At 39.3% G+C, this 57671-nt stretch carries 49 protein-coding genes and 1 riboswitch; of the genes, 30 read left to right on the top strand and 19 right to left on the bottom strand.

Annotation, left to right across the window (positions count from 1 at the left end; genetic code table 11):
* Nucleotides 1–226 precede the first annotated feature (226 nt).
* The 5 genes from WD048_09065 (at nucleotide 227) to WD048_09085 (ending at nucleotide 4698) form a co-directional block, all read left to right on the top strand.
* The gene (locus WD048_09065) at nucleotides 227–532 is read left to right on the top strand and encodes a hypothetical protein (GenBank protein MEX0812355.1); all 306 of its coding nucleotides are present in this window, start codon (nucleotides 227–229) and stop codon (nucleotides 530–532) included.
* A complete protein-coding gene (locus WD048_09070; protein MEX0812356.1) occupies nucleotides 456–1214 on the top strand; it encodes a T9SS type A sorting domain-containing protein in 759 nt (252 codons plus the stop codon). Before WD048_09065 ends, WD048_09070 begins: the two co-directional genes overlap by 77 nt.
* Nucleotides 1215–1278: 64 nt before the next feature.
* Nucleotides 1279–1680: a GxxExxY protein gene (locus WD048_09075; protein MEX0812357.1), complete on the top strand. Its 402-nt coding sequence runs from the start codon at nucleotides 1279–1281 to the stop codon at nucleotides 1678–1680.
* A gap of 209 nt (nucleotides 1681–1889) precedes the next feature.
* A complete protein-coding gene (locus WD048_09080) occupies nucleotides 1890–3791 on the top strand; it encodes a T9SS type A sorting domain-containing protein (GenBank protein ID MEX0812358.1) in 1902 nt (633 codons plus the stop codon).
* 310 nt (nucleotides 3792–4101) lie between these two features.
* Entirely contained in the window at nucleotides 4102–4698 is a 597-nt protein-coding gene (locus tag WD048_09085; GenBank protein ID MEX0812359.1) for a Crp/Fnr family transcriptional regulator, read from the top strand.
* 12 nt (nucleotides 4699–4710) lie between these two features.
* On the opposite strand, the gene WD048_09090 is transcribed toward WD048_09085, so the two are convergent.
* The 10 genes from WD048_09090 to WD048_09135 form a co-directional block, all read right to left on the bottom strand.
* Nucleotides 4711–5724: an SDR family NAD(P)-dependent oxidoreductase gene (locus WD048_09090; GenBank protein ID MEX0812360.1), complete on the bottom strand. Its 1014-nt coding sequence runs from the start codon at nucleotides 5722–5724 to the stop codon at nucleotides 4711–4713.
* Nucleotides 5725–5726: 2 nt separating this feature from the next.
* Nucleotides 5727–6845: an anhydro-N-acetylmuramic acid kinase gene (locus WD048_09095; GenBank protein MEX0812361.1), complete on the bottom strand. Its 1119-nt coding sequence runs from the start codon at nucleotides 6843–6845 to the stop codon at nucleotides 5727–5729.
* Between the two features lie 732 nt (nucleotides 6846–7577).
* Entirely contained in the window at nucleotides 7578–8936 is a 1359-nt protein-coding gene (gene accC, locus WD048_09100; GenBank protein ID MEX0812362.1) for an acetyl-CoA carboxylase biotin carboxylase subunit, read from the bottom strand.
* A gap of 13 nt (nucleotides 8937–8949) precedes the next feature.
* Nucleotides 8950–9471, bottom strand: a complete 522-nt coding sequence (accB, locus tag WD048_09105) for an acetyl-CoA carboxylase biotin carboxyl carrier protein (GenBank protein MEX0812363.1) — start codon at nucleotides 9469–9471, stop codon at nucleotides 8950–8952.
* Nucleotides 9472–9473: 2 nt separating this feature from the next.
* Nucleotides 9474–10040, bottom strand: a complete 567-nt coding sequence (efp, locus tag WD048_09110) for an elongation factor P (GenBank protein ID MEX0812364.1) — start codon at nucleotides 10038–10040, stop codon at nucleotides 9474–9476.
* Between the two features lie 40 nt (nucleotides 10041–10080).
* The gene (locus WD048_09115; protein ID MEX0812365.1) at nucleotides 10081–11082 is read right to left on the bottom strand and encodes a beta-ketoacyl-ACP synthase III; all 1002 of its coding nucleotides are present in this window, start codon (nucleotides 11080–11082) and stop codon (nucleotides 10081–10083) included.
* A gap of 59 nt (nucleotides 11083–11141) precedes the next feature.
* Nucleotides 11142–11333 carry a 50S ribosomal protein L32 gene (rpmF, locus tag WD048_09120; GenBank protein MEX0812366.1) on the bottom strand — a complete coding sequence of 64 codons (192 nt, stop codon included), beginning with the start codon at nucleotides 11331–11333 and terminating at the stop codon, nucleotides 11142–11144.
* Between the two features lie 7 nt (nucleotides 11334–11340).
* Nucleotides 11341–11886, bottom strand: coding sequence for a DUF177 domain-containing protein (locus WD048_09125; GenBank protein ID MEX0812367.1), 546 nt, complete (start codon nucleotides 11884–11886; stop codon nucleotides 11341–11343).
* A 57-nt stretch (nucleotides 11887–11943) separates the two neighbouring features.
* Nucleotides 11944–13011, bottom strand: coding sequence for a 4-hydroxythreonine-4-phosphate dehydrogenase PdxA (gene pdxA / locus WD048_09130; GenBank protein MEX0812368.1), 1068 nt, complete (start codon nucleotides 13009–13011; stop codon nucleotides 11944–11946).
* A 2-nt stretch (nucleotides 13012–13013) separates the two neighbouring features.
* A complete protein-coding gene (locus WD048_09135; protein MEX0812369.1) occupies nucleotides 13014–14432 on the bottom strand; it encodes a leucyl aminopeptidase family protein in 1419 nt (472 codons plus the stop codon).
* 277 nt (nucleotides 14433–14709) lie between these two features.
* Between WD048_09135 and rsmA the strand changes: the two genes are divergently transcribed.
* The 7 genes from rsmA to WD048_09170 all read left to right on the top strand — a co-directional run bounded on the left by rsmA (nucleotide 14710) and on the right by WD048_09170 (nucleotide 26504).
* Nucleotides 14710–15480: a 16S rRNA (adenine(1518)-N(6)/adenine(1519)-N(6))-dimethyltransferase RsmA gene (rsmA, locus tag WD048_09140; GenBank protein MEX0812370.1), complete on the top strand. Its 771-nt coding sequence runs from the start codon at nucleotides 14710–14712 to the stop codon at nucleotides 15478–15480.
* Complete coding sequence (locus WD048_09145; GenBank protein ID MEX0812371.1) at nucleotides 15477–16406, top strand: NAD(P)-dependent oxidoreductase; 930 nt, start codon at nucleotides 15477–15479, stop codon at nucleotides 16404–16406. Before rsmA ends, WD048_09145 begins: the two co-directional genes overlap by 4 nt.
* 96 nt (nucleotides 16407–16502) lie before the next feature.
* Nucleotides 16503–20252: a TonB-dependent receptor gene (locus tag WD048_09150; protein MEX0812372.1), complete on the top strand. Its 3750-nt coding sequence runs from the start codon at nucleotides 16503–16505 to the stop codon at nucleotides 20250–20252.
* Between the two features lie 18 nt (nucleotides 20253–20270).
* Nucleotides 20271–24392, top strand: a complete 4122-nt coding sequence (locus WD048_09155) for a hypothetical protein (protein MEX0812373.1) — start codon at nucleotides 20271–20273, stop codon at nucleotides 24390–24392.
* Between the two features lie 18 nt (nucleotides 24393–24410).
* Complete coding sequence (locus WD048_09160) at nucleotides 24411–25556, top strand: PorV/PorQ family protein (GenBank protein ID MEX0812374.1); 1146 nt, start codon at nucleotides 24411–24413, stop codon at nucleotides 25554–25556.
* 76 nt (nucleotides 25557–25632) lie between these two features.
* A complete protein-coding gene (gene greA, locus WD048_09165; GenBank protein ID MEX0812375.1) occupies nucleotides 25633–26106 on the top strand; it encodes a transcription elongation factor GreA in 474 nt (157 codons plus the stop codon).
* A gap of 2 nt (nucleotides 26107–26108) precedes the next feature.
* Nucleotides 26109–26504, top strand: coding sequence for an HIT family protein (locus tag WD048_09170; protein ID MEX0812376.1), 396 nt, complete (start codon nucleotides 26109–26111; stop codon nucleotides 26502–26504).
* Nucleotides 26505–26598: 94 nt separating this feature from the next.
* Here the strand turns inward: WD048_09170 and ruvC are convergent, their stop codons facing one another.
* A complete protein-coding gene (ruvC, locus tag WD048_09175) occupies nucleotides 26599–27174 on the bottom strand; it encodes a crossover junction endodeoxyribonuclease RuvC (GenBank protein MEX0812377.1) in 576 nt (191 codons plus the stop codon).
* A 36-nt stretch (nucleotides 27175–27210) separates the two neighbouring features.
* Here ruvC and WD048_09180 point away from each other — a divergent pair, with 36 nt between their 5' ends.
* Nucleotides 27211–28176 (top strand): lysylphosphatidylglycerol synthase domain-containing protein, encoded by a 966-nt coding sequence (locus tag WD048_09180; protein ID MEX0812378.1) that lies wholly within the window; start codon nucleotides 27211–27213, stop codon nucleotides 28174–28176.
* A 4-nt stretch (nucleotides 28177–28180) separates the two neighbouring features.
* Here WD048_09180 and WD048_09185 read toward each other — a convergent pair whose 3' ends face one another.
* The 4 genes from WD048_09185 to pnuC all read right to left on the bottom strand — a co-directional run bounded on the left by WD048_09185 (nucleotide 28181) and on the right by pnuC (nucleotide 33256).
* Nucleotides 28181–30604, bottom strand: a complete 2424-nt coding sequence (locus WD048_09185; protein ID MEX0812379.1) for a TonB-dependent receptor — start codon at nucleotides 30602–30604, stop codon at nucleotides 28181–28183.
* 77 nt (nucleotides 30605–30681) lie between these two features.
* Nucleotides 30682–30776: riboswitch (TPP riboswitch) on the bottom strand.
* Between the two features lie 141 nt (nucleotides 30777–30917).
* Nucleotides 30918–32072, bottom strand: coding sequence for an ATP-binding protein (locus WD048_09190; protein ID MEX0812380.1), 1155 nt, complete (start codon nucleotides 32070–32072; stop codon nucleotides 30918–30920).
* Between the two features lie 120 nt (nucleotides 32073–32192).
* A complete protein-coding gene (locus tag WD048_09195) occupies nucleotides 32193–32699 on the bottom strand; it encodes an ATP-binding protein (GenBank protein ID MEX0812381.1) in 507 nt (168 codons plus the stop codon).
* Entirely contained in the window at nucleotides 32696–33256 is a 561-nt protein-coding gene (pnuC, locus tag WD048_09200; GenBank protein MEX0812382.1) for a nicotinamide riboside transporter PnuC, read from the bottom strand. The genes WD048_09195 and pnuC overlap by 4 nt, the downstream gene beginning before the upstream one ends.
* A gap of 77 nt (nucleotides 33257–33333) precedes the next feature.
* Here pnuC and WD048_09205 point away from each other — a divergent pair, with 77 nt between their 5' ends.
* The 15 genes from WD048_09205 (at nucleotide 33334) to WD048_09275 (ending at nucleotide 44513) form a co-directional block, all read left to right on the top strand.
* On the top strand, nucleotides 33334–34455 hold the full coding sequence (locus WD048_09205) for an AI-2E family transporter (GenBank protein MEX0812383.1): 1122 nt from the start codon (nucleotides 33334–33336) through the stop codon (nucleotides 34453–34455).
* 124 nt (nucleotides 34456–34579) lie between these two features.
* The gene (locus tag WD048_09210) at nucleotides 34580–36592 is read left to right on the top strand and encodes a LysM peptidoglycan-binding domain-containing protein (protein ID MEX0812384.1); all 2013 of its coding nucleotides are present in this window, start codon (nucleotides 34580–34582) and stop codon (nucleotides 36590–36592) included.
* A 6-nt stretch (nucleotides 36593–36598) separates the two neighbouring features.
* Complete coding sequence (hpt, locus tag WD048_09215) at nucleotides 36599–37144, top strand: hypoxanthine phosphoribosyltransferase (GenBank protein MEX0812385.1); 546 nt, start codon at nucleotides 36599–36601, stop codon at nucleotides 37142–37144.
* Between the two features lie 28 nt (nucleotides 37145–37172).
* Nucleotides 37173–37748 carry an adenylate kinase gene (locus tag WD048_09220; protein MEX0812386.1) on the top strand — a complete coding sequence of 192 codons (576 nt, stop codon included), beginning with the start codon at nucleotides 37173–37175 and terminating at the stop codon, nucleotides 37746–37748.
* An 11-nt stretch (nucleotides 37749–37759) separates the two neighbouring features.
* The gene (gene obgE, locus WD048_09225) at nucleotides 37760–38755 is read left to right on the top strand and encodes a GTPase ObgE (GenBank protein MEX0812387.1); all 996 of its coding nucleotides are present in this window, start codon (nucleotides 37760–37762) and stop codon (nucleotides 38753–38755) included.
* The gene (locus WD048_09230; protein ID MEX0812388.1) at nucleotides 38742–39659 is read left to right on the top strand and encodes a DMT family transporter; all 918 of its coding nucleotides are present in this window, start codon (nucleotides 38742–38744) and stop codon (nucleotides 39657–39659) included. The genes obgE and WD048_09230 overlap by 14 nt, the downstream gene beginning before the upstream one ends.
* 171 nt (nucleotides 39660–39830) lie before the next feature.
* Nucleotides 39831–40031, top strand: a complete 201-nt coding sequence (locus WD048_09235) for a hypothetical protein (GenBank protein ID MEX0812389.1) — start codon at nucleotides 39831–39833, stop codon at nucleotides 40029–40031.
* Nucleotides 40031–40231, top strand: coding sequence for a hypothetical protein (locus tag WD048_09240; protein MEX0812390.1), 201 nt, complete (start codon nucleotides 40031–40033; stop codon nucleotides 40229–40231). Before WD048_09235 ends, WD048_09240 begins: the two co-directional genes overlap by 1 nt.
* 124 nt (nucleotides 40232–40355) lie before the next feature.
* A complete protein-coding gene (locus WD048_09245) occupies nucleotides 40356–40559 on the top strand; it encodes a hypothetical protein (GenBank protein ID MEX0812391.1) in 204 nt (67 codons plus the stop codon).
* 3 nt (nucleotides 40560–40562) lie between these two features.
* Nucleotides 40563–40742 (top strand): hypothetical protein, encoded by a 180-nt coding sequence (locus tag WD048_09250; GenBank protein ID MEX0812392.1) that lies wholly within the window; start codon nucleotides 40563–40565, stop codon nucleotides 40740–40742.
* 321 nt (nucleotides 40743–41063) lie between these two features.
* The gene (locus tag WD048_09255; GenBank protein ID MEX0812393.1) at nucleotides 41064–41273 is read left to right on the top strand and encodes a helix-turn-helix transcriptional regulator; all 210 of its coding nucleotides are present in this window, start codon (nucleotides 41064–41066) and stop codon (nucleotides 41271–41273) included.
* The gene (locus WD048_09260) at nucleotides 41270–41593 is read left to right on the top strand and encodes a HipA N-terminal domain-containing protein (protein ID MEX0812394.1); all 324 of its coding nucleotides are present in this window, start codon (nucleotides 41270–41272) and stop codon (nucleotides 41591–41593) included. Before WD048_09255 ends, WD048_09260 begins: the two co-directional genes overlap by 4 nt.
* 125 nt (nucleotides 41594–41718) lie before the next feature.
* The gene (locus tag WD048_09265) at nucleotides 41719–42558 is read left to right on the top strand and encodes a HipA domain-containing protein (GenBank protein MEX0812395.1); all 840 of its coding nucleotides are present in this window, start codon (nucleotides 41719–41721) and stop codon (nucleotides 42556–42558) included.
* A gap of 356 nt (nucleotides 42559–42914) precedes the next feature.
* The gene (locus WD048_09270; GenBank protein MEX0812396.1) at nucleotides 42915–43808 is read left to right on the top strand and encodes a sterol desaturase family protein; all 894 of its coding nucleotides are present in this window, start codon (nucleotides 42915–42917) and stop codon (nucleotides 43806–43808) included.
* Nucleotides 43809–43826: 18 nt separating this feature from the next.
* The gene (locus WD048_09275; GenBank protein ID MEX0812397.1) at nucleotides 43827–44513 is read left to right on the top strand and encodes a hypothetical protein; all 687 of its coding nucleotides are present in this window, start codon (nucleotides 43827–43829) and stop codon (nucleotides 44511–44513) included.
* Nucleotides 44514–44658: 145 nt separating this feature from the next.
* On the opposite strand, the gene yaaA is transcribed toward WD048_09275, so the two are convergent.
* Together yaaA and WD048_09285 are read right to left on the bottom strand one after the other, a co-directional pair.
* Nucleotides 44659–44943 carry a peroxide stress protein YaaA gene (gene yaaA / locus WD048_09280; GenBank protein ID MEX0812398.1) on the bottom strand — a complete coding sequence of 95 codons (285 nt, stop codon included), beginning with the start codon at nucleotides 44941–44943 and terminating at the stop codon, nucleotides 44659–44661.
* Between the two features lie 41 nt (nucleotides 44944–44984).
* The gene (locus WD048_09285; protein ID MEX0812399.1) at nucleotides 44985–46031 is read right to left on the bottom strand and encodes a hypothetical protein; all 1047 of its coding nucleotides are present in this window, start codon (nucleotides 46029–46031) and stop codon (nucleotides 44985–44987) included.
* 238 nt (nucleotides 46032–46269) lie between these two features.
* Here WD048_09285 and WD048_09290 point away from each other — a divergent pair, with 238 nt between their 5' ends.
* A complete protein-coding gene (locus WD048_09290) occupies nucleotides 46270–47394 on the top strand; it encodes a Fic/DOC family N-terminal domain-containing protein (protein MEX0812400.1) in 1125 nt (374 codons plus the stop codon).
* Nucleotides 47395–47682: 288 nt separating this feature from the next.
* Entirely contained in the window at nucleotides 47683–53601 is a 5919-nt protein-coding gene (locus WD048_09295) for a PKD domain-containing protein (GenBank protein ID MEX0812401.1), read from the top strand.
* A 206-nt stretch (nucleotides 53602–53807) separates the two neighbouring features.
* Here WD048_09295 and WD048_09300 read toward each other — a convergent pair whose 3' ends face one another.
* Together WD048_09300 and WD048_09305 are read right to left on the bottom strand one after the other, a co-directional pair.
* Nucleotides 53808–55265, bottom strand: a complete 1458-nt coding sequence (locus WD048_09300; protein ID MEX0812402.1) for a T9SS type A sorting domain-containing protein — start codon at nucleotides 55263–55265, stop codon at nucleotides 53808–53810.
* A 62-nt stretch (nucleotides 55266–55327) separates the two neighbouring features.
* Nucleotides 55328–57589 carry a TonB-dependent receptor gene (locus WD048_09305; GenBank protein ID MEX0812403.1) on the bottom strand — a complete coding sequence of 754 codons (2262 nt, stop codon included), beginning with the start codon at nucleotides 57587–57589 and terminating at the stop codon, nucleotides 55328–55330.
* Nucleotides 57590–57671: the final 82 nt, after the last annotated feature.

A 57671-nucleotide genomic window follows, 5' to 3' on the forward strand; every position in this document is an offset into this window, starting at 1 on the left:
AAATTAGCAGCAGCTTTTGTTTCTCTCATTTTTTAACCCTTGATTCGCATTAATAGTAAAATTTGACACTTTAGGTGAAGTTTTATGGAGCGGTACATATGGGCCTGCTAATGGATATAGTGAGGCAAGTCAAATAATAGAAACAAAAGATGGTGGATATGCCTTAATTGGACATACAAAAAAAAATGATCCTCAGGGAGATTACTATCTAATAAAAACCGATAGTTTGGGGAGTTTACAGTGGGAAAAGACATATGGAGGAAGTGGAAGAGAGGTTGGTTTATCATTGGATGTAAATAGTGAGAACGAGTTTTTACTATGCGGTGCAAGCCAGAGTTTTAATTCTGATCAAAGTGGTTACTACCTTAAAGTTGATAGCTTAGGTAATATAATTTATGATAAAACCTATGGTACTCAAGGCCTTGATGCAGCAGCAAATTTAACAAAATTAAAGAATGATGGATTTTTACTATGGGGGGCTGGACACACTCATAAACAATACAGAATGGCAATGGGCAGAATTCATCGCTAAATTTGATACATCCGGAAATATTATATGGCGTACTTTTTTAAGCAAAAGACAAAGACATAATATTTGGCAAGTAAGGGAGATGCCCGATGGCAGCATTGTTTTTATAGGCGAGGCTGTCTATCAGGGCGTAAATGAAGATGCAGGCTGGATAGGCAAGCTGGATGCCAATGGAAACCTGCTTTGGGAAAGGTTCCATATATATAAGGAAAGGGACTTTTTTCGAAGACGGGCAATATTCAGAGGTGACTTCCAGCAAACCGAGGATGGAGGCTATATAGTAGCAGGAATAGTCTGGCGTCAGGAAGATACTACCCAATCAACTGCCTATAATACCATGACATGGTTAGTAAAATTAGACAGCATGGGCTGCCTCAATGGGGATTGTGGCATTCCTGTAGGGGTGAATGAGGTTCCTGCTCCAGGGAAAAATGATGTTGAGATTCTGGTGTATCCCAATCCTGTAAATGATATTTTGTATATAGAAACAACATCCCAAAACCCAAACAAGTCTGCTTACAATAGGCAAGTCCAAAATATCCAAATCATTGACCTCAACGGAAGAAATGTAATCCATACCAAACAAAGCCCCATCAACACCAGCGAGCTTTCACAGGGCATTTATTTCTACCAGGTGGAGATGATTGGCGGTGAAGTGGTGCGGGGGAAGTTTGTGAAAAAATAATATTATTTCTTAAATTGTCAGAATCGCAGATTGGTCGGATTATGGGATTGCGCGGATTGTTATTATGGATAAGGAATTGAAATACAAAGACATTACCGAAAAAATAATTGGTGCTTCATTTGAGGTACATAAGTTTCTGGGCAATGGATTTCAAGAAGTGATTTATCAGAGGGCGTTGGCCTATGAAATGTCCCAAAAGGGATTGGAATTCGCTAGGGAAATAGAACAGCAAATTTTTTATAAGGACCTACAGGAACCAATAGGGACAAGACGTGCTGATTTTGTTGTGGAAGGAAAAGTACTGGTTGAGTTAAAAGCCTTAATTCAACTGGAAGATGTTCATTTGGCCCAGGCATTAAACTATCTAAAGGCATACAGGCTCGAAGTCGGGCTATTGATAAATTTTGGTTCAAAAAGCATGACATTCAAGCGTTTAATATTAAGCCCAAAATCTGCGAAATCATGAAATCCGTAAAATTAGTGATTCAGACAATGGACAGTAACCAAACCTGATGTACGATATAGCCAATAGAAGCAGCCAAAAAATAAAGGCACACTGGGGCTAAGCACAATACCTGGGCTTAAACTTGCGCCAGCTATGAGTGTTTAAGTGAAAAATCCTTAACTTATCAGATCATTCCCAATATATACAGGGGGGGGGACAAAACCGGTTATGTGGAATTGAGCAGCGATGAAACAGGATATGTAGAGATATATTCTCCTACAGGGGTATTACTCAATACCGATAAATTATTTGGTGGTGTGAACTCAATTAATCTAGGGGGCTTACAAAAGGTGTATTTATTTATAAAATTATTGTGGACAATGAAGTCAAGACCAATAACAAATTGGTTGTGCTGGAGTAAGTTTATTGTGCTTTTAGTTTTAATACTATTACAAACCTCAACTCATGTATATTCTCAAAAAGAAGATAGAAATTGGTGCTTTGGATATAATGCTGGTATAAGCTTTACAGATATAAATACCCCAATTTCTTTTAAGACTAAATCAAAAAATTTAACAATGTCATCTTCTGTTTCTGACGGTAATGGTGTACTTGAATTTTATGTAACTGCTACGTCTTTACTTTCTCGTAAGTTTCTTTTAAGAGACTCAGACAATACTATAATACCTGGAAGTGATTCATTAAATTTTATTGATAATGGAGCATCGAGCCAAGCAATATTTAAAATAAATGACAGTACTTACTACATTTTACATGTAGGTGAGTATTTAACTCAAAATTGCCCCTATATAAGATGTCTTAACTTGTACTACTCTGTAGTTATTAAAAGTTCAACATATGGTTTTTTTGTGTCAAAGAAAAATATCTCTATTGTAAATGAACCAATAGAAACTAGGTTTACATCAGTTAAACATTCAAATGGAAATGATTGGTGGCTTTATGTACATGGTTTAAAGACTAATAACATTTCATCTACAAATCGATTTTATCGAATCTTATTAAGAAGCGATTCTATTTATATGCCTATTTATCAAGATGTAGGAACGCAACATATTAGCATGAATAGTATTTTTTCTGAAATGACTACTTCTAAAAATGGTAATTTTTTAGCATCATGTATAGATAATCAAAAAACTATAGATTTATTTAAAATCAATAGGTGTGATGGTCAGTTGGAGTTTTTTGATAATGTAACAGCAGATATAAATCCATATAGTTGTGAGTTTTCAAATAATGAGTCTAAATTATATATTACACAAGGAGTAGGTATATATTCAAATACCTTATTTCAGTTAGATTTAGACTCAAAAGATGATTCTCTTTCTAAGTTAAATTTATGGTCAACTACTGATAGTTTGGTTAGGATTGGACAATTACAGATAGGTCCTGATAATAAAATTTATATGTCCTCCGGTTATGGCAACAGCCTCCCCAATTTTCCATATAGTCCATACAATCAAAACCTAAGTGTTATCAATAATCCTGATTCTGCTGGCGTTGCATGTGACTTTCAACCTTTCAGCTTTTATTTAGGTGATAGCTCAAGGGCGCTCTTTGGTCTACCCAACATGCCAAACTACAACCTCGGCCCCACGAGCATCTATGCCGCAGATGCAGGAAATGACACCGTTTTTTGTTCAAATATTTCCAGTGGTATAAAAATAGGCATTGCAAAAGTGGAAAATGTACAGTATTCCTGGTTTCCTTCAACAGGACTGAGTAATACCTCTATAGCCCAACCTATTGCAGCTCCTTCAGAAGATACCTGGTATTACTTAACCTTAACGGACACAACAATAGAATACTCCTGTCAATCCAGAACGGATAGTGTGTTTGTGAAAGTGGAAATCTGTAGTTCAACAGAAGACTTAAACTCTTCTGAATCTAAACTGAGTATTTATCCCAACCCCACTCAAAACATCCTCTACATCAAAAGCACATCACAAAATCACGAAGTAAGAAACATCCACATCATAGACCTCAACGGAAGAAATGTAATCTATACCAAACAAAGCCCCATAAACACCAGTGAGCTTTCACAGGGCATTTATTTCTACCAGGTGGAAATGAGTGGTGGTGAAGTGGTGAGGGGAAAGTTTCTGAAAAATTGAAATGGAACGTACCCGCCCATATAGGGTCGGGCAGGTATAACGCTGATATTTATGATGATCAAAGATAGGTTTCAGCAAAGCTGAAACATAGAATCAGCGAAAACCAGCTCAATCTGCGTCATCAGTGTTCTACAACATGAAGCCCAAAATCAGCGAAATCAATAAATCCATAGAATCCGTGATCCAGACAATGGCAGCACCCAGAAAGCCGTGGTGTACGATATAGCCAATAGAAGCAGCCAAAATATAAAGGCACTTGGGCTAAGCGCAATGCCTGATTTTTTCTAAAAATCATTATATTGAAGAAACTATGGCATCACTTGATCTCAAAGAATTTTCGCGCAAATTTGACTTTCTCAGTCCAGAGGATATTGGCCTGATTATGCAACATGTACATATTGAACAATTAAAAAAAGGGGATTTTTTTATTCGTGCGGGAGAAATGAGCAGGAATATAGCATTGGTGCAGGAAGGCTTGTTGCGTTGCTTTTACATTAAAGAGAACGGGGAAGAAGTCAATGCTTTTTTTCGATGGGAAGGCACTGTTATAGGAGCTTATGAATGTATTATTAAGGAAACGGTTTCTTCGCAATATATTCAGGCCATTGAAGATTGTATATTGATGAGCATGGACTTTTCCAAGCTGGAAAAACTCTATGATGAAAACAGGAATTTGGAGCGCGCTGGAAAAATGCTTTTACAAAACACTTTGTCAGAGGCTTTACAGAAAATAGCTTCATTTATTACTGATAGCCCGGAAACACGCTATATCAAACTTCTGGAAGAGTATCCCGATTTGAACCAGCGTATTCCCAATAAATACATTGCCTCTTTCCTGGGAATTACCCCGGTTTCCCTTAGCCGCATTCGCAGCCGTATTCATAAAAGCAAGTCTGAACTTAAGTAGTACTCCTCAATTTCAATTCAAATCAAGTATTGCAAAATCCTTCCCGGAATCCTGTGCTTCCAGCATTTTTTGAGAAGTTTCCTGAATAACCTTTTCCATAAGCCCAAACTCGTAATTAATAGCGTCTTTTAATTTTTCATTGCTGTAGCCGTAATTTCTTTGTGTCAGTTTTATTGTAGCCCGATTGATAACAGGTTCACTTCCGGTAAACAGGGATTTGATTCTGTCTAATCCCCAGCCGAGATAAATCATAGGGCCGTTTAGGGGAATGGTGGGTGGCTTTTTGCCCATTGCAAGTGCTATTTGAGAAAAAACACTTCTATAGCTCAGGTTGTCGGTATTTACTATAAATCGCTGCCTGTTGATATTACTTTCCATGAGTTCTATAGCGACTTTTGCCACATCGCGTACATCTACATAACCATTGCTGCCTTTGGGATAAAAGGACAGCCCTTCATATACCCGTTGAAAAATTTTCACCGATGAGTCACTCCATTTTCCTGCCCCCAATACAAAAGAGGGGTTGATGATCACTGCGGAAAGCCCTTCTGCCATTCCGCGCCATACTTCCATTTCTGCCAGGTATTTGCTAAATCCATAAGGGGAGTTTGTGCCGTCTTCTTCCCATTGTTGCTCTTCTGTGAGCAACTCATCTGATTTTGCTTTGCCAATGGCTGCTACCGAGCTGACATGCAGCAATTTTTTGACGTTTTTCTCCAAGGCTGTGTTCACAACATTGGCAGTGCCTTCTACATTTACTTTGAAGAGTGCTTTTTCTTTTTGCTTGCTATATGAAACTACTGCCGCAGAATGATAGACTTTTTCAATGCCATCCATTGCTTCAGCAAGCGAGTCAACTTCAAGAATATCTCCTTCAACCCATTCTATCTCATTTTGACTTTCGCCCAAAAGCGAAAGATCACTGGTTTTTCTTTTTAAGGCCCTTACTTCAAATCCTTCTTTCAATAAATAGCGGCACAAATAGGAACCCACAAAACCGGAAGCACCGGTAACCAATACTTTCATACTCAATTAAACTTTAATTTTTTTTCTGTACCCTGGTAAATTGCTCCACCCACGCTATCGGCTTTGGCACCCGTGACTGCACTTAGGCAATTCACCTCATTTCTTACTCTCAAAACCCCCATCAGCGCCATCAATAGTGCTTCTTTAAATTGTATGGTTTCTTCATCTGGGATTATTACTGAAACAGGTGCTTTTTCATCTATCAATTCTATCAGATACTTATTAAGAGCCCCACCGCCTGTGGCGAGCATTTTTTCATCGGTTTTCAGTTCTACGCCTTCATTTTCAGCTATCTGCGCTATTCCCCTGGCAATTTGATGACTGATATGTTCGCTGAGCGTCCGCAGTTTGTCCGGTACAGGATTTTTGTAGCGCGCAACAAGCGGAGCCATTACTTTACTCACCCAACCTCCGCTTAGGCTTTTAGGATAAGCCTTAGCATAGTAATGAGAGAGGTTTAAATCATTGTATAATGGTTCTATAATTTGCCCCGAACGCGCAATATCACCGTCTTTATCAAAGTCAAGGTGCATTTTTCCAGCCAGTTTGTTTAATATCAAATTTACAGGTGTAATATCAAATGCTACTTTTGGTTGTCCATTTTCCTGATAGGTAATATTGGAAATACCTCCCAAGTTAATTAAAAAACGATAGCTGTTAAAAAACAATTGGTCTGCAATAGGGGCTATGGGTGTGCCCTGACCGGTTAAAGCCACATCTATATGCCTGAAATCGGAAATAACCGGTAATCCTGTATGCACCGCAATGGCCGATGGGTCTCCTATTTGAGAGGTGAAACCATTATCGGGCTGATGAAAAATCGTTTGACCATGCGAGGCGATAAAATCAATTTGATCAAAAAGCTGATGTTTTTCAATAAAGGATTTTACAAGTTCCCCAAAATAATGGCCCAAAAATGCATGTGTTTTAATATAAGTGACTGCATTTTGTAACACCAGTTTTTCTAAGCGCAATTTCCATTTTGGAGTAAAAGGGATGGTTTCGGCTATTTTGATTTGATATGACCATGCCCCGTTGTCGTGTACAATTTCACAATAGGCAATGTCCAATCCATCTAAAGAACTCCCCGACATTAATCCAACTACGTTATAAGTTTCCATGATAATGTGTTTTTGCAATAATCCACTCTTAGAAGTATCTCAATTTCAAGAATAATAGTAAATATAGTATTATCTGCTAAACGACAAAATTCAATAGGTTTCTGAGCCTAAGTTTAAAAACATAGGTATAATAACGTATTTTGCTGCTTTCGCAATATAGGAAAGGGTCAATCTAAATAATGTATTTATTTATTCTTGTTTCAATGTTATGTTCCTGGCTTCCATAATACATAAATTCCTTAAACCTATGTAAACATTGAATTTATTGAGATTAAAGCACAATTATTTTTTGAACTTTCAGTAGTACCCCAAATGTAATTTTGCATAAATTATCAGAGAATTTACAATAGAAATATTTCAATAAAATTTTTTAAAAAATACTGAAAAGAATTGTTTTCTTATTTATATGCTTCAACGAGATTGGTGTTTTCACCTATTAATAGAATTTTTTACACGTGATTCCAATGCAGGTAAATTTTCTGGAATTGGAATGGGTGAAAAATCAATTATCAATAGTCCGGTAAATTTTGCCTTGAAAGGATATGCCCAAGACGATAAATGTCTTGGCAGGTCAAGACGACAGTGTCTCGGAAAGCCAAAACGACAAGTGTCTCGGCAAGCCAAAACACATCCTTGTTGATATTTCGCTCTTTCAGGGTTTGTGTTGTTAGCCCTGAAAAGAAATATGAAAAACAAAGGGTGCACAGCCCTTTGTTTATTCTATGTAAGGGTTTAATCTTCCTTTTCGGGAATGGGTGACAGTACAAAACTATCCATAAACTTTGTAGTGAAATTGCCATTTCGGAAGTCTTCATTTTTCATCAACTGCTGATGGAAGGGAATCGTGGTTTTTACTCCCTCAAGAATAAATTCACCCAAAGCTCTTTCCATTTTGGCAATGGCTTCTTCCCTTGTCTTTGCCCGGCAAATGACTTTGGCCAGCATTGAATCGTAAAAAGGCGGAATGGTATATCCGGCATATACATGCGTGTCAACTCTTACACCATGTCCTTTGGGTGTATGGAGATACGTGATTTTTCCGGGACAGGGTTGAAAGTTTTTGAAAGGATCTTCAGCATTGATTCTACATTCTATAGCGTGCATTTGAGGGTAGAAATTCTTTCCGCTTATCTTTTCTCCTGCTGCTATTAAAATTTGCTCTTTTACAAGGTCGTAATCAATTACTTCTTCAGTTACCGGATGTTCTACCTGTATTCGGGTATTCATTTCCATAAAGTAAAATTTCTTGTGCTTATCTACGAGAAATTCTACAGTCCCCAAACTTTCATAATTAATAGCCTTAGCTGCTTTGATTGCGGCCTGTCCCATTTTCTCCCGCAGCTTGTCGTCCATAAAGGGAGATGGGGATTCCTCTACCAGCTTTTGCATTCTGCGCTGAATAGAGCAATCTCGTTCTGAAAGATGTGCTACTGTTCCGTATTGGTCACCGGCAATTTGAATTTCAATATGACGCGGGTCTTCCACAAATTTTTCTACATAAATACCGTCATTGCTGAATGAAGATTTGGCTTCTTTTTTGGCTTTTTCAAATTCTTCTTCAAATTCTCCTTTGCTCCAAACTACCCTAATGCCTTTTCCGCCACCTCCGGCAGTAGCTTTTATAATTACCGGGTAGCCAATGTCTTTTGCGAGCTTGAGTCCGTGTTTGGTGTTTTCTATCAATCCTTCTGAGCCCGGTACTACAGGTACACCAGCATCTATCATTGTTTGCTTGGCGGTGATTTTATCGCCCATTTTTCGGATCATCTCAGAATTGGGGCCAATAAATTTTATCTTGTATTCGGCACAGATATCGGCAAATTCAGCATTTTCAGCTAAAAAGCCATATCCGGGATGAATGGCATCTGCATTGGTGATTTCGGCAGCAGCCATGATATTTGGAATCTGCAAATAGGAAAGCGCACTACTTGCAGGGCCTATACAAACTGCTTCATCTGCAAAACGAACGTGCAAACTTTCCTTATCAGCCGCAGAATAAACTGCTACGGTTTCTATACCCAGCTCTTTGCAGGTTCTGATAATGCGAAGGGCAATTTCTCCCCTATTGGCTATCAGTATTTTTTTGAACATAAAATATGCGGGGTTATAAAGGGTCGATTAAGAATAATTCCTGATCGTATTCTACTGGAGATGCATCTTCCACCAGAATTTTCACGACTTTGCCTTCCACTTCCGATTCAATTTCATTGAACAATTTCATGGCTTCTACAATGCAGGTAACCTGGCCTTTGCTAATAGTATCTCCTACTTTTATAAAAGGTGGCTTATCGGGCGATGCCGAGCGGTAAAATGTGCCAATCATTGGTGATTTAACGGTAATGTAGTTGCTTGAATCAGCAGTTTTCTCGCTTTCTGTTGAAGTGTTTTCTTCTGTTTCTTTTGGAGATTCACTGCTGTTGCTTTTTCCTCCATTACTGTTTGTCTCTGCCGGAGCAGAAGCAACAGGAGTTGTTTGAACAACAGGACTTTGTTGAACTCCTAAGGTTTTGCCTATAAAGTCTTTGGTCTTAAGAGATATTTTAAAGTTGTCCTGCTCAATTTTTAATTCACCGAGATCGGATTTGCTTACAAGTTTTATCAGATCCTGAATTTGTTTGAAGGTCATAGTTATTTTTTTACTCTTTCCACGTAAGATTTTGATTTCGTATCTACTTTGATCAATTCATCCTGATTGACAAAAAGCGGAACATTAATTTCAGCACCGGTTTCTAAAGTAGCCGGTTTTGTAGTGTTAGTAGCAGTATCGCCTTTTACCCCTGGTTCTGAATAGGTGATTTGCAATTCAATAAATTGCGGCAATTCACAAGCCAAAGGAGTTTCTGTTTCTGCATGGTATAATATCTCTACATCCTGTCCCTCTTTTAAAAACTCGGGGCTGTCAATCATGGATTCATTTAGTTGGATTTGCTCATAGTTTTCATTGTTCATAAAATGATAGCCCATATCGTCTTTGTAAAGAAACTGAAATTTTCTGTGCTCAATTCTCGCTGTAGTAATTTTATGGCCTGCCGGAAATGTGTGTTCCAAGCCTTTTCCAGTATTAAGACTTTTGAGCCTTGTCCTTACGAAAGCATTGCCTTTTCCCGGTTTCACATGCTGAAATTCGACAACTTGCCACAAGTCATTGTTCATTTCAATACACAGGCCATTTCGGATATCAGAAGTATTTGCCATTAATTTTTGTTTCAGTAGTTAATGTGAATTTATTTAAAAATTATTTGGAATCATAAGCCCATTTGAGATAAATGGCTCCCCAGGTAAAACCACCGCCAAATGCAGCAAGTATGATTTTATCTCCTTTCTTAAACTTACTTTCCCATTCCCAAAGGCACAGAGGAATAGTGGCATTGGTCGTGTTGCCATAGCGTTCAATATTCACCAAAACTTTTTCATCGGGCAATTCCAGCGCATTTTTTGTAGCATCAATAATTCTTTTATTGGCCTGATGCGGTACCAGCCAGTCGATATCTTCTGATTTCAGATTGTTTCGCTCTAAGATTCTGCGGGAAGCATCGGCCATATGGGTTACGGCAAATTTGAAAACCTGCTTGCCTTCCTGATAGACATAATGCAGTTTGTCATCTACTGTTTGATGGGTAGGGGGCATTTTAGATCCCCCTGCTTTTTGGTGTAGGTGTTCTGCTCCGGCTCCATCGGATTTTAGCCAGAAATCTTTTATTCCCAAATCTGCATCTTCAGATCTTTCCATTAAAACAGCGCCTGCGGCATCTCCAAAGATTACACAGGTTTTGCGGTCTTCATAATCTATAATGGAGGACATTTTGTCGGCACCTACTACTATAATTTTCTTATAAGTACCACACTGAATGAATTGCGAGGCTGTGGAAAGCGCATAAATAAAGCCCGAGCATGCTGCATTCAGATCGAAGCCAAAAGCTTCGCTGAGCCCTGTTTTATCTGCTATAATATTTGCTGAAGCGGGGAAAACCATATCGGGAGTAACCGTGGCACAAATAATCAGGTCGATATCCTTTGGATTGGTTTTGGTTTTTGTAAGCAATTGCCGAACGGCAGGAATGGCCATTTCGGTCATGCCTTTTTGTTTGCCTTTTAGAATTCGTCTTTCCTGGATACCCGTTCTACTCGTGATCCATTCTTCATTGGTTTCTACCAATTCTTCTAATAGCTTGTTGCTCAGACGAAAATCTGGCACAAAACATTCTACACCCTTGATTGCTGCTGTATATTGCTGCATCAGAAATTTTAAACAATTCCTGCTAAAGTAAAAAAGAAACTTGAATCACAAGACAATACCTATTCTTCTACAGGAGTGTCAATAAGTAATTTGCCTTTGTAGTAGAGCTTGCCATCTACTTCATAAGCCTGGTGTCTTTTGTGAGCAGCACCGGTGACTTTGCATGTAACTATGTGAGGCACAGCTGCCTTCACATGGGTTCTTCTTTTGTCTCTTCTTTGTTTGGATATCTTTCTCTTAGGATGTGCCATGATTCCTTTATTTTTTTATTTTTTTTAATGCTGACCATCTCGGGTCTATATCATCATTTTCATTTTGCTCCTCAGAGCCTTTGTCTTTGTGTTTGTTGATATATTTGAGCATATCCGGATTACAGTATTTTGTTTTCCCTGGATTGGGACAAACGCGCTGCAGCGGAATACTCAGCTCTATAAATTCATAGATCAATTGCTTTAGATCAAGATGTGTTTCTTGCCTGTTTATAAAGACAACATCGGGATCTTCGCTTTCTTCATTCTCCTGATCAGTGAGTTTTACAAAGATTTTATACTCATCCAATAATTCCTGGGGATATTGTTCCAAACAGCGATCGCATGCAGTAAGCAAATAGCCCTGAATATTAAACTTGAGCTCGAAATGGCTGCTTTTTTTGTTGAATTCAATATCAACGGCAATATCAGCTTTTTCGACTTCTTCAATATCAACAGTTTCAAAGAACTTTTCCGTAATCTTAAAATCAAAAGTATGAAGACCTTCCTTTAGTCCTACATAGGGGATGCGGTAAATATTATGATCCCTGCTCATGAATTGATTTTATATCAAACGGTCGGCAAAGTTACTAAAACTTAATTTTAATCAAAACTATTTTTCCGCTGTTTTCCTCAAAGGATTGGCAATGCTTTCTTCATAAGCTTTTCTATTCAATACAATATCTCTTGCCAGCAAAATTGCAGCGCGCATAGAATCAGGTGAAGCTTCTCCTTTTCCCGCAATGTCAAATGCTGTTCCATGATCGGGAGAAGTGCGTACGAAAGGCAATCCGGCAGTATAATTCACCCCCTGTCCAAATTCAAGTGTTTTAAAAGCCACAAGTCCCTGATCGTGATACATGGCCAGTACGGCATCAAATTTATTGAAACTCCCTGCGCCCATAAAGCCATCGGCAGGGTAGGGGCCGAATGCCAAAATTCCAGCTTCTTTTGCTTTTTCTATTGCTGGAATGATCTGCTCTTTTTCTTCTTTGCCCAAAAGACCGCCATCTCCTGCATGTGGATTGAGGCCGAAAACAGCAATTTTCGGTTTATGGATGGCGAAATCGCGCTCCAGGGATTTGTTCAGCAGTTCCAGTTTTTTAAGAATTTTCCCTGTGTTGATACTTGCGGCAACTTCTTCGAGAGGGAGATGGTTGCTTTGAAGGCCTATTTTTATTCTGTCGCCAACAAGCAACATCAGAGATTCGCTGACACTAAAATAGTCACTGATATATTCGGTATGTCCGCTGAATTTTTTGTCTTTCAGCTCAATGCTGCTTTTATCAATTGGTGCAGTAACCATTGCATCAATCTGCCCATCTTTCAAATCATTGAGGCAGGCATCTATTGCTTTCAGGGCATTGGCTCCGGCTTGTTTTGAGCTTTGCCCGATATTGACAATAATATTTTCGTCAAACACATCCAGCACATTGATCATTTTTTCCTTTAGTGATTTCTTTTGTTCATCATTTAAAACCTGATGATTGATATGTTCGAGTTGCAAGGCTTTTTTGTGATAACTCATCACTTTGGCAGAGGAATAGAGCAGTGGAGTAACAAATTGATAGATTCTGTTGTCCTGAAAACTTTTTAGGGTTACTTCCGGTGCAATGCTGTTAAAATCACCACCGCTAATCCCGATTTTTACTTTTTTAAAATCATGTTCTTTTCCCTTCATTCCTAATTTGTTCTTTTTGATAAATAGTCAAACAACAACCTTGTTCCCACGCCTGTACCGTTTTTTAATCTGTAGGCATCAGGGCTGTCGAAAAAGGCCATGCTTGCAATGTCAATGTGCATCCAGGGATACTCCGTAAAATACTGAAGAAAAATCCCTGCTGTTATGGCGCCTGCAGATGCTCCACCAACATTTTTTATATCGGCAATATCAGATTGAATCATCTTTTTGTATTCTTCCCAAAGTGGTAATTCTACCAATCGTTCGTGCACATGATTGCCCGATTCCTGCAGTTTTTCTTTCTCTGGTTTAGAACTATTGCCCATAAAAACCACTCCTTCTTTGCCTACAGCACGAGCAGCAGATCCGGTTAATGTGGCAAGGTCAATAACCATTTCAGGGTCATATCTTTTGGCATAGCTCAGTGCATCTGCCAGTAGCATGCGGCCTTCTGCATCTGTATTGAGTACTTCTACACTCATTCCATTATGCATTTTTATTACATCGCCCGGCACGTAGGCATTTAGTCCGGGGCGGTTGTCTGTGGCCGGGATCAGCGCAATCACCCAAAGATCGAGCTTGGCTTTTGCTACACTGTACATTGCTCCTGCAACTGCTGCTGCTCCGCCCATATCACTTTTCATAAAGTCCATGGAATTGGGTGTAGGTTTTAGGCTTAGTCCTCCCGTATCGTAAACTACTCCTTTTCCAACCAGTACAATTGGTTTTTTGTTGAGAGGTTTTTTTGGTTTCCATTCCATTATATTGAAAGTAGGTGGATCTACAGAACCTTTGTTCACTGCCAGCAAACCGCCCATTTTTTCTTTTTCAATGGCGGGCTTGGTCATCACTGTGATTTTGATTTTAAGCGTTTTACCCTTTTCCTTCAGCTCTTTGCTTAAATTTTCAGCGGTGAGATAAGAGAGTGGTTCATTGACTAAATCACGTGCCCAATAGGTGCCCTCTACTATACTTTGAAGTTTAAGCAAGTCATCATCGCTAAAGCAGCTTTTCTCAACAGTAAATGAACTTAGAGAATTGGGTTTTGAAAATGATTTGCCCTGGTATTTTAAAAACTTGTAATTGGCAAGCGCTGCACCCTCTATTGCGTAGAAAACTTCTTGTGAAAGCTTTTTTTCTGCAGAAAAATGCAGGTTTTTTAATTGTTTGGCATTTGCCTGAGCACAAATTTCAGCCCCCGCTCTGCGGATTTTTTCCGGTGTACAGTTTTTATCAATATAAATAAAGAAGTGACAAGCGCCTTTTACTTCACTTAATAAAGTGCTTTTTTCTTTTAATGTTTTGGTATTAAACCAATCTGTTTGTGGGTATTGCTCCAGTAGCTGTATATTGGCCGCATTCAGTAGAATCACCTGATGCGTAGCAGAACTGCCTTCTTTCTTTTTTAACTTAAAATCCATAATATTTTCATTAAGCAGGTAAAGTTAACCCGACTTAAGCGAAACAAACAATTATTGATTGTTTATTATGAACCTGAGTTTGCAAATTCTTTAATGCTCGGTAAATATTGTTTAGAAGCATCGGGTATAATGGTTTAGTGAACTGATTGTTGATTGAAGCTAAAGGTAGGATTACAAAAAAAGATTGATAAACTTTGTGTTTGAGCCATCTGACCAATGTCATCACATAAAATACAATCGAGGTTAAAGATTACATCAGGTATAATAAACTGGACAATTGAGCAAAAGAGCAAAGAAAATATTCGGCCAACATTTTTTAAAAAACAAGGCTATTGTTGAGCAAATTCTTGAGGCTTTTGATCCGGGAGAACTTCCGGTACTTGAAATTGGCCCGGGTATGGGTGTGCTTAGTTTTGATCTGTATGAAAAATACGGAGAGCGATACAAAGCCGTGGAAGTGGATCGCGACATGATTGATTACCTGAAAGGGGAAAACCCTTTCATTGAGAAACATTTGATTCACAAAGACTTTTTGAAGTTGAATTTGCAGGAGATCAGTTCTCAACCTTTCGCAGTAATTGGCAATTTTCCTTATAATATCTCCTCGCAAATCATTTTTAAAATTATAGAATCGGATGTTGAAGTGCCGCTAATTGTAGGAATGTTTCAAAAAGAAATGGCACAGCGGCTTATATCAGGCGAAGGATCTAAAATTTACGGGGTAACCAGTGTTTTAACGGCTTTGTTTTACGAAGGGGAATACCTTTTTGATATTGGCCCTAAAAACTTTGCGCCACCCCCAAAAATCATGTCGGGAGTAATTCGTCTGAAGCGCAAAAATATACTCGGCCCGGGAATGCCTTCCTACAAACAAATTAAAACGGTAGTGAAAATGGCCTTTGGTCAGCGGAGGAAAACCTTGAGGAATAGCTTAAAACCTTTATTGATAGAAAAGTCAGTTGATAGTGATGATGCAGTATTTAATTTAAGGCCGGAGCAGCTTTCGGTTCGCGATTTTATAGCTTTGACTGAAAAATTATACGCATGATCAAAAGGGTGTTGGTGGTAGATAAGGTACATGAATCTCTTTTCGAGGAATTGAAAGGTTTGCCTGTTGAAATGGATTATTTGCCAAATATTACCGCAAAAGAAGCAGAAACAATTATTGGCAAATATCACGGGCTGGTTACCAATAGCAAATTAAAGGTTAACCCTGCATTTCTTGAAAGAGCCACTGTGCTGGAGTTTGCAATTAGGGCTGGTTCAGGAATGGATATTTTTGATTTGGAAGCTGCTGAAAAGAAAGGGGTAAAGTGTTTCAATACACCAGAGGGCAATAAAGATGCTGTAGCAGAACATGCCCTGGGTTTTTTGCTTGTTTTGGTCAACAATATCTGCAAAGCCAATACTGAGGTGCGCAATGGAATATGGAAAAGAGAAGAAAATCGAGGAAGGGAATTGAGTGAAATGACTGCCGGAATTATTGGCTATGGCAACAACGGCAGTGCATTTGCTCAAAGGTTAAGGGCAATGGGGTGCAGGGTCTTGGCCTATGACAAATACAAATCGGGATATGCAGAAACGGGGATAGAAGAAGTTGGTTTAGAAGAGATTTATGAGCAGGCGGATATCCTCAGTTTACATATTCCGCTTACAGAAGAAACAAAATTTTTAGTTAATTTGGCTTTTATTGAACGATTTAAGCGGAAAATTTACTTAATTAATTGTTCAAGGGGAAAAATAGTGTCCATATCAGCCTTAAAGAAAGCTTTTGAAAAGGGATTGCTTTCAGGTGCAGCATTAGATGTTTTGGAAAATGAAAAAATGGATCAGCTCACTGCTCAGCAGGCAAGTGATTTAAAAAGTTTATTTTCTGAAAACACCATTTTTACACCGCATATAGCAGGTTGGACGCATGAGTCAAAAAGGAAGATTTCGGAATTAATAGCAGCAAGGATAAAGAGGCTACTTTAAGCAGGGCTTAAGAAAATATGTTTTTAAGCCTATTTTTTTCTGAGCATTACTTATCTTTGGCCGCTAACGAAAAGGATTTAAAACAAACAATAGGTTATGAAAAGGATTTTTACGTCCCTTCTGTTGGCTGTTATAAGCATATCTGCTTATGCACAGTCCGGTGAGATATACGGTCAGGTTTTGGATGAAAACAATGAAGGAATTCCTTTTGCGAATGTTCGTGTGGAGCAAAGTGGCGATCTAATCACAGGAGGAAGTACAGATTTTGAAGGGTTTTTTACAATCAAACCTTTGAACCCCGGAAAGTACGATGTGCGAATAACGTATATAGGTTACGCAACCTATCTTAATGAGGGTGTGGTGGTTCAGTCTGATAAAGTAACTGAACTAAATTTAAAAATGAAACCTCAGGAAACTCAGCTCGGTGAAGTTGAAGTTGTAGAATATCGAGTGCCGCTTATTGACAAAGATGACAATTCTACTAAGAATACAATTTCTTCTGAGGAAATCGCCTCTTTACCTACGCGTAATGTTTCTTCTATTGCCTCTACAAGTGCCGGTGTCTATCAGGAAGATGAAAATCAAGGTTTAAATATAAAAGGGGCAAGGACTTCCGGTACTGAGACATATATAGATGGTATCAGGGTGCGTGGCGGTTCTAATATTCCTGCTAATGCTATTGAACAATTAACAGTAATTACAGGTGGTGTTCCTGCTAAATATGGTAATGCTACCGGTGGTGTAATCAATATTACAACCAAAGGGCCATCAAGAAATTTAAATGGAGGTGGTGAGGTTCTCACTTCCCAGTTTTTAGATGGCTATGGTTATAATTTGGGGAACCTGAATCTTACTGGTCCGATATGGAAGAAAAACAGAGGAACTGATGATGAAAAAACAATTGCAGGTTTCTTCCTTGCCGGTGAATTTTTAAGACAAAAAGACCGCGACCCTTCCGTAGTAGGAGTTGATGTTTTGAAAGAAGATGTGCTTGAAGATGTTAAAAACGCACCGCTTACTCGATCTCCAAACAATGATGGTTTTATATTGAAAGCAGAAACATTAACGGATGAGCATATTGAAAATGTGCATGTAAAGCCCAATTCAGTTAGAGACAATTATCGCCTTAGTGGTAAATTGGATTTTAAAGCTTCCGACAATGTGAATTTGACTTTTGGCGGAACAATGGATTATACCCGTTACAATCAATGGATCAATCGATTTACAATGATGAATTACGACAATAACCCTTTGTACAAGCAAATGTCATGGAGGGTTTTTGGCCGGTTGACACAAAAATTCTCAAGAGATACTGAAGAAAGTGAAGAAAGAGCATTGATTCAAAATGCTTACTACACCCTTCAATTTGATTATTCAAAAGACTATTACACTGTAGAAAGTGAAAGGTTAGGGCAGAACCCTTTCGATTATGGTTATGTAGGAGAATTTGAAATTGATAGAGCTCCTGTTTATGAGTATGGAGAAGATCCTGTCTCTGGTTTAAACGGGTATCGCTTCAGTGGTTTACAGGATACAATGGTGCGATTTACTCCCGGCACAAGAAATCCCGGAGCTACCAGCTACACTGAAACTTTTTATGAATTGGCCGGGGATGATGCAGATTTCTACAGAAACCTGGATCAGATTGCAGGAAATAACGGGCTTAGAAATGGTGACCAACCCAGGATTCCACATGGTATCTGGTATGGAACAGGTTATCAGTTTGATAATTATGGAACCTTACGGGACAATGATCAATATCGTTTTTCACTGAATGGTTCTTTTGATGTTGTACCAGGTAAATCCAGTGACAGAAATAAGCACTCTATAGAATTTGGTTTTGAATTTGAGCAGCGAATAGATCGCAGGTATATTGTAAGCCCAACAAGAATATGGGAAAGAATGCGTCAGCAGACCAATGCACATTTAAGCAATTTAGACACGGTACCAATTTTAATTATAGAAGGACAGGAATATGCCTATGATGATCCTAACCGACCTGTATTTGGCATATATGACACTATGCGATACAACAGGTTGTATGATGCCAGTAGCCAGACTTATTTTGACAAGCAATTGAGAGAAAAGCTGGGGGTGCCTGTTAATAGCACTGAGCTGATAAATGTAGATGCTGTTGATCCAAGTATTTTGTCTTTGGATATGCTTACGGCTGATGACCTCTATAATGCCGGTAACAGGAACCTCAATGCATATGGCTATGATCACAAAGGAAATAAATTTAAAGAGCAACCTTCTTTTGAAGATTTCTTTACGCAAAGAGATGAAGATGGCAATTACACCAGAGCAATAGGAGCTTTCCGGCCAATATACACAGCAGCTTATCTTCAGGATAAATTCAACTTTAAAGACATCCTGTTTAATATAGGTGTTCGTATTGACCGTTATGATGCCAATCAAAAAGTTTTAAAAGATAAGTACTCATTGTATGATGCACTAACACTGGAAGAAGCAAGAGACAGAATAGACCCGAGTGTAGAAGTGCCGGGAAATATTGGCGATGATTATGTGGTATATGTTCAAAGTGTAGATGATCTGGAAAACTTTGTTCCTGTAGGCTACAGAAGTGGAGATGACTGGTATAATGTAGATGGAGAATTTGTTCAGGATCCGAGGGTTATTGCGCAGTCAATAGGAAGCTCAAGAGTATTGCCTGCACTATCTTCAGAAAGATATACAAATCCACAGCATATCCAGGACGAAGATTATGATCCAAATTCTTCTTTTGAAGATTACAAACCGCAAATTACTGTTCAGCCGCGTGTTGCATTTTCCTTTAACCTGACTGATGAAGCATCCTTTTTTGCACACTATGATATTTTGACACAGCGTCCTTCAGGTAGATTGATACAAACACCTGACACCTGGTACTACTTCAATGACCTGCCTTCAAATACGGTGATCAATAATCCGAATTTAAAGGCAGAGCGTACTGTTGATTATCAACTTGGATTTCGACAGTTGGTGACAAAAAACTCTGCATTGACCATTTCTGCTTTTTATAGGGAAATGCGGGATATGATACAGGTTAGGGCTATCAATTTTGCTTACCCCAATACTTATGTCACTTACGACAATATTGATTATGGTACAGTAAAAGGCTTGTCTTTGAGTTATGACTTGCGAAAAACAAGAACCAGCAATATTTCCATGAAATTGAACTATACCCTTCAATTTGCAGAAGGTACCGGTTCTGATGACCGTTCTCAGTTGAATCTTGTAAATGCTGGACAACCCAACCTGAGAACCATTGTGCCTTTGAATTACGACTCCAGACACTTAATTAATGTAACACTGGATTACAGTTTTTCATCTGGCAGAGATTACAATGGTCCTAAATGGGGTGGCAAAGATGTGTTTTCCAATTCAGGAATTAATATTATAGCAAGAGCCCGTTCTGGAGAGCCCTATACTTCACAGGCCAATCCAACAGCAGAAGCGCTGTTTACACAACCTGCCCGACCTGTATTGGAGGGTTCCATTAACGGTGCGCGGTTGCCCTGGAATTTCAGGCTTGATTTCAGGGTTTTCAAAACTTTCAATTTTGAAACAAGGAAGAAAGATGAAAATCGCAGTGGGCGTCCGGTTAACCTGAATATTTATTTGTTGATTCAGAACTTGCTCAATACCAAGAATGTTATCAATGTTTATCCCTATACCGGAAATGCAGATGATGATGGTTACCTGACTTCAAATCAAGGTCAGCAACAATTGGAAAATCAAGTGAATAGTGCTTCATTTTCAAGTATGTATTATGCCTGGTTGAATAATCCGGACAATTACAGCTTGCCGAGACAAATCAGGCTTGGAGCAATTTTATCCTTTTAATTGAAAAATACGCATGTCATGAGCGCATATAAATCTATAATAGCCGCATTATTAATAATCTCAATCATCCCACTGAATGCCAAGGAGAATGTCGGACAGTCGGGTAAGGCAGGGAAATTTTCAAAACTTGCTGCCACTTGTTCTCCTGCAAGTGCTCAGACAAATTTGAACATTAACAATGTACGAACTACCATGTTGAATGGAGGTGATATGTGGTGGGATTTAAATGATGCAAAATATGAAATCCCTAAAATTGATCCGCCCGGCTCAGCACCTAGTGTACATTCTTTATTTGCGGGTGCAATATGGTTGGCAGGACTTGATGCAGGCGGACAATTGAAAACAGCTGCACAAACCTATCGTCAGAATGGTAATGATTTTTGGCCGGGCCCTTTGGACAATATTGGAAATGTTACTGAACAAACATGTAACCGTTTTGACCGGCATTTTAGAGTTCTGGGTGCAGACATTGATGATCATATCGCATTTTTTGACCAAAACCCTTCAGGGCAAAGACCATTATCGGATATTCCTGCAGGTATTCAGGAATGGCCTGCTTTAGGGAATGTGAATTCCAGGGCCGCGAATGGCAGTCCCATGCAGATCAATCAGGATTTAGCCCCGTTTTTTGACTTTAATGAAAATGGATTTTATGACCCTGAAAATGGGGATTATCCGGTAATAGGTGTTCGAGAAACCAACAATCAATCGCCTGGTGCACAAGCAGCGACTTTGTCCACCTATGGTGATCAAATGATCTTTTGGGTATATAATGACAAGGGAGATGTGCATGGTGAAACCGGTGGTCAGTCTATTGGTGTTGAAATTGGCGCTTTGGCATTTGCTTTCAATACTTCTGATGAGATTAACAACATGACCTTTTACAGGTATATTATTAGAAACAAAGCGACTACCCGCATAGGTGATTTTTATATGGGACAATGGGTGGATCCCGACCTGGGATGTTTTAACAATGATTTTGTAGGTTGTGATACTTCGCGGGATATGGGTATATGCTACAATGGAACACCTACCGATCCTGATTGTGCATCTCGTGGATACGGAGCCAACCCTCCATTGGTGGCTACGGTTTATTTTGAAGGGCCGCTTGCAGATATTGACCCGAATGCCGGCCCTAATGACCCGAGGGAAACGCTGGGGATGTCCACTTTTACTTACTACAACAATGATTTTTCAGTTACAGGGAATCCTGAAACTGCTGTGCATTATTACAATTATATGCGCGGTTTTTGGAAGGACAATACACCTTTTACAGAAGGTGGAAATGCTTATGGAGGGTCAGTTCCAACAACGTATATGTTCCCCGGAGATCCTTCTGAGCCCTCAGAATGGTCTGAATGTAGCGAAGGAAACACACCTGCCGATAGAAGATACCTTCAATCATCCGGTCCTTTCACCCTTGAACCAGGTGATGTGAACACTATAACTGTAGGAGTTGTTTGGACACGTCCCACAGGTTTTGCTTGTGGCTCATTTGATGCTGCCATAGGTAATTCCGCTGATAATGCTTTGGCATTGTTTAGAAATAATTTCCAATTAATTGACGGTCCGGATGCCCCAACATTGCAAATAAGAGAGCTCAGCAATGAACTGGTTATTTCTTTTGTAAATGAACCGGGCTCTAATAATGTAGGGCAGTCTTATGATGAAGGGAGTACAGATGCCGTAAATTATTTTACAAATATTGACAGTACCATAACCGATACTACTTATACTTTCCAGGGTTATATTTTATACCAGTTGAGAGACCCTTCTGTTTCTGTAGAAAACCTGGATGACCCCACCGTATCCAGAGTGGTTGCACAGGTAGATATAAGAGATGATGTGGATCAAATTGTTAATTATAGTTTAAACCAGGAACTTAGTCCTTATCCGATACCTGAATTAATGGTAGATGGAAATAATGAAGACATACGAACTACTTTTAGAATTACCCAGGATTTATTTGGTGAAGAGGGTGTAGGGCTTGTTAACCACAAGACCTATTACTATACAGCCATTGCTTATGCATACAATAACTACTTACCTTTTGACCCTGTTAATAGCCCTAAAGGTCAGCAAAAACCTTTTCTGCAAGGCCGTAGGAATGTGAGTGTTTATTCTGGCATTCCACATCAGCCAGAACCCGGTTCAGAAGGAACCCGTGTTAATTCTGCTTATGGGGATATGCTGCCTGTAACAAGAATTGAAGGTGCTGGCAATGGAGGTTTTTCGCTTAACTTAACAGATGAATCTATTGAAGAAATACTCAATAATGGTGGATTTTACGGCCCTGTAGTTTATGAAGGTGGAAATGCACCTATAGAGGCAATGGTTTACGATCCCTTTAAAGTTAAAAATGTTGATTTTAAGCTGTCTATGAAAGATTCGTCAGTTTTACCACCATATTTAGCGACAAAAGATGATGAAATCCTTTCTGATACAGCAGTATGGGAATTGGAAATCAGTGATGGGACTGTATTGGATATAATCCCTTCTGAAAGAGATATTGCAGTTGTCAATCAACAATTGATTCAGGAATATGGCATCAGTATCAGGATTAAACAAGTGGAACAAAATTGTGACAGCACTGACCCTTCAGGAAATATTACTGCACTCAGAAACTGGACTAATGCCAATGGATTTATAGAAGCGAGTAAAGCCTATGCTGATCCTCAGCAAAATTGGCTGGGTGGAATTGAGGATCAAAGCACCAATTCTTATTTCAACTGGATTAGGTCAGGAAATTACAGGGAGCAACAGCCGGATCCTCCGGCATCTCCTGAATATTTAAATGTATTTAATGATTACAATTACGAAGCTCAAGTTCCAGGTGGTGTTCAAGAAATTGAATATGCATTTTGGGATGAAGATCAAGAATTCAGTACCATTTTAGATGGAACATGGGCACCATATGGCCTAACATCATACCAGTTTCACAATGAATTGGTTGGAAAAATTATCAGTTTTCCAACATCTGCTATTCCTGCCAGATCTGGTGAAACACATGGGCCAGGTTTTGTAACTAGAGCCAATGCAGGCTTTACACAAAGTATTGAAGGTACTGAGAATACAATTAACAGACTGCAAAGTGTTGATATCGTCTTTACAGATGACAGGGACAAATGGACGCGCTGTGTTGTATTAGAAACATCCGGTGATTCACTCTTAAGTGAGGGCAATGCAATCAAAGGAAATATTAGAATGACCGAATCTCTTGGCAAAAATTTCCAACCGCTGTTTGGAGATACAGGTCGCTCCTGGTTTCCTGGTTATGCTGTAAATGTAGAAACCGGTCAGCGCCTTAATATCATGTTTGGTGAAAGTTCCTGGTTGCAGGAAGACAATGGTAGGGATATGATTTGGAATCCGACATCCAATCAAACCTCTCCTTTATTCAATGTTTTGTTTGGAGGCAAACACTATATCTATGTAATGGAAACCCCTTATGATGAAGGGGAGCGTGCGCAAAGAATACTTTTAGATAATTTCAATGTTTATCCACACATAGGAGGCACAACAACACCCCGTGAAAATGTAGTCTTAAGAGACAGTATTTATAATAAGATCATGTGGACATCAATGCCCGTAGTGAATCCCGGGAATAAGCTTAAATCAGCTGAGGAAGGTTTAATACCTACTGAAACCAAAGTCAAATTAAGAGTAAACACTCCATACAGTAGACTTGCGATTACTGGTGAAAATGAAGGTTTGCCGCTCTATACATTTAGCACAGAAGGCATGGGTATAGAACACCGAATAGCAGAAGTAGCTGAAGATGCACTGGATGAGATTCGTGTAGTACCCAATCCATACTATGCCTACTCTGAATATGAGACCAATCAGCTTGACAATAGGGTGAAAATCACTAATTTGCCCGATGAATGCACGGTATCAATATTTACGCTGGCAGGAACTTTAATTCGACAATTTGACAGGGATGTAAACTCCAGTACATCTGTAGGAACTTCTACTGACCGAAATAATTTGGATAATTCTATAGATTGGGACTTGAGAAATGATAAACGAATTATGATTGCAAGTGGAGTTTATCTTATACATGTAGAAGTTCCTGGAGTTGGAACAAAAGTAATTAAGTGGTTTGGAGTAATGCGTCCGATTGATTTGGACACGTTCTAAAAATTATATACACAAGAAATGAAAAGGATGTTTAATAGGCTATTTATTTTTTCTGTTTGCTTAGTACTAAGCACAAACTCCCTTTTAGCGGGAAATGAAGACAGAGCCGGTGAAGCTGGTGGTTATGAATTGTTGATGAACGGTTGGGCTAGAAGTTCAGGCATGTATGGCATGAATTCTTCAAGAGTTGAAGGTCTTGAAGCTATGCGAATAAATGTTGCAGGTCTGGCACATGCACCAAACACTGAAGTTGTATTTTCCCATTCCAGATGGCTTTTCGATTCGCAGGTAAGTATTAATGCTGCCGGTATTGCTCAGGCAATTGGAAAGGAGAAAACTAATTTTATAGGGTTGAATATCAATTCTGTAAGTTTTGGGGATATTGAAATCACTACTACCAATTCTCCAGAAGGTGGTCTGGGCACATATAGTCCGAATTTTTTAAATATAGGTCTGGCTTTTTCAAGAGCATTTTCTGAGAGTATATATGGAGGTGTAGTTGTACGCTTTCTTAATCAACGCGTACCTGATTTGAGTGCTTCAGGTGTGGCTTTAGATGCTGGAATTCAATATGTAACAGGTAAACTTGACCAAATCCGTTTTGGTGTTTCTCTTAGAAATGTTGGTACACCAATGAAGTTTGGTGGAGAAGGGCTAACTTTTAGGGGGGATGCTCCATCGGGTTCTTATAATCTGACTGTAAGCAGTAGAACTCAAAAGTTTGAGCTTCCATCACTTCTGCATATTGGTGCTTCTTATGATCTTTATGCAGATAATTTGAAAAACAACCCTGATTTAGCTGCCGATCACAGAATTACAATAGCTTTTAATTTTACCTCCAATTCATTTGGCAAAGATCATGTAGGTGGAGGTCTTGAATATTCCTATCGAGAAATGTTCCAGGTAAGAGCAGGTTACCGCTATGAAAAAGGGTTGACCGATGCAGAAACCAGAACGACTGATTTTGTGGGGATTGCTGCCGGAGCTTCTGTAATGGTGCCTTTTAAAGAAGAAGGTCCTGCAATGGGAATTGATTATTCTTATCGCCCATCTCAGGTTTTTGGTGGAACACATTCTATTGGCCTCCGTTTTAACTTAGGCACAAAAGTACCTCCGTTTAAAAAGAAAAAATCTAAAGAAGAGGTCTTTCAGGAAGAAGGCTAAAATTTAATTACAATAATTGAAAAAAAACGTTTCAATTCGCTTTGAAGCGTTTTCTTTTTATATAAAACACAGGCTTATGTCTAAGATTAGTTACTATACCAAAGAAGGTTACGAAAAGTTGAAGCAAGAATTGAATCATCTTAAAACAAAAGAACGTGCTGAAATATCACAGCAAATTGCTGAAGCACGTGAAAAGGGTGATCTTTCAGAAAATGCCGAATACGATGCCGCAAAAGAAGCACAAGGCATGCTGGAGCTTAAAATCACCAAGATGGAAGAAACGCTGGCCAATGCACGTATTCTTGACGATAGTGATCTTGATACTTCTAAAGCACTTGTGCTTTCTACTGTGGAAATCAAAAACCTGAAAAATGGTGCTGTGCTGAAATATACCCTTGTTGCTGAATCAGAAGCAAATTTGAAAGAAAAGAAAATTTCGGTAACTTCTCCTATTGGAAAAGGACTGTTGGGTAAAAAGAAAGGTGATATAGCCAAAGTAGAAACCCCAACAGGTATTGTTGAATTTGAATTGTTATCAATTTCGAGGTAATTATGGCATCAGTTTTTACCAAAATAATAAATGGAGAAATCCCTTCCTATAAGATAGCGGAAGATGAAAACTACTATGCCTTTTTAGACATCAATCCACTGGCAAAAGGGCATACGCTTGTAGTTCCAAAAAAGGAAGTAGATTATATTTTTGACCTGGATGATGAAACCCTCAAAGGTTTATTTGCCTTTTCTAAAAGAGTAGCAAAAGCTATTGAAAAAGTGGTGGAATGTGAGCGTGTTGGAATTGCTGTATTAGGGCTGGAAGTTCCGCATGCTCATGTGCACCTTAGTCCAATCAATGGTATTCACGACCTGGATTTTTCCAAGCCCAAAGTGGAACTGAGTGAAGCTGAGTTTCAGGAAATTTCTGGGCAAATAGCAAAAGCTTTTGAATAAGGGATGGTTATAACATAACTATTTCAAAATGTAGGGGCTCACGGCCGTGAGCCCCTACATTTTGAAATAATTCATAGGCATCTTTGACGGCAAATCATTTCTTCAATCGCTGCGGATTTTCCGCTAAAAAGGCTTTCCAGCTTGCCTTGTTTTTCCCCTTGCTTTTGCTTCCTACACCTTTAAATTGAAAGTGATGACAAACGGCTGCTGCCAAAGCATCTGTAGCATCCAAGAATTTTGGGCTTTGCTCGAATTTCACAAGTTTTTGCAATAAAGCTGAAACCTGCTCTTTCGAGGCGTTACCATTTCCGGTTATAGACTGTTTGATCTTTCTGGGCGAATACTCTTCAATTGGTACGCCACGGTTTAAAACAGCAGCCATTGCCACGCCCTGTGCTCTCCCAAGTTTGAGCATGCTTTGTACGTTTTTACCAAAAAACGGAGCTTCAATTGCACATTCGTCCGGTAAATATTCCTTTACAAGCCAGGTCACACGTTCAAATATTTTTTTGAGTTTCAGCTGATGGTTTTCAAGTTTCGACATATCAATAATTCCCATGCTGAGCAATATCATTTGTTGCCCTTTAATTTGAAGCACGCCATAGCCCATTACATTGGTTCCCGGATCAATTCCGAGGATTATCTGCTCTTTTTGTAAGCTGTCGCTCAATTTCTGAGTATTTTAGGCGGAAAATGAAAAATATTGATGCCGATAAATAGAAAACGTATTTTTTTCATTACCCTAAAAGTAGCGGTATTTATACTCTTGGCCATTGCACTTTACCAACAAATTTTTCTGGAAAGGGATTTTGAAGCCTTTTTAGTACAACTAAAAGAGCGCTGGACAGAGGGAAATGTTTTGTTCTTGCTTGGAGCATTGTTTTTGATGCCTGTTAACTGGATTTTGGAATCACTCAAGTGGAAAATGCTGATGCAGCGTATTGAGCCACTTACTTTTACCAATAGCTTTCGTTCTGTGCTTTCCGGTGTGACATTCACTATGTTCACGCCCAACAGAATAGGAGAATATGCCGGACGTTTCCTTTTCCTTAAAAAGCCCTGGAATCCCAATGCATGGCTGGCGAATTTTGCAGGAAGCTATGCGCAGATCATTGTTACACTTGCTTTGGGTTGTGGTGGCGCATATTTTTTGCTTGATTTTTTACTCGAACTCACCGGTAAAGATATGTTGGTGCTAACCGTACTCAATGCATTGGCCGCAACAAGTGTTTTTCTCGTGCTGGCTTATTTCAATTCGGGCTGGATAATTGCTCAGCTCAATAAATATTTGTTTAAGTATTTTTTTAAAAAGTACAGGCTCCTTAAAACCGGATTGCCATTTTTTTTGCTTGTGAAAGTTCTGCTACTTTCTGTTTTGCGTTACAATGTTTATGTGTTGCAATATTTATTGCTCTTTTGGTTTTTTGCAATTCCATTAGGCTTTGTTGAGGGTTTGCAATTTGTGGCATTGATTTTTTTAGTGCAAACATTGATCCCATCTCTTGCCTTGCTTGAATTGGGCATTCGCGGCAATATTGCGCTGTTTTTCCTTTCAGCTTATTCGGGTATGGAGCCGGAAATTCTAAGCGCTGCAAGTTTGATTTGGCTTATTAATTTATTGATACCGGCTTTTGTTGGATATGGTTTTATTTTGGTTTTGAGAAAGAAGTAAATAATCAAAACCTCACCCTAATTCCCCCCAACAAGTTAATTCCGGCTTGTGGGTAGTAGTAATTATAATCAGCTCGTTCTGTTGTTTGTCCATCAATACTGCTGAAGGTATAGCCATTGGACTCGTACTCGGTATTGAAAATATTATTGAGCAACAGGTTAAAATCAACACTTTCTATAAATTTTCCGATTTTCCAATGGTAATTCAGACCCACATGTGTCAAAAAATAAGGGTCAATGCTGCGATCTATATTTGAGCTGTTGTCCAAATATTGCCTTCCTACGTATTTGTTGATCAATGAAATTTTTAAGCCTTCAACCGGTATATAGCTGAATTGAGAAGCAGATATAATTGAAGGGGAGAATGAGATATCTGTGTTTTTGTGCTGAATGGTATCAAAACCACTGTATCCAAAATCTACAGGCACATATTCTTCAAAGGAGCGGATTTTATTGGCACTGTAGGTAAAGTTAAAATCCCATTCCAGTTGGTCTATTATTTTGAGTTTACTTTGTAGTTCAATGCCTGTTCTGTAACTCTCATCCACATTTGTGCGAATGCTGCCCCCCACATCATTTACATCTCCGGTGAGTACAAGTTGGTCTTTATAGCCCATCCAGTAGTAATTCAATGACAAGCGCCATTTGCTCAGGCTGAATTCATAACCAAGTTCTAAATTTCTCAATTGCTCTGCTTTGGGTGTTTTATTTGCAGGAGCATCTACAATATCCCTGCGTACCGGTTCTCGATTGGCAATGGCAAATGAGGCATTGAATCTGTTGCGTTCATTCACTGCATAGCTGATTCCTGCTTTGGGATTGAAAAAGTGGAAAATACGCTCTTCTGAAATGGGGCTCAGGTCTCGGTTAATACCTCCTGTTGCATAGCCCACATGCCGATATTGCAAATCAACAAATGCGGAGAGCCCTCTTAAAATCCTATAATGCCCTTTCGCATAAACATTGAAATCGGTTTTTATTCCTGCATTTTCATAATAGCGATGTCCTTTTTCACCATTGGATGCAAATTCTGCCCAGATCACTTCCCCGTAATGATCCCCGTCATTTTGGTTCCAGGCTCCGCCAAGTGTAATGTTTGATTTGTTATTGGGCTCATAGATCAATGAGAAAGTGCTGCCGTAAAAGCGGTTGTTATAGTGCCTTCTCCTAATTAATGATGTTCTTTCTATTGTATCACTACCAATGATAACATTGTCTAGTCCATAGCTGCTAAATCGCTGTTTAGAGTTGAAACCATCATCATTGTTGTATTCGGGCCCTTTGTATTCTTCAAAATACCCTTTGCCTCGCGTATAATGCAGCGCTACATTTAAGAGAAATTTTTCGTGCAATTCCTGTGAAATATGCAATTGGTAGTGATTTTGCTGATAATTGTCTACCTGATTGTCGTAATTGTAATAATTGTATTGCCTGTTGGTGGAAAGGGAATCTTCCGGTACACCCCACCAGCTTTGATAGGTAATTTCCTTTCCGGTGAAAATATTGGCTTTGATTATGGTTTTTTCTCCGAAATAGCCGCCCGATAAAAAGCCGGAAGTCAGGTTGGAACTGGCCCTGTCCACAAATCCATCAGATTTTATTTTTGAAAAACGTCCTTCAAAGGCAAATTTGTCTTTGATCAAGCCGGTACCGAGTTTAGCAGTTGTTTTCCAGGTATTAAAGCTGCCGTAGGAGCCTGCCAATTCCCCATAAGGTTTTTCTTTTTGCAATTCTGAGGTTTGGATATTGATGGAACCACCAAATGCCCCAGCACCATTAGTGCTTGTGCCCACACCACGTTGTACCTGTATGTTTTCTACAGAAGAAGCAAAATCGGGAAGATTGACCCAAAACACCCCCTGCGATTCGGGATCATTGTAGGGAATACCATTGATGGTGACATTTACCCGGGTTTGATCTGATCCGCGAATTCTAAGACCGGTATATCCCACGCCAGCTCCGGCATCTGAAGTGCTCACTACACTCGGACTCAACTCAAGCAAGACAGGGATGTCCTGCCCCAGATTACGCTCCTCAAAATCTTCCTTTTCAATGGTTTCAGCAGTAGTGGAAATATTGCGATTGGCACGTGTGGACGATACAATCACTTCTTCAGATAAAATGGTTTTGGGGGATAAACTGATTGTCAAATTTGTTTTTTGCTTAGAAACAATAAGCTGTTTTTTCTGAAAGCTGATATGGGAAATATTGAGCGTAAAACTATCGCTGGAAACGCGTTTGGTACTCAGTTCGAAGTTCCCATTCTCATCGGTGTAGGCAACAAGCAGATAATCTTTTGCCACTACATAAGCTCCGGTTACCGGGCTTTGGTTTTCTTCATTTAAAATTTGTCCTGTGAGTTTGTTTTCCTGGGCAGAAAGCACCTGAGAAAGAAAGTAAGTAATTAGTAAAATTTGCAGCCTTTTCATAATTATTGTTTTTAATAATTACGGGCCGGGATAAAGGTATGAGACAACAAATGAAAAGAACACAGCGCAAAGCAATATGCCTTTTTCACCTATATTCCCTTCGCCAGCATTATCTGGATCAGGTATTGAGGGTAAATTCTCAGCCCTTTATCGAGCACCCCTAATAGATTATGCTGCAAAGCTAAGGGAAAATTATTTGAAAGTTGAAATGAAGTTTTCTAAACAAACTGATTTTTGAAAAAAACGAAGTGTACTGAAGAAATTAACATGAATTCATTGAATGAACTGAAGGAATTCACGTTAATACTTTCAGTTAGCAGATAAAGGATAAGTAATTATCGGGATGAATAATTTCAAATGAAGCATTTGGATAATTTTTCCTCCATGCTCCTGGGGCTTTTGGGGTCTTGTTTTTATTCCATTTAAATTCAAAAGCTCTCAATGCTCCAGCTTCTTCTTCTACAAGATCCAGTTCTTGTTGATCGTAGGTTCTCCAAAAATAATAGTTGACCCGTTTTTTAGAATAGGAATTGAATTTTATTCTTTCGCTCATTAGGTAATTTTCCCAAAGATCACCTTTATCCATTCTTAATTTTAATGGATTAAAATTGCGCAAAACTGCATTTTTAATACCATTGTCATAAAAATACCAGTGTGATGATTTGCTGATTTCCTTTCTCAGGTTTCTGCTAAATCCATTTACTTTATAAATAATAAATACCTTCGAAAGTAAATCCAGATAAATTTCTACGGTATTTCTACTGATGCCCTTTAGATTGTTGGCAAGCTCATCTATGCTCACTTCTTTACCCACCTGAAAAGCGATTAGCCTTAGTAAATCCATTATTTTATCTGCTTTTTTAATACCCTGATATTCGAGTATGTCTTTTAGCAAATATGCATTTACGATACTTTCCAGATAATCTCCCTTTTCATCCCAGCTTTCATATTTTTCTAGTTCGGGATAGGCTCCAAAAATCAGCCTCTCTTCAAGCTTGGATTTTGTATCAAGATAATTTTCAAGATTGTTGAGCTCCATTTGGGAAAGTGGGTATAACAGCAATGTGTTTTCCCTTCCTACCAAAGGTTCTCCAAGTTTGTTGCTTAGGTCAAACATGGAAGAACCTGTAGCAATTACTCGGATGTTTTTTATTTCATCTACGATTAATTTCAGCTTGACTCCTATATCCTCAATTTTTTGTGCTTCATCAATTACCAAATATTCTTGATTTCCTATAATGCGCTTAAAATTATCTATTGAGCGATCTTCAAATGCATCAATTGTTTTCTGGTCTTCACCGTTGAGCAAAAGATATTTATTTTTAGGAATTTCTTCTAGAAATCTATGTATCAAAGCTGTTTTCCCAACTCTTCTCGCTCCAAGTAAAATCAATACTTTTTGCGGTTTTACTTTTTGTTTGAATACTTGGAAAATTGCCCTTTGGATATGGTTTTTATCTGTATGCATTTTTTAAAGTTACAAAAATAAGTCAAAATATACTGAAGAAATTAATGTAAATTCATTGAATGAGCTGAAGGAATTAATGTTAATTTCTTCAATAGAAATCTAATTGCAAAGAAAAAATAGCTATTGAAACTGGCTCAGCCATTTTAGACTGTTTGTTAAACGCTGCTTTTCGTTACCTTCAACTTCAGTAAATTGCGCACCTGACTTTTTTAATAAATCAAAGTAAATTTCGTACAGCTCATCCCGGTTGTGTGGATTTTCGCGCAAAGGATCTGACACCCAAGGCATATCTGGCTTGCTGAGGATGTACAAAGTTTCCTGTTTTAATTTTTGATCTATCCATTTGGGATAATCATTGTACTTGTACTGCATCCAGACTTTAATCACCAGTAGGTTGGTATCACAGACTATCCACTGATTTTGGGCTACTTCTTCAGCACTTTTTTCCAGCTCATATTGATGTTTTGCAATATTTTCAACATCTGCTTTCTTATAGTCAAGCCCATTTGCTTCGAGATAGATTCGGGCATATTCTGGTATCCAAAGTCCTTCCAGTTCATCTGCAAGCATTTTGCTCAATGTGCTTTTGCCGGTTGATTCCGGTCCTACTACTGCAATTTTTTTCATAGCCAGTTGATCAGTCCGTTAATAGCCAAACCAATATACGCCAGGTATAAAAGTGCTGAAAGATAAAGCCCCCTTTTGCTGTATAGATAAATAGATAAAGCATCTATTACAATCCAGTAAATCCAGTTTTCCAGCACCATTCCGACCATCATAAAAGTAGCAATTATACTGAAAATGGTAGTGAATGCATCTAAATAGGGTAGTGCAGCCTTTGAATGTCTTTTTAGAAGATGACCACTTATAATGGAAAGTCCTCCGGCAGCGATAATAATTATGAAATTATATTCCCAGCCCAGACTAATTGGAGCAAAGCCACCTTCGGCAGTATCCCATGAATAGAACCCGTAAAACCCCATAGCCAGATAAAAAGTGTGCAGACCGGTTTCGGCCAGTAATCTTTTGCTAAAGCAGAGATAAATAAATGCAATAGAACTGATAATGGCAAACAACCAGCACCAAAGACTACCGTAGCTGATCAAGATGGTATAAGCCGCACCACTGAGTACGGCAATAATTTCGAGGATTAGGTTTTTGTTGGCTTGTAAAAGGTTTTTCAAAATCTGATGAATTGTAAGGTGATGATACTGAGAAAAATTTGATTATAATATCTATCTTATCACAAAATAAGCTTGATATGAAATTGTCTTTTCAAAAGCTGTTTTATGTATTTGCGACTCTATTTGCACTATTCGCAACCATGCATTATGGCAAGGTCATACTTATACCACTAAGTTTTGCATTGATGTTGTCCTTTATTCTTTACCCTATGGTAAAAAAACTGGAATCATTGGGCATGAATGAAATGTTTGCCGCCTTTCTTTCTATGCTTGGCGTTTTTCTATCCTTTGCGGGAGCCACAATTCTCTTATCTACCCAAATAATCGAACTCTCTGAAGAATTTTCACAGTTTCGCGATAAAATCCTGAGTGTATTTGCCGATGTTACATTATTTGTAAACAACAATGTGAATTTTGTTCCCAATGTTGAATCAGGCGATATTACCGATGAAATTAAAAATTGGCTGAACAACTCTGCGGGTACTTTGGTTAAAGAAACATTTAGCGGCACTGCCGGAATCCTTAGCGGAGTTGTTTCTACAGTTGTATTTTTATTTTTAATATTGATTTACAAAAAGGGATTGGTCAATGCCCTGGTTGAATTTTACCCCAAAGAAAAGCAAGAAAAGGCAAGGCATCTTTTTCGTAAAATACAGCAAGTCGGTCAAAAGTATTTGTTTGGAGTCATTTTAATTATTCTAATCCTTGGCATGATCAATAGTATTGGTTTGTTGATTATTGGATTGGACAGCCCATTTCTATTTGGATATTTGGCCGCTGTTCTAGCAATTGTGCCCTATGTAGGAACACTTGTGGGTGCCGCCATTCCTGTGCTTTACGCATTTATTTCTTACGATTCCCTTTTGATGCCTTTAGCTGTAGCGCTTTTATTTTGGGCAGTTCAAGTTATAGAAAGTAATTTTTTAAGCCCGAAAATCGTGGGGGGAAGTTTGAAAATAAATGCTTTGGCATCTATTATGAGCATTATCATAGGAGCATCCGTTTGGGGCGTGGCAGGTATGATATTGTTTTTGCCTTTTACTGCAATTTTAAAAGTAATATGCGAAGAATACACTGACCTAAAACCAGTTGCACTATTAATTGGAGAAGAAAATTACAAGAAAGATAGCAATAGCGATTCTCTGATTGTCAAATGGGGCAGCAATATCAAATCCTGGTTTTCAAACAAAAATAAGTGAAGCCGAATTCCTTCCAGGGATTTATTGCCATCAAATTCCCTCATTTTCAGAATGCTTTGTGGATAATTGAAAACAAAGAGCAAAGACAATTCGCTAATTTTACACTTTTATTAAAAATTAAGAAATGAAAATTGGCCAAATAAATTTCTTCATTATCACCTTGTTATTATTCCTTCCTCTTTTAATAACAGCACAAAACAGAGGCATTCAATTAAAAAAGACCAGCATTGAAGACTACATTAAAGAGTATGCCCCTTTGTGTCAGCAGGAAATGAAAAGAACTGGAATTCCGGCAAGTATCAAATTGGCACAGGGAATATTGGAGTCCAATTATGGCAATAGTAAATTGGCACAGGAAGCCAAAAACCATTTTGGGATAAAATGCCATTCGGGCTGGACAGGCAAGGGTTATTATATGGATGATGATGCCAAAGATGAATGCTTTAGGGTTTATAAAGATCCCCATGAATCATACATGGACCACTCCAATTTTTTGATGACACGGTCGCGTTATGCTTTTCTATTTGAAGTGGATTCTAAAGATTACCAGAGTTGGGCAAAAGGATTAAAAAGAGCCGGATACGCCACCAACCCACAATATGCCAACTTGTTAATCAGGGTTATTGAAGAACGCAAATTGTACCGATTTGATAAAATGGAAGACGAGCAATCTACTGAAAAGACCAAGGAAGAGCTCCTGGCTGATTTGAACAACAAAATCTATGTTTTCAATGGCATAAAAACAGTTGTAAGCCAGCCTGGCGAAACGGCTGAATTGATTGCTGAAAAATACCAGTTGACCCTCAGGCAATTGCTCAAGTACAATGATTTTGAATCGGGAGATGAAGTGAGAACTGGTAGCAAAGTCTATTTGCAACCTAAAAAGAGAAGAGGACAGCAAAAATACCATACTGTAAAGGAGGGCGAAACAATGGCCAGTATTTCTCAGACAGAGGGCATAAAATTGCGCTCGCTTTATAAGAAAAACAGAATGGACCCCGGAGAAGAGCCCATGACAGGTGAGCGCCTCTGCCTTAAAAGAAAATGTAAGGATAAGCCCAGGCTGAAAACTGAAGATCAGATCAGGAGGGAATACGAAGAAAGATTGGAGCGAAAAATAAAGGAAATCAAAGATGCTGCTAAGAAAAAGAAAACCGAAGAACTTAAAGCCGAGCAAAGAGAAAAAGCCGCTGAATTAGAAGCCCTTCAGGAAGAAGAAGCTGAAACAAAAGACACACTTGCCTCTGAACGTAAAGCATCAGTTGAGGAAATTGCTATGGTTATTGAAGTGGATAAGCCGGATGAAGAAAGAGAAGAAAAGTCCGTGGATGCTGATCAAGTGGCTACAGATACAAGGGAAAATTATCAGTCAAGACCGATTTACCACATTGTAGAACCCAAGCAAACCCTTTATGCCATAAGCAGATTGTACACTGTTCAAATAGATGAACTCCTGAGCTGGAATCAATTGTCTAATCCCATATTGGAAATAGACCAGGAACTGATCGTAGGCTTTGAAAATGTTCCTTTTAGCGGAAGTACAGGACGAGCAGCTGTTTCAAGTGAAAAAATAAAGGCTGATTTAAAGCCCAACTCGCTTTATCCATTGTATCACAAGGTTTTGAAAGGAGAAACGCTTTACCGCATTGCGGTAAATAACAATATTACCGTTGGTCAATTGCTCGAATGGAATACCGGTGTTGAAACCAATAATTTGTCAATCGGAGATATGTTGATTATAGGTTTTGACAGAAAGGAAGAACAAAGTGAAAGCGAAAATTCAGAGGGAAGAGAGACGGATGAAGTTATTCATACATTGCAAGCAGGAGAAACGCTTTACAGCTTGTCCAAAAAATACAATGTAACAGTAGATGAATTGATTTTATGGAATAAAAACATCAATATCAATGACATGAGAATAGGAGACAAAATTATAGTTGGAAAGACACCAGAATCTCCTGTTGAGGAAGAAGTGGAAGAAACTAAAAAAAGCATTTATCACACAGTTGCTAAAGGTGAAACCCTCTACGCAATTTCAAAAAAATACGATGTTTCCGTTCAGCAGCTAATAGAATGGAATAAATTCAAGAGCAATGAACTGTCGGTCGGTCAGAAAATTATTGTAGGATACGAATAAAATGTTTTGCCACAACTCAAAAACAAATTTTTTAAGCCCCTTATAGCGCAAGAGCAAATTCTAAAGCGAACTGCTGAAATTGCTATGCAGATCAATACGGATTATAAAGACCAGAATCCCTTAATTATAGGCGTGCTCAATGGAGCTTATCGTTTTTTAGGCGAGCTGAGCAATCATATTGATATTCCCTGCGAAGTGAGTTTTGTGAGGCTTAAAAGTTACCGGGGAATGAAAAGCGGCAATAAAGTAAATGAGTTGTTGTCATTGCCCGAAAATATAAATGGCAGAAAAATAATCGTAGTTGAAGATATTGTTGACAGCGGAAAAACACTGCAATATTTTTTACCTCAACTTAAAAATGCAGGAGCCGATTCTGTTGAAATATGTACGCTATTGCTCAAACCTAAAGCCTTTCAGTTTGATTATAGGATAAAATACACCGGCTTTGAAATAGAGAATGATTTTGTTGTAGGTTATGGTTTGGACTATGACGGTGCCGGCAGATGCTGGAATGATATCTGCAAACTCGAAAGCAATCCCAAAAAAGTGTAATTTTGCAAATCAAACCCATAAATAAATCATGTTAAACATTATTCTTTTTGGCCCTCCGGGAAGTGGAAAGGGAACCCAGGCACAAACTCTTGTAGAGCGTTATGAACTGATTCACATTTCTACAGGCGACCTTCTCCGGCAAGAAATTAAAGCCGAAACACCGCTTGGACTCGAGGCCAAAAGCTTTATGGACAAAGGACTTTTAGTGCCCGATGAAGTAGTTATTGGAATGATCAGTTCTAAATTGGAAAACAACCTCGATGCCAAAGGCTTTATTTTTGATGGATTCCCGCGTACGGTAGCTCAGGCTGAAGCACTCGACAGGTTATTGTCTTTCAAAGAAACACAAATAGATCAATTGCTTTTTCTGGAAGTCGATGAAGAAGAGCTGGTAAAACGCTTGCTCAAAAGAGGTGAAGACTCGGGACGAGCTGATGACCGGGACGAGAAAGTGATCAGAAATCGAATTTCGGTTTATAAGAAAGAAACCCTTCAGGTGGCCAATTATTACAAAGAACAAGGTAAACTTACTTATGTAGAAGGTGTTGGTTCTATCAGTCAGATATCCAACCTTTTGATACACCACATAGATAAATTGCGCTAAGCAAACCCGTCTTGGAAAAAGGAAATTTTGTTGATTATGTAAAAATCCATTGCCGATCGGGCAGCGGAGGTAGCGGTTCGTCCCATTTTCGCAGGGAGAAATACATCCCCAAAGGTGGCCCCGATGGCGGTGATGGCGGAAGGGGTGGGCATATTATTGTGCGCGGAAATAAACAAATGTGGACTTTGCTTCCGCTGAAATACCGCAAGCATATAAAAGCAGGACATGGAGTAGCCGGTGGCCCCAACAGAAGAACAGGTGCGTTTGGTGAGGATATTGTACTTGAGGTGCCGCTTGGCACACAAGCTAAAGACTTTGAAACTGGTGAAATCCATTTTGAAATTACGGAAGATGGGCAAGAAGCGTTTTTGCTAAAAGGCGGAAGAGGCGGTTTGGGCAATACCCATTTTAAATCTTCTACCAATCAATCCCCACACTATGCCCAACCGGGCGAAGGAGGGCAGGAATCCTGGAAAATCCTCGAACTGAAAATTCTGGCGGATGTAGGCCTGGTGGGTTTTCCAAATGCAGGAAAATCCAGTTTGCTTTCTGTCTTGAGTGCGGCTAAACCCGAAATTGCCGATTATCCCTTTACAACACTTACGCCCAATTTGGGGATAGTGGCTTATCGCGATTTCAAGTCTTTTGTAATGGCCGATATTCCCGGAATTATAGAAGGGGCTTCTGAAGGAAAAGGCCTGGGACATCGGTTTTTAAGACATATCGAGCGGAATTCGGTTTTGCTATTTATGGTACCGGCAGATTCTGAAGACATCAAAAAGCAATACACTACTTTGTTGGACGAGCTGGAAAAGTACAACCCGCATCTATTGGTAAAGAAACGCCTGCTGGCCATCAGCAAAAGTGATTTACTGGATGCGGAACTCATGGAAATGCTGCGCCCCGAACTACCCGATGTAGATACTGTTTTTATATCCTCCTTTACGCGCACAGGACTGGACGAATTGAAAGACAAATTGTGGAAGCTACTCAATGAAGAGATTTAATTCACTTGAAGCACATTGGCAGCATTTTGTACTCCTTGTACTGATATCGGTAATCTGGGGCAGTTCTTTTATTCTGATCAAACTGGCACTGAAAGCATTCACCCCCGTTGAGGTTGGTACCGTGAGGATTTTTCTGTCATTTGTGGTGCTCTTGCCCGTTTTGCTGTTCAGGCCCAAAACCATGCAATTGTTAAAAAAGCGCTTTTGGCCCTTATTGGGTGTAGCGATATTTGGCAGCGGTGTACCGCCTTTTCTTTTTGCCATTGCACAAACCAAAATAGACAGCTCCATGGCCGGAATGCTGAATGCACTGGTGCCTATTTTTACTCTTTTACTGGGGATTTTATTCTTTGGTGTAAAAAGTACTGCAAAGAAAATCATTGGTGTACTTATTGGTTTTGCAGGTTCATTGGGGATTATTTTGCAGGGCAGTTCATTTTCTGCTTTTGATTCTGAAAATTTGGCTTACGGGCTTTTTGTAGTGCTTGCTACGATTTGTTATGGTCTGGGTGGAAATATCCTGAAAAATTATTTATCGACCTATCCGGCTGTGCAGGTTACAGCACTGGTATTTATTATTATTGGCCCTTTGAGTGGCTTGTATTTACTCAGTACGGATATATTGCATCAGGTGCAGCACGACAACGGTGCATTGACAGCACTGGGCTATCTTTTTATACTTTCATTTATGGGTACGGCATTGGCACTGGTGATGTTCAATAAATTGATTCAAAGTACAAGTGCTTTGTTTGCATCCACCGTTACTTATTTGATTCCGGGCGTAGCTGCATTCTGGGGTTTGCTGGATGGTGAGATGATCGGTTTTATGCAAATAGCAGGGCTGCTGCTGATTTTCCTTGGCATTTATTTGACGGGAAGGACGGGGAAGAAGAAAGTTGAATGATGGGTTTATTAGGCTGTATTCCTTTGTTGCAAAGCATTGATATTTACCTACTTTATTAGCACCCGTTTTTCTTTTCTATCTATTATAATCCGCGGAAAATACTTTTTAAAGATAGATTCCGCGGATTATGAAAATATAATCCGCTGAAAATGTGTAATAAATATTTGTGAAATGAAATTTCACGCAAATGAATTTACGATTACAGCAGAATACGCCAAGAATTTTAGAACAAAGAAAGAAGGTTTAAAACAAGTAACAGGAACTAAAAAAATGGATCATATAACTTTCATTACAACGTATGGAGTTGCTGAGAATAAACATAAAATAGATTTGGTGAATAAGGATTTTACAATTGAAATATTCTTCGATTAATGTACGATTTTGGCTATCGCTTTAAAAAGCATCTTGACCCTTTTGCCGGCTCTGCACTTAAAATTTACAACAGCAAATATCAAAACCCTGAAAACAATCAGATTGGCTTGGACATTGCCTGGAATCCACTTTACAGAGAAGTATCCAATGGCTTGCTCACTGAGACCCGGGTGGGTGTTTGGGGTGGGCTGAGGTTTTGAGTTTAAATATCCCCGTCATTTCCAACTTGATTGGAAATCTCCATCAACAAAGAAGTAACTTGTATTGACCAAAAATTGGAACTTGTAGCACAATTCGTTTATTTTAGAAAGTAAATCGATAAAAATGTCAGCATTAGAACTAAAAGAGGAATTGAGATTGCTAATTGAATCTGAAGAGGATGTTGAGGTTTTAGAGGCTTTGTTCACTTTGCTCAAGAAAAGTAAAGCGTCTGTTTTAAAGCGAAAATTAAGCGATAGGGCAAAACGCTCCAATCAACAGATTAAAAATGGAGCATTTCTTTCTCGAGAGGATATGGAAGAAATTTAATTAATGCAAAGGCAGCTCGTATATACTCCACAGGCAAAAGCAGGTCTCAAAGAGTGTCTTTCCTTATTGGAAGATGATGTGAGTGAAGAAAAGCTGAATGAAATCAAAAATGCAATTTTAGATAAGGCTGAAATTCTTAAAAGCTATCCTTTTAGCGGCCAGGAAGAACCCCTCTCTTCGTAGCACCCTTGCTACGAAGTCCCCTTAAGCTCGAACAAGTATTATCGAATCGGTACTTGTGCTTTTATACCCAAAGAATAAGTCATAAATAAAAATACTTTTGGAACTGCCCAGCTACCTCAAAATAGTAATCGGGTGGATGATTATTTTATGTTGCATCTCTTTATCTATCAGTTTTTCGTTCAACGTCCAGTTTACTGGATGTTTTTTGACAATTGTTTCTGGGATTAAATTATTGTCATAGTTTAACCATTTTATTGATTAATAATTGACATTCTTGAGCTAAAACTGTATATTTGACAACTAATAACCAGTTTAGTAGTTATGAAATCTAAGGAACTAGGAAAAATAATAAGGGACAGAAGAAAGGTATTAAAGCTAACAATTGGTGAATTGTCTGAATATACAGGTTTTTCAAGAACAACAATTTCGGATTTAGAGCATGGGAAAACAAACCCAAGCCTGGAGGTAATAAACGAGATTTTAAAATTCCTGAATATGGAAATTAAAATTGAAGTAAAATCGATTAAATGAAGTTAGAAGTTATATACAAAGGAAAGAAAAAGGCAGGAAAGCTTTGGAGAGATGATAGCGGATATCACTTTGTGTATGATGACGATTTCTTAGAAGATGAAACAACTCGACCTATCTCTGTGAACATGCCAAAGTCTCAAAAAGCGTATCATTCAGATGAATTGTTCCATTATTTCCAGTCAATTTTAAGTGAGGGAGAAAATAGGAAGAAAATTTGTAATGCCCTGGGAATAGATATTTCCGATGATTGGGAGTTATTGGCACATACCTGTGGGGAAGATACTATTGGCGCAATAACTGTTAAAAAAATCGAAGAATAATGGGACAGTGTTTTGGTTGCCTAAAGGATAATGTTGAAGGCTTTTGTTCATCATGCGAGAGAAAATTATTTGACAGGTCAAAAGTAAACCATCATCTCAATTTTAATTGGGAAGATATTTCCAAAGTGATTGATGGGTATCCTGCGGGATTCAGTATATCAGGTGTTCAAACTAAAGGTTTTATAGGGAAGGCAACAGGTACAGAATTATCTCCGAATTTGAAAGAAGGTGAAAACTCAATATACATTATTAAGCCTCTATTGTCGCGATTCAATTTAAAATCAGACTCGCCAGCTAATGAACATGTTACAATGCAAATGGCTAAGCAGTTGTTCAAAATAAGAACTGCTGAATGTTGTTTCATGAAATTCGAAAATGGTATGCCAGCATATGTTACAAGAAGATTTGATTATAATGAAAAGGAGGAAAAGCTAAGTCAGGAGGATTTTGCATCTGTCCTTAAAGCAAAAAAGGATAGTGAGGGTCGATACAAATATACCTCAAAGACTTATGAAGATTTCGGTAATATACTATCTCCGCTAAATAAAATTGAGCTGATAAGAATTTTGATTTTTAATTATTTAACTGGAAATGGAGATGCACATTTGAAAAACTTCTCATTACTGGAAACTGCTGATGGGGATATGCAGCTATCTCCTTCATATGACCTTATGAATACAAAAATCCATGTACAGGATGCCCCAATTGCGCTCAATCTTTTCAAAGAGATGGAGCGGACAAGTTTACCACGGGGCGAAAGCTATTATTACACGATAGAAGACTTTTTGGAGCTTGGTAAGCGATTTGAAATAAGCGATAGGCTGCTTAAAAAAATAGAAAAGGAATTCAAAGAAATGAAAGATAGCATGGGGGAAATTATAAACAAGAGTTTTCTTTCGGATAAAGCAAAAAGAAAATATCTTGAGACCTTAGATAGAACTTTTCCCGAATTGTTTGGGAGTTGAGAATGTAAGAACCGATCCATTATAATCCTTTTTTGAATGCATTTGTAGCTAAAGCATAAGGTCGTGTGTTTTTTTGCTGCATTCCTTTGAACCCGGAATATGCATTATTCAATATTTCCAAAAAATCCCAATCCCACATAGGGGTAAAATAAAAGTGAGGAGGGGTTGCTGCGGCTGATTTTTCTTTGCATTTATTTGACGGGGAGAAATGGGAGGAAGAATACTCCCGAAACCGATATCTGATTATTATTTTTTAGAGTTCGTTTGATTGAACTTTTCTTAAAAAAGAAACTTTTAACTTTGTCCTGAAAATTACCGAGCTAAAATTTTTATTTAGCTTTAAATAAATCTGAAATATGGATTTCACCAGTGGAAAACTGTTATTCAAGGAGATGTTGTTTCAGTATGAGAGCGCTCCCAATTTGCTTTTGTATGCCAGTCCTTTAATGCTGTTTTTTGTATTGCTGGAATACATGATCAGCAAAAGAAGAAAGCTCAATCTTTACGAGAAAAAAGACCTGAAAGCTTCCGTAGGTGTTGGTGCTGCATATCTTGCAGTTACTGCCGTTATCGGAATTGGTACAATCTATACGGTATGGGCGGTTTACTACTACCTAACTCCGCCTGCATTTGTTATGGGTTTTACCTGGTGGTCTTTTATTTTATGTGCGGTCATCTATGATTTTATGCGCTACTGGGCACATCGACTTGCACACGAGCAAAGGTTTTGGTGGGCATCGCACATTACACACCACTCATCTGAAAAATACAATCTTACCGTTTCATTCCGCCTTTGCTGGGTCGATCAAGTGAAAATCGTATTCTTTATTCCCGTTATTATGATGGGCTTTAATCCTATTTTGTTTTTTATTGTGCACCAAATTGGGGTTTTGTACCAGTTTTGGCAGCATACGGAATTGATTCGCCCTATGCCTAAATGGTTTGAGTACATATTTGTTACCCCTACCAATCATAGGGTGCATCACGGAAAAAACACGGCCTTTATCGACAAAAATTACGGTTCTATGTTTATCATTTGGGACCGTATTTTCGGCACCTATGTAGAACCCGGTGAAAAACCCGTGTACGGTGTTACCCAACCCATTAATTCGCAAAACCCGGCTTACCTGGTTTTTCACGAATACATCGACATTGCCCGCGACCTGTGGCATTCCAAAACCTGGAAAGACCGCAGGAAAATCCTCTTTGGCCGCCCCGGTGAGTATGACAGTGGATTGGATAAGTTTTAGGATATTAACCTTTAAATCATGACTGAAATCCACAATCCACCAGAAGAAAATTCAGATGATAAATTACACAGAATTGCAAAGGGTTTAACTGGGTTGTTGCCATCTGGAGGTGGTTTAGTTGAATTATTTGATCTTCTTATAAAACAACCAGTATCAGAAAGGCTTCATGAATGGAGAGTGGAAGTTGCTGGAGAATTACTTGATCTACAAGATAAAGTTGAAGGCTTTCAAGTGGAGAATTTGAAAAGTAATGAAGAATTTACCTCATTTTTACTAGAAGCATCGCAAATAGCTTTTAAAACTCACCAAAAAGAGAAGCTATTTTATTTGAAAAATAGCATTGGTAATTACTTTAATATGAATACTGAATATGATAAAAAATCATCTTTTTTAAGTATTGTAGATGATCTTACAACTACTCATATTGATTGCTTATTATTTATCGTTGAAAAGGAAGATCTCATTGTTGAAGAGGTAAAAGGGTTTGAGGTTTTCCATGAAATCTACTCTAAAGAAAACCCTACTATTGACAAGTATTTTTTTAGAAAATGTGTAAGGGACTTAGAAAATATTTCTTTGATTAGAATAAGTGGAGACTTTCGAGATTTCCATAGCCAAGGTGGGTATGTTGAATCAGACGGAGGAGCACCTTCAATTAAGTTACTTGATTACGGTAAAGAGTTTATTGAATTTGTAGCTGAATAATTTGTCTATTTAAGATTGCTTTCAAGCCACATTATTCTTCCACTTTTCAATTTGATCAAATTCCTTCTGTTTGTTGTTTTGTTCTTCTTCAAGGTCGTAATCATATTGAAGGCCGAGCCAAAACTTAGCGGAGTTACCAAAAAGTTTATGCGCTTTCCCTAGTAGATACCCATTCCTTGCCTTTACTCAATGGGTCATTGTAGCTATACCCTTCTATGTCGAAAGCTTTAATTTCCTCGGGATTTTCTATTCTGTTTTGAATTAAATATCTGCACATCATGCCCCTTGCTTTTTTAGCAAAAAAGGAAATGATTTTGTACTTGTCGCCTTTCCTTTGGTTTAAATTCGTCCCAAATTTAGCAATTATTTGGGACGAAATAACCGCTTTGAAACATTTCCTTATTTGATAATTTTTGGTGTTGCGTTGCAACCACTACCCACAACGGTCAATCGGCTTGGCATAGTACCAGCCTATCCCTCCTTCGCAATTTGCTTCGCTTTTTTCTCCTCCTCCATATCAATCAGCCATTGTTTTACCTGTACCTCTGCTTTTACCACCTCCAATGAGGCATGCACCATTTTCTTAATGGTTTTGTCCAGTTCCTCGTCCTTCTCCTGGGTCATAATCGCATCGAGCGTAAGGTCGGCAATGTCTTCAATCACGGCTTTGTTCTCCCCGGTCGAGAGGTCTTTGATAATCCCATTGATCACATTAAAAGTGACATCGCTTACGGCTGTGCCCAGGGTTTTCGCCACTGCACCACCTACTACCGGAATTCTTTCCAGGTTTTTCACTTCCGGATTGTTGTAAAGCGCAAGTTGCACTTTGCTGTCGATGTAATTTTTCAGGTCCTGTTCCAGGTGCACGTGTGTTTTGGCAGTAGCATGTTGTATGCGGTGCGAAAGCCAATCGACTAAAAAAGGCTTTTGCGGCAGTATCACTTCGTTCAAAATCTTGTCTGCGGTAACTCCCCCGGATTTTACTTCATCCTGAATGCCACTGATTACATTCACCACTACCCGATCGCTGATCTCTTCGGCCAGGATATTGGAGTATTTTACAAAAACGGTATAGATGTACCATTCCCTCACATTGATCACTTTGAGCTTGTGCAGCCGCACAATAATGGAAATAATACGCAAAATACGCAGCGCCCTGAAAGCTCCAAGCGGAATACATCCCAGCACATCGTACCAATGTACAAAGGGGTAGAAAAACCATTTGGCATAGGTATCTCTTTTAATGGCCAAGCCCCAGCGAATAAAGAGTTCTGCCAAGAATATACTGACAAAAATAGTATCGTAATAAAGGAAATTTTTGTGCAAATGAACATCGTACCAGGTATGGAATTTGGGAAGGTATTCGTACAGCAATCCATTTATGACTTCTGTTTCAAAATTGAATTCCACAATGATATAGGCCATATTGACCAGTACCAATACGACCATAAACAAATCCAAAAAGATCATTTTAAAATCCCTTTGATTGCGCAGTTCTTTAAAGTTTATAAGAGCCATTTTATTTTTGTTTTTTGCAAAGGTAGGGTAAACGGGAATTATAAGTTTAATGTCTGTTTCGGTAGTAAACATTAAAAAATGCAAATTTTAAGGTCTGTTGGCTTTTTGTTTTGTTTTTTGATGTCTGTTTCGGTAGTAAACATTAAAAAATGGAAATTTTAAGGTTTGCTATGCTTTTATTTAGTATTTTAAGGTCTGTTTTGATAGCAAACATTAAAATCATTAAAAATTAAGGTCTGTGAGCAAATATCAAATTAACCCCGATAGGAACATCCCCTGGAATGATTTACCTGATTTGCCAATAGATAAGCAATACTATCAAACGGTAGAGGTGCTTGAAAAATTAGGTGATGCAAAGGCTGCTTTGGCCAGGCTTCATGGTAGAAGTGCAGTATTGCCAAATCAAGGAATATTGATCAATACCATAAGTCTTCAGGAAGCCAAATTTTCGAGTGAAATAGAAAATGTTTTTACAACCGATGACGAACTTTATAAAGCGTATAGTGACGACAAAGAAGATGCTACCGGAGCATCTAAGGAAGTACTCAGATATAGGGAAGCGCTTTGGTCTGGGTATGAATATTTAGAGCAGAACAATTGCTTTGACCTGGAATATTTCAATAGAATCTACAGAGAGATTAAAATGGTTAATGATTCGATCAGACCACCCTTTTCCAATACAAGGATCAAACAAAGAGGCACGGGGCCTAATGCCGGCAGCACGGTATATACGCCACCTAAAGGAGTTGAAATTATAAAAGCAAAACTTGAGCGTTTAATAAAATTTGTCAATGATGATGAAAAATACAATATTGACCATTTGCTTAAAATGGCAATGGCACATTATCAATTTGAGGCCATACATCCATACAGAGATGGCAATGGCAGAACAGGAAGGATTTTTAATATTCATTACCTGACACTCAAAAAATTATTGGATTTACCCATTCTTTTTCACAGCAGATATATTTTAGAAAATAAAGAAGACTACTATCATTACCTACAAGGAGTTTCCCAAAGAGGGGATTGGGAAAATTGGTTGCTATTTATGCTGCGGGCAATTGAATCCACTTCAAATATTACATTCCATAAAATCAATGATATTGTGGAGGCCAAAGAGAATATTGGAGATTACTTAAACAGCGAAAAGTTTAAGTTTAATAAGTTGGAAAAATTACTGGAAATGATTTTTATTCAGCCATACACCAAAGTAAAACATTTGGTGGAAGCCAAATTATATTCTGAAAATACCGCTAGGGAATACCTTAATCAACTTTGTGAATTACAGGTGCTTGAAAAGAAAACAATACAAGGACATCATTATTATCTGAATTTGGAATTGCATAAAATCTTATCGGAATAGGGAAGTCTTTTTTCTTGCGGGATTAGGGGTTGTTTTGGGCATGGCTAATTTTGAACCTTGAAAAGACACTGGAGACAGTAAAGCTCTTATTCAGAAGTCAGATAAGCCCTGCAACGCAGCTCTTTCGGATTTCCGAATCCGAAAGCAATATTCATGGATTTGTAATCCATTTCAAATGCCCTGGTGAAATAACTGAATTGAAAATTGTCTTACATCCAGTTTCAATTCCAAATTCATATTCTCTATGAGTTTTCTTATTTTTAAAAAATATTTACCATACTGAAAACCATGCTATTCGTGAATTATATGTCTTTTCCCTATCTATTTTTGATTGCTTTCTTTTCGGGATTTTTGTTAATGCCTACCGCATTAAGCGCCCAGCACAACCATGAACAATGCGGCACCATGCATGCTGATAGTGTGTTGCGTCAAAAACACAATCTGCCGAGCTTAAAGGATTTCGAACAATGGCTGGCCCCCAAAATTGCCAACAGGCAGAACCAAAGAAACAGCCTGGGGCGTTTTTCAGGACCGGATGTTTATACTTTGCCGGTGATTGTGCATGTGGTGCACAATGGCGATCCGGTAGGAAGCAATGAAAACATCAGCGCAGCACAGGTCTATTCACAGATTGATGTTTTGAATGAAGATTTCAGAAGGCTAAATCCCGATACCGGGAATGCTCCTGCCAATTTCCAGGCTGTGGCCTCAGATGTGGGAATTGAATTTTGCCTGGCACAGATCGACCCCAGTGGTAATGTACTGTCAGAGCCTGGAATCAACAGGTACAATGGAGGGCAGGCAACCTGGGGCAGCACCAATGATATTGACAACAATTTGAAACCGGCTACCATCTGGAATCCCGATCAGTATTTTAATATCTGGGTGGTGGATTTTGGCAATACCGGATTGCTGGGCTATGCGCAATTTCCCTCACTTTCAGGTTTAGGAGGAATGCCCGGAAATGGCGGACCTGCCAATTCTGACGGGATTGTTTGCCTGTACCGCGCATTTGGCACCACCGGAAATGTAAGTGCCCCGAGCAATGGCGGAAGAACAGCCACGCACGAAGCCGGGCACTGGTTGGGATTAAGGCATATCTGGGGAGATGGTGGATGTGGAACTGACGATTTCTGTGCAGATACGCCTGAATCTGATGATTCAAACCGGGGATGCCCCACTACCGTTAACTGTGGCACCCAGGATATGGTGCAGAATTATATGGACTACACCAATGATGCCTGCATGAATATTTTTACCGAAGACCAGGTAGCCCGTATGCGAACGGTAATGCTGAACAGCCCGAGGAGAGGCATTTTGGCCAATTCCATGGTTTGCCAGGCGCTTGATCAGTACACATTGAGCGGGCAGGTGCGCGATGCAAGTACATTGAACGGCATTGCCAATGCCGAAGTGTTGATCGATGGTTCCTTTGATTACAATGTAACTGCCGATGCGCTGGGCAATTTCAGCATTGATGTTTTTGAAGGTACTTATGATATCTATGCCGGAAAATGGAGTTATGTGACCAATGTAAACACCGGTATTAGTGTTTTGGCAAATACGGGGCCTGTCTATATTGATTTGGAAACTGGTTGGTACGATGATTTTCTCTTTGATTTCAACTGGACAGAAAGCGGTAATGCTACAACAGGAAACTGGGAAAGAGGCGCACCAATCGGCACTGATTTTAATGGAGAACCCTGTAATTCAGGAAGTGATGTGGCCAATGATTATGGAGACCAGGCTTTTGTTACCGGCAATGGCGGGGGCAATGCAGGAACAGATGATGTGGATGATGGCACAACCACCCTTACTTCCCCTGTATTTGACCTGAGCAGCTATTCCGAACCGTTTATCAGCTATTACCGATGGTTCTACAATTCAGGGGGAACCGGAACACCCAACGACAGCCTGATTGTAAGGTTGACCAATGGCGTAAATACTGAAGTGATTGATCTGCTGGATGTCAATTCACCCAACAGCAACCAGTGGAATTTCAACGAAATCAAAGTCAGTGATTACATGGCTCCTACGGCCAATATGCAGCTTATCGTTGAAGCTTTTGACAAACCCTCGGTGGGACACCTGGTAGAAGCCGGTTTGGATTTGTTCAAGGTGGTAGATTCCGTGATCAATCAGAATGCACCTCCTGTGACTAATTTCGGTGCAGCACCCCGGACCATTTGTGCCGGTGATACCGTGCAGTTTACAGATCTTTCAAGCAATACACCCACTGCCTGGAACTGGACTTTCCAGGGAGGCAATCCTGCTTCAAGTTCAGCGGAAAACCCTGCGGTGATCTATAATTCCCCGGGTGTTTATGAGGTCTCGCTTACTGCATCCAATACCTATGGCCAGGACACAAAAACCGAATCGGCCTATATTACGGTTGAAGGAGTGTCTGCAGATTTTACGGCCAATATTACCGATGGTTGCCCTGGTATTACGGTTCAATTTTCTGATCTATCCACTTGCGATGTTATTTCCTACAACTGGAATTTTCCCGGTGGAACACCCGTTACTTCAACCGACCCGAATCCTGTGGTTACCTATAATTCTGTAGGCGATTTCGATGTATCGCTCACGGTGAATGGCCCCAACAGTTTTGATACACATACTGAATTTGATTTTATCTCAATTGGCACCGGAATGGTAAATGTCTTTTTTGAAGACTTTGAATCAGAAAGTTTTGCCACCAATAACTGGACCATTGACAATCCGGACAATGCCATCACATGGGACATATATTCCGTTGACGGTACCCAAAGTGGCACTTTTGCTGCCGGCATTAATTTTTACTCCTACAACAATGCCATTGGAGCTGAAGACGGTCTGATTACTCCTGTGCTGAATCTTGGCAATATTATCAATACGGAGTTGAATTTCGATCATGCATTTAGAAGGTATTCACAAAACCAACAGGATTCATTGAAAATTTTGGTTTCTACCGATGGAGGGAATACCTACCCGAATATTGTCTTTGCCCGTGCAGAGGACGGAACAGGCAGCTTTGCAACCAATGCTACTACCACAGCAGATTTTTATCCCTCTGCCACTGATGATTGGTGTTTTGGGGGAACCATAGGTGCAAGCTGCTTTACCGTTGATCTCAGTGCTTTTGATCAAATGAACAATGTGCGTCTGAAGTTTTTGTCTGTAAATGATTATGGCAATAACCTTTACCTCGACAATATTGATGTTAGCGGGGAATGTACCGCTATTGATTTATCGCCCATTGCTGATTTCACTTCAAATGTAACGGAAGTTTGTGAAGGTGGAACAGTTGATTTTACCGATATTTCACAAAAAAACCCGGATACCTGGAACTGGAGTTTTCCCGGTGGAACACCAAACTCTTCATCAAGCCAAAATCCAAGCGTAAGCTACAATACGCCCGGAAATTACCCGGTAACACTTGCAGTCAGCAATCCCGATGGCAGTGATACCACTACGGTAAGCGGATACATTACGGTATATGAAAGCCCATCAGCAATTGTTTCAGGTGATGAGCCTTTGTGTTTTGGCAATACAAATGGAACAGTTTCCGTAAATGCAAGTGGTGGAACTGCTCCTTATACCTATGAATGGAATTCAGGAGAAACCACTGGCACAATCACCGCTGTGGGGGCAGGTAATTTTTTAGTAACTGTTACGGATGCAAATAATTGTACGGCAAGTGACAGCTATACTTTGAGCCAGCCCGATAGTTTAACCCTAAATATCAGTGGAAATGCTGCCTATTGTGGCAACAGCAATGGTTCCGCTTCAGTACAGGTTTCGGGTGGTACGGCTCCTTATGTCTATTCATGGAGTACAGGCGACAATACAGCGTCCCTTGATTTTCTTTCGGGAGGTAATTATTCAGTAACCGTTACCGACAACAACAATTGCAGTAAAACCGCTACCATAACAATCCAGGATATACAGGTCAATCTGAACCTTGATTTGCTTGTAACTCCCCTTACATGTAACAATGGAAGTGATGCTGCCCTGGATCTGAATGTTTCGGGTGGTGCTGCTCCCTATCACTACAATTGGAACACTGGCGATAGTACAGCTTCGATCAGCAACCTGGGTGCAGGCGCATTTGCGGTAACGGTAAGGGACAGCAACTTCTGTACTGCTGATACTTCGGTTAGCATATCGAATCCTGCCGGATTGAATGTTAATGCCCAAACGACAGATGCAAGTTGTGGCAATAGCGATGGAAGCATTACGGTAAATGTTTCCGGAGGAACATCCCCTTATGATTTTGACTGGAGCAATGGTGATACTTCCGCAACGATCAGCAACCTGGCTTCCGGCAATTATGAATTGACCATTACAGATGCACAATCCTGTAGCGAGATTTATTCCTATTCCATTAATAATGTAGGAGGGCCTTCTGTTCAGGCCAGTATTGACAGTATTTCCTGCAATGGCAGTGCTGACGGAAATATCAGCCTTTCGGTTTCCGGAGGAACTGCTCCTTATTCATTTGACTGGAGTACCAATGCCACCGATAGTTTTATCAATAATCTTTCAGCTGGAACTTATTCGGTGACTGTTAGTGATCAAAACAATTGCAATACCATCAGAACCTATCTGTTAAATAATCCTGACCCAATTCAGTTGAATGAACAAATTACTAACTCTGCTTGTGATACTGCTGATGGAGCAATCAATCTTGTTGTTCAAAATGGGACAGCACCATACCAGGCAAGCTGGAGCAATGGTGCCAATGGCCTGTCTGTCAATAATCTCCCGGCTGGAAATTATACTGTTACCGTGACAGATGCCAATACCTGTGAACAAACGGCAAGCTATTCGGTAGCTACATTAAGTGGACCATCGGTACAATTGACCCTTGTGGATGTAGATTGCAATAGTGCAGCAAGCGGAGCTGCTTCTTTAAATCCTTCAGGTAGCGGCCCCTTCCAGTATCTGTGGTCAAATGGCAATACCGACTCTATCAACAGCAATTTAAGTGAAGGGGTGTATTCCTTCACGGTTACCGATGCCAATGGCTGTGAAAAAGCGGATACTTTCAACATATCAGAACCACAGCCTATACAGGTAAATGCTACTATTTCAGATGCTACCTGTGGCCAATCGGATGCTTCGATTACAGTTAATGTGACCGGAGGAACATCACCCTATACTTATTTGTGGAGCACCGGCCAGGTGAGTAAAACAATCAGCAACCTTCAGTCGGGCAATTACGAATTGACTGTTACCGATGCCATGGGCTGCACAAGGTTCAGGAGCTATAATGTAAATGATGCAGGAGGTGCAAATCTGATTGCGGTTAAAACAGATGTTTCCTGTTCAGGGGCTTCAGATGGCAGTATTGATTTGAGCCTGAGCGGAGGAGTGCCACCATACAATTATAACTGGTCGAATGGCTCAAGCAGCCAAGATATCTCTGGTTTAAGCCCGGGTTCCTATTCAGTAACAGTTACAGATGCGGCAGGCTGTTCATCAGTAGCATCTTCTATTATCCGCAGTCCTGATCCACTTAGTATAGGTTTTTCTATAAAGAATGTGCAGTGTGGCGAAAAATTGGGCGAAGTCATACCACAGGTCAGCGGTGGTTCTGGATCCTATAATTTCAACTGGTCAACTGGTGCTGATGATTCTGTTTTTGTTGAAGTAGCAGGAACTTACGAACTCACTGTTACGGATGACAATTTGTGTACTTTGCTGGATACGCTAATGATAGAAGAATTGAACCTGGATATTGACTTGCAAATCGCTGCCGACAGTGGGCAGTCAAACGGCTCGGTGCTGGTAGATGTAAATGGTGGTACTCCTCCATACAGCTATACCTGGCTGGATACTACATTGAGTGGTAATTCTGCAAGTGACCTGGCAGCGGGCACATATGTGTTGATCGTAAAGGATTCCCTGGCTTGCGATGCAAGGGTGGAGATTGAGATTCCGTTGTTTTCTTCCATTGGAATGCCGACAGGTCAGGCAGACATCCATTTGGATTTGTACCCAAACCCCAACTCAGGTGATTTTGTGGTGAAATTACAGCCATTGAACGAGGCATTGCAGTTTGAAATGTACAATACCCTGGGCAAACTCTTGAATGCCGGGCAAATCAATGCAGGCAGTTCTACCTATAATTTTAATTATAGGCATGCAGCCGCTGGCATTTATTTTTTACGATTCAGAAATGCAGAAATAGATATTGTCAGGAAGGTGATTATTTCTGATTGATTATAGCCGGGCAGGTATCACAAAATCCTAATTTGGGTTTATCCCAAGACTTCCAAAGTCTCAAAGACTTTGGAAGTCTTATTATTAAACCGTAGCGAGGGCGCTACGGATAGAGTGGGGATCAATTCATCCAATGGCGCTAATTTAGATATTTATACAAACCTGAATGGATCATTACAAGTGCATCAATAGAAATAACTTAACAATTATTTGGAAATAACCAATTGCTTGTTTGTCCTTGAGGCTTCCCTAACCCAACTCACAACATAATATCCAGGCGCTAAATTGCTTATGTCAATTAGCATCTGTTCCTTTTCACTGCTCATTTCTTTTTCAAAATGAACCTTTCCCAGTGCATCAAATATCATAATCTTCCCCGATTCGCCAGTATAGTCCTGTTCTGTTTTTACGATTACAAGTTCGCTGGCAGGATTGGGAAACAATTCAAATTTTCCAGATAAAGGAATCTCAGAAACATCAGTTGTATTGCAATCTGTTTTTTTACCGTCAAAAAAGCTTTTGGCACTGATAAAACAAAGTTGAGCACAATCGTTATGATTTAAATTGCCAAAATCCTGTTTAGTGACATCAGGAGCCCCATTGGCTGTCCATGAGTCATAGGCCCGTTCTGAGTTGACATAAGAGACTTGGTCATCGCCTGTACAATAATAAAGTTTCACACTGCCCTGTGGTGTCCAATTCAGCATTTCGTTTTCTTCCAATAGTACCCGTAAAGGATGATTGGGGTTGTTCGTGAAATTTGTCACTGTACTATCCATGACCATATGCTTTGGAACAGGTGTGCTTTGATTGTTGATATAGCCAATGGAATAATCTTTTGAATAGAACAATGCCGGCATTAAAGAATCATAGGGCGGCTTCAATATCTGGGAAACGCTGTCATACAATGTTCCGTATTGATCCTGGTAGGCAAGAATAATATAAGGCAGATAGCCCGGTGTGGGGTAAACACTGTCAGAAGCCATCAGATCTACCTGAGCTCCGGCCATGTCATATGCCCCTGACATTGGAGCGGCCGCAGTTACCGTATATTCATCCGGATATTCTTCTTCAATCAATCTTTGAGTGGCGGCTACTGCATAACCACCTTGCGAATAGCCAAAAAGAAATAGTTGTTCATTAAACCCTATTTCCAGTTCATTCAAAATTTCTTCTGTAGCCCTGATCATGTTTAAGGAGGTATTGCCCTGGGAAAAAGCGTGTTGATAGGGATGGATCACTACTTTAGGGTCAGCAATGCCAAGCCCGATATAATCCGGCATAGCTACGGCATATCCAGTAGCAGCAAATATAGAACCGATCTCCCACTGTCCTCCAGCTTTAGTGCTTGCCCCTTTTAATTGCTTTGCTGTAGTGCCATGTGCATAGGAAGCGATAGGCACCGGGCAATCCGTATTTCTCGGAATAGCCAGTCCTGCAGAGGCCTGCACAAGTGAATCTGGGTGTTTGTATGGTGTTAAATAAATTACCCGGTAATAATCAACTTCATACTCAAGCTGAATGAGCCCCGAAGGTGCTTCGGCATCGGCCAGAATATCCTCCAGTTCAGAAATGGTAAATGAATCAATTTTTTCATAGGAAATAATTTGTGCTGAAAGTGCTGATGAAATCAATACAAATAATCCAAGGGTAAATTTGCGCATATTGAATGTTTTAGAGCACTAAAATACACAATCTATACTTGAAATTCACAGATAATAAAGAGCTAAAAAGTAATCCCAACATTCAGACGAAAATTCCTACCCATATTGTGAATACCAAATGGACGGGTGAGCGCAATATGGTCAAAGTATGTTTTGTTGAGCAGATTGTGAACATAGAGCTGCACATTCAGGCTGAATTTGCCCAAGGGGAAATTAGCACCGACAGAAAAGTGCAGCAGGTGATAAGCCGGAGTCCTAAGTTCGTCATCGGCAATCCGATTTTGAGCCATTACATTATTCATGCGTACTGCCAAAAAAGGTGTTTCCATAAATTTATACCGGTCTTTCACAAGTTTTATTTCGGTGAAAAACTTATTGGCGGGTATAAGTGGTAAATCGGATTGGTCTGAAGTACGTTTTCCCCGCACATAAGAAAAAGAAGATTTCATTTTAAGAAAAGGAAGGGATTCGGGGTGTATTCTAAAACCCGATTCACCACCATACAGCATCGCATTGTCTTGTTGGAATTGCCATACATTGAGATCATTGATCTGTTCTCCTGTAGGAGAGAAGTAGATGTAATTGCTGATATAATTGTAAAATCCTGCTACATCAAAAGAAAAATTACTTGAATTGATATGATAGCTCAAGTCCGCTTCCAAATTCTGTTCCCTTTGAAAATTTTCATTGCCTTTTTCAAAACGTGTTGTTCCCGGGTGTTCACCATTAGAAAACAGTTCGGCCAGGTCAGGTGCTCTAAACCCACTCGATAAATTCCCTTTGAGGTACATGTTTTTGTTTGGGATAAAAGTAAGTCCGGCAGATCCGCTGAAACCACTAAAGCTGCGGTTCATTTCTCCTTCTTTCGGATTGCCTGGAAGAATGTATCCATTCAGCTCTTTGTCATTTGCAATAACTTTGCGGTAATCATAGCGTCCTCCGGCCTGTATCTTCCATTTTCCCAAATCGTAATTGACCAGTGCAAATATGGAATTGTCATAGAGCCATGCATCGGGCATAAGAATATCCAGCGCGCCTTCATAGTTTTTATTGTTTTGTAAAAAACCCTGGAAACCGATGGTGTATTCCCCTTTAGAATGCGGAGAAAACAGGTATTTAATATCGTAAGAACTTGTTGATAGTCTTAGCCCCAGGTCAATAGTGTCAAAAGCAGTTTCTATTTCTTCTCGCAGGTTAATGTGATGTCCCAGGTTGATATAAAGCTTAGATGCCTTGAAAAATAATTTGTTTTGGAGTGTGAAAATATGGTCGTTCAGGTTTTGAAAGGGCAATTGCATTTTCCTGTCATTGCGACTTGTGGCAAGACTTTCCTGCATTTCAGTATCGGAAATAATACCCGGTTTTTGCCCTGAATAGGTGTAAGAAAAACGAGAGGAGCCGTGATTTCTGATTATTCCAAAATCAAGGTTTATATTCTTTGAACTAAAGCGCGAGTTGCCAATTGTTCTTCCTGTTCCGCTTTTATAATCCGCATGATTTTGAATGTTTTTGCGCAATATCCAGAAGAATCCATTTTCGCCAGTTCCTTTAATTCCCAATGAAGAATTCAGCCCAAGTGAATTGGAATAACCAGAGATGGTATAATCCCCCTCTATTTTTCCGCTAATGGCCGGTTTTTCATCAATCAAATTAATCACGCCACCCAATGCACCCGATCCGTAAATCAATGAAGCAGGGCCTTTAATAACTTCAATCCGGTCTATTCCATTGTTGTCAAGGCCAATGCCGTGATCTTCACCCCACTGTTGGTTTTCAAAGCGCATCCCCCTGTAGATCGTCATAATGCGGCTGAATGAGAGGCCGCGAATAACAGGTTTTCCAATACCACTTCCAAAACTGATCTGGTCAATACCGGGCCTTTCGCTCAAAGCATCCATCATTCCGATATTTCCACTTTCCGATATTTCTTTTTTACTTATGCTTTCAATCTGAAAAGGGGTCTCTTCTTTGCGTGATGTACGTGCTCCTGAAACCACGATTTCATCAATAGTGACATTGCTTTTATTTAAATGAATATTTAGGACTTCTTCCTGGGGAATATTGCTTTTAATGGTTTTTGAACTGTACCCAACTGCAGAAATCTGAACATAATAAGTACCGGCCTTAATATTTTTGAACTCAAAATATCCTTTCTCATTGCTTATGCTCCCTCGCATTAATTCAGGAATATATACTGATATTCCGCTCAGTGGATTTTCATTTTCCTGCTCATATACATAGCCCGATAAAGCTTGGGCAAATACTGTATTATTTAGAACAGAAAATAAAATAAGCAGTGTAAATAGAATTGTTTTTCTTTTCATTTTTAAGGCAGCATTATCTTATTTTTAGACAAAGCTAAAAATATTTTATCACAAAACGAAAGTGGTAAAAAATAAATTTAGG

This window comes from Chitinophagales bacterium (assembly GCA_040877935.1).
Classification (GTDB): domain Bacteria; phylum Bacteroidota; class Bacteroidia; order Chitinophagales; family CAIOSU01; genus JBBDNB01.

Coding starts and splice junctions, on each gene's coding strand:
- WD048_09070 (MEX0812356.1), top strand. CDS start 456: ATGATGGATTTTTACTATGGGGGGCTGGACACACTCATAAACAATACA.
- WD048_09075 (MEX0812357.1), top strand. CDS start 1,279: ATGGATAAGGAATTGAAATACAAAGACATTACCGAAAAAATAATTGGT.
- WD048_09085 (MEX0812359.1), top strand. CDS start 4,102: ATGGCATCACTTGATCTCAAAGAATTTTCGCGCAAATTTGACTTTCTC.
- WD048_09090 (MEX0812360.1), bottom strand. CDS start 5,724: ATGAAAGTATTGGTTACCGGTGCTTCCGGTTTTGTGGGTTCCTATTTG.
- WD048_09095 (MEX0812361.1), bottom strand. CDS start 6,845: ATGGAAACTTATAACGTAGTTGGATTAATGTCGGGGAGTTCTTTAGAT.
- accC (MEX0812362.1), bottom strand. CDS start 8,936: ATGTTCAAAAAAATACTGATAGCCAATAGGGGAGAAATTGCCCTTCGC.
- accB (MEX0812363.1), bottom strand. CDS start 9,471: ATGACCTTCAAACAAATTCAGGATCTGATAAAACTTGTAAGCAAATCC.
- efp (MEX0812364.1), bottom strand. CDS start 10,040: ATGGCAAATACTTCTGATATCCGAAATGGCCTGTGTATTGAAATGAAC.
- WD048_09115 (MEX0812365.1), bottom strand. CDS start 11,082: ATGCAGCAATATACAGCAGCAATCAAGGGTGTAGAATGTTTTGTGCCA.
- rpmF (MEX0812366.1), bottom strand. CDS start 11,333: ATGGCACATCCTAAGAGAAAGATATCCAAACAAAGAAGAGACAAAAGA.
- WD048_09125 (MEX0812367.1), bottom strand. CDS start 11,886: ATGAGCAGGGATCATAATATTTACCGCATCCCCTATGTAGGACTAAAG.
- pdxA (MEX0812368.1), bottom strand. CDS start 13,011: ATGAAGGGAAAAGAACATGATTTTAAAAAAGTAAAAATCGGGATTAGC.
- WD048_09135 (MEX0812369.1), bottom strand. CDS start 14,432: ATGGATTTTAAGTTAAAAAAGAAAGAAGGCAGTTCTGCTACGCATCAG.
- WD048_09145 (MEX0812371.1), top strand. CDS start 15,477: ATGATCAAAAGGGTGTTGGTGGTAGATAAGGTACATGAATCTCTTTTC.
- WD048_09150 (MEX0812372.1), top strand. CDS start 16,503: ATGAAAAGGATTTTTACGTCCCTTCTGTTGGCTGTTATAAGCATATCT.
- WD048_09155 (MEX0812373.1), top strand. CDS start 20,271: ATGAGCGCATATAAATCTATAATAGCCGCATTATTAATAATCTCAATC.
- WD048_09160 (MEX0812374.1), top strand. CDS start 24,411: ATGAAAAGGATGTTTAATAGGCTATTTATTTTTTCTGTTTGCTTAGTA.
- greA (MEX0812375.1), top strand. CDS start 25,633: ATGTCTAAGATTAGTTACTATACCAAAGAAGGTTACGAAAAGTTGAAG.
- WD048_09170 (MEX0812376.1), top strand. CDS start 26,109: ATGGCATCAGTTTTTACCAAAATAATAAATGGAGAAATCCCTTCCTAT.
- WD048_09180 (MEX0812378.1), top strand. CDS start 27,211: ATGCCGATAAATAGAAAACGTATTTTTTTCATTACCCTAAAAGTAGCG.
- WD048_09185 (MEX0812379.1), bottom strand. CDS start 30,604: ATGAAAAGGCTGCAAATTTTACTAATTACTTACTTTCTTTCTCAGGTG.
- WD048_09190 (MEX0812380.1), bottom strand. CDS start 32,072: ATGCATACAGATAAAAACCATATCCAAAGGGCAATTTTCCAAGTATTC.
- WD048_09195 (MEX0812381.1), bottom strand. CDS start 32,699: ATGAAAAAAATTGCAGTAGTAGGACCGGAATCAACCGGCAAAAGCACA.
- WD048_09205 (MEX0812383.1), top strand. CDS start 33,334: ATGAAATTGTCTTTTCAAAAGCTGTTTTATGTATTTGCGACTCTATTT.
- WD048_09210 (MEX0812384.1), top strand. CDS start 34,580: ATGAAAATTGGCCAAATAAATTTCTTCATTATCACCTTGTTATTATTC.
- WD048_09220 (MEX0812386.1), top strand. CDS start 37,173: ATGTTAAACATTATTCTTTTTGGCCCTCCGGGAAGTGGAAAGGGAACC.
- WD048_09230 (MEX0812388.1), top strand. CDS start 38,742: ATGAAGAGATTTAATTCACTTGAAGCACATTGGCAGCATTTTGTACTC.
- WD048_09235 (MEX0812389.1), top strand. CDS start 39,831: ATGAAATTTCACGCAAATGAATTTACGATTACAGCAGAATACGCCAAG.
- WD048_09240 (MEX0812390.1), top strand. CDS start 40,031: ATGTACGATTTTGGCTATCGCTTTAAAAAGCATCTTGACCCTTTTGCC.
- WD048_09245 (MEX0812391.1), top strand. CDS start 40,356: ATGTCAGCATTAGAACTAAAAGAGGAATTGAGATTGCTAATTGAATCT.
- WD048_09250 (MEX0812392.1), top strand. CDS start 40,563: ATGCAAAGGCAGCTCGTATATACTCCACAGGCAAAAGCAGGTCTCAAA.
- WD048_09255 (MEX0812393.1), top strand. CDS start 41,064: ATGAAATCTAAGGAACTAGGAAAAATAATAAGGGACAGAAGAAAGGTA.
- WD048_09260 (MEX0812394.1), top strand. CDS start 41,270: ATGAAGTTAGAAGTTATATACAAAGGAAAGAAAAAGGCAGGAAAGCTT.
- WD048_09270 (MEX0812396.1), top strand. CDS start 42,915: ATGGATTTCACCAGTGGAAAACTGTTATTCAAGGAGATGTTGTTTCAG.
- WD048_09275 (MEX0812397.1), top strand. CDS start 43,827: ATGACTGAAATCCACAATCCACCAGAAGAAAATTCAGATGATAAATTA.
- WD048_09285 (MEX0812399.1), bottom strand. CDS start 46,031: ATGGCTCTTATAAACTTTAAAGAACTGCGCAATCAAAGGGATTTTAAA.
- WD048_09295 (MEX0812401.1), top strand. CDS start 47,683: ATGCTATTCGTGAATTATATGTCTTTTCCCTATCTATTTTTGATTGCT.
- WD048_09300 (MEX0812402.1), bottom strand. CDS start 55,265: ATGCGCAAATTTACCCTTGGATTATTTGTATTGATTTCATCAGCACTT.
- WD048_09305 (MEX0812403.1), bottom strand. CDS start 57,589: ATGAAAAGAAAAACAATTCTATTTACACTGCTTATTTTATTTTCTGTT.